Below are 55,350 nucleotides of genomic sequence, written 5' to 3' on the forward strand. Positions count from 1 at the left end.
GTGGATGCCGGTGATGATCTCGACGCGCTCGATGGGCTTCGACATAGGCGTGCGCCTAGGCTTCAACCTAGGCCCTCCGGGCTATGCCACCTGTCCGGTCGAATTGGGGGCCGCTCCAACAGCACACTTGCGTCTGCCCGGGCTGGAACCCGCCATGTTCGATCGCTGGCTCGCGATCTTCGGACAATGCTGTGACGAGGTGCTTGAGCCCCAGTTGGCAAACGCCTTTCGAGAGCGTGCGGACCGCATTGCACGCAGCCTGAGGATGGGTCTTTTCGAGCGGATGCCCCCACAGCTTGGCGCCCGGTAGCCAAGCAACGCGGGTCGCCCCGCATCAGTTAGTCAGACATGATCCCGATCAAGCCAACCCCTCGTGGCACACTGGCTCCGAGCCTTTGGCGTTGCCTCATGCTCGGTGCACTGCTGACCTGGCCCACCTTTGCGCATGCGCACGTGAAGTGGTTTGCACCTTACATCGTGGGCGCCCCGCCGCTGGCGGGTGGCGCCGTCGACCGCCGGTCCAGCATCGTCCGTGGGCAAGGGGGGCAGTTGGATTGGGCCGAGTCCGGAGTGTGCGAGCGGCGCGACATGGCGGTCATCAAACGAGCTCCCGGCGAACTGCAGCAACACGTCATTTTGTCGACCAACGGAGCGAGGCAACTTGAACCTGCTGGTCGCGTTGTGGTGAAGGGCCTGCATAAGTTGCAGCGCTTGAATGGCTCACCGGCACGCACCGTAACATTTCGCAGGACCGCTCAGCCGCGGGCCTTCCGAGCATTAGGAAAACCCAAATGAAGATCGGCCAACTCGGTAGACATGCCGCGCGAGCATTGCCCGTGTTGCTAGTGGTGGGGCTGCTGTCAGGCCCTGCCATGGCGCATTGCGACAGCATGGATGGCCCCGTTGTCGCTGACGCTCAGCGTGCCCTCGCCGGAAGGGATATGGAGCCGGTCCTCAAGTGGATCCGAACCGAGGACGAGGCTGAAATCCGGCGTGTGTTCGCGATGGCGCTGACTGTGCGCGGCGAGAGCGAAACCGCGAGGAACGTCGCCGACCTCTACTTCTTCGAGACCTTGGTCAGGATCCACCGCGCTGGCGAGGGCGAAGGCTTTGTGGGCCTGCGGCCTGTGGGAAGCGTCGAACCTGCGATCGCCGCGGCAGACCGCGCGCTGGCTGACGGCAATATCGAAGTCCTCGCTGACCGGATCGCAGCGTCGGTGCGCCAGGGCATTGTGCATCGCTTCAGTGAAGCGCGTGAGCTGCGGCCGACCGCGGAGCAATCCGCAGCGCAGGGTCGCCGCTATGTCGCCGCGTACGTGCAGCTGACTCATTTCGTTCAGACCGCGGACCGGCTGGTTGCCCACGGTGCCAGCCACCAGCACCCCGCGAATTAGACCTCCCTCGAGGAAACGCGTTTCGTACGGGGCGCGCCTCCCGTCATCACGGTGAGACGTTTCGTAAAACGGCAGAAAGAGGCGTAGCAGGTGCGGCTTGGGCAAAAGCCAATTTGTTATCCAGGAAACTGGATTGCCGGACCTTCGAAGCCCGAGACGCACAGTAGTCAGCGAGGCGATACGCCGATCGGCCAAGACGGTGGATTTTCATGAAACACGACCGCGACGGGCTGATGGTAGCGTGCAGGAGCGATGGCAAGCTGGTGAGGAGGCCATTGTCGCCTCACCTGCAGGTCTATCGCTGGCCAGTCAGCATGGTGTTGTCGATCAGCCATCGCATCACCGGTGTCGCGCTCTCGGTCGGCGCATTGCTCATGACCTGGTGGCTGGTTGCCGCGGCAGCCTCAGAGAGTGCCTTCGCCACGGTCCAGGAATTTCTTGGGTCGAGCTTTGGCGTTCTCCTGCTGATGGGTTGGGCGGCGGCCCTGTTGCTGCATGTGTTCCAGGGCATTCGTCATCTGGCATGGGACGCGGGCTGGGGGTTCGGCACCTTGGCCCCACAGGATCCCGTAGGCTCGGGGACCGCGAAACGGATCTACGGCGTCACTGGTTGGGGCGTGGTTGGCATCACCGCGGCTGCAACGCTGATCGTGTGGATCGCCGGCCTCGCGGCTTGGGAATGACAAAGCAAAGCAACAGCCCGCAGTTCGATATCCTGCGCTCCCAGCTTAAGCGTGTCCGTGGCCTGGGCTCGTCCCATTCCGGGTCCCAGGCATGGTGGGCGGAGCGTCTGACTTCGATCGCGCTGGTGCCGCTTACGCTGTGGTTCATCGCCTCAGTGATCGGTCTTGAAGGCGCGACCAGGGCCGACATGGTCGCGTGGCTGCATGCGCCAGTGCCGCTGGTGCTGATCCTGTGCCTGATCGTCACGACCTTCTGGCACATGGAGCTGGGGCTGCGCGTGGTCATCGATGACTACGTCCATAACAACGCGATCCGCATCGCGATGCTGCTGTTCCAGCGCGGCCTGTGCATCATCGCCGGCTTGTTCTGCGTGATCGCGGTGCTGCGCCTGGGGCTGTGGGAAGGCGGGAGTTAGAAAACCATGGTCGCGTTCAGCCTTCCCGCCAACAGCCGCATCAAGCAAGGCAAGACTTATCCGGCGCCTGCTGGTGCAAAGCGTGTGCGTACCTTTCGCATCTACCGATGGAATCCTGATGACGGGGCTAATCCCCGCATGGATACGTACGAGATCGACCTCGACACCTGCGGGCCGATGGTTCTCGATGCGCTCATCAAGATCAAGAATGACGTTGATTCCACGCTGACCTTTCGGCGCTCGTGTCGCGAAGGCATCTGCGGGTCGTGCTCGATGAACATCGATGGTGGCAACACCCTTGCTTGCCTCAAGCCGATCGAGGACATCACGGGCGCGGTGCGGATCACGCCGTTGCCGCACATGGCGGTGGTCAAGGATCTCGTTCCTGATTTGACGCAGGCCTTTGCTCAGTACCGCGCCATCGAGCCGTGGCTGAAAGCCGACACGCCTCCGCCGCCCGACGGCGAGCGCCTGCAATCCAGGAAGGAACGCGCCCAGATCGACGGGCTGTGGGAATGCATCCTTTGCTTCTGCTGCACCGCGGGCTGCCCAAGCTATTGGTGGAACGGCGAACGTTACCTGGGACCAGCGGTTCTGCTTCAGGCCTATCGCTGGATTGCCGAATCGCGTGACGAAGCGACGGGGGAACGGCTGGACGCGCTGAATGACCCATTCAAGCTCTATCGCTGCCACACGATCATGAACTGCACCGACACGTGTCCGAAGGGGTTGAACCCCGCCAAGGCGATCGGTGCCATTAAGCAGCTCATCATCGATCGACAGGTATGAGGGCTGGCGCAAAATCGTCGTCCGACCGAACCGGCCTCGATGCGGAGAGCATCCCTATCGGAGCTAACGCGAGCATCTTCTTCACCATCGGTCATTCCACAAGAACGATCGCCGAGTTCGTCGATCTGCTTCGGGAATCGCGCATTGATCTCGTCGTCGATGTGCGTTCAATGCCGCGGTCGCGCACGAACCCTCAGTTCAACGGTGAAACCCTCCGCGAAGCGTTGGCGCCGTGGCAGATCGGCTATGAGCATATCTCGGAACTTGGTGGCCTTCGCGGCAAGGCACGCGGCGTTGAATCGTCCCTGAACGCTTATTGGCGGGTGCGCGGCTTTCGGAACTATGCGGATTATGCTTTGAACGAAGCCTTCTCCACAGGTCTTGCGCGACTGCGAGATCTCGGCCGCCGAAATCGATGCGCCATCATGTGCGCTGAGGCCGTCTGGTGGCGCTGCCATCGGCGCATCATCGCCGATTACCTCTTGAGCCAAGGCGAACGTGTGATGCACATCCTTGGGAAAGGCCATGTCGACGAGGCAAGCCTGACACCTGGAGGCATCGTGGGCGCCGACGGCAGGATCATCTATCCAGCCGTGGTTCCGCCGTCGGACTAACGCGATCACCGCCCTTTTTGCGGAAATGCCGAACGCGATGAACCGTGGTGCGGAACGGCACGCCACCGCCCCCGATCCGCGTCCCATGCAACCTATCCGTCGGTCCCTTGCTCTTTCGGGTCAGGGCCCGCTCGCCCACGGCGGCACGCCGATCACCGCAGCATGGCTCACGATCAGGACGGTCCAGACCAACGCTCCAGCCAGCAGCCGTATTGCTGCCGGCCGGAAGCGCGCGCGCGGCTGCAGCGCCGCCCAGCGCGGCGCGCCCCAAGCCGTCCGCCGCCGCGCATCGAGCGCGCCCATGCCGAGCAGGCTCAGTCCCGCGAAGGCCCCGAACAGCATCAGATGCGCGAGATCCCCGTTCGGCATGACATGCCCGCCCGACCACACCGCCAATGCCCAGAGCACCGGATGCCGCGTCAGCGCCACCACGCCGGGCCGCGCCGGATCGTAGCGATCATTCCCCGCCCCACCGATCGAGAAGGGGTTGGGCACGCCGACGCCGAGGCCGAGCAGCAGGCAGGCGACAATCATCGCCGCATTCGTCACCCAGGCCTGCCACCAGGCCCAGCCCCACAGGGGCACGAAGGGCGCGCGCCCCGCCGCCCCGATCATCCAGGCGAGGATCGCCACCGACAGCACGCTGTAGCCGACCAGGAAGGCGCGCTCGCCCACCCAGGCGACAAGCGGTCGGCGCAGCGCCGGCCGCGCCGGCAGCATGTGGCTCAGCAGGAAGGCCGCCCAGGCCGCGGCATACTCGCCCCAGCCGCCCATCACCCCGGCTTGCCGTCAGCGCGGGGCCGAACGAGCATCGGCGCATAGGCGGCCAGGAAAAGTAGGAACGCCAGCACCCACAGCACGGCGGCGGCCATCTGCGCCGTGAGCGGATCCGCCAGCGCGGCACTGCCAAAGACGCGCAGCAGCGCCGCGGCAAGCAACGCGACAAAGGCCACCGTCGTCATCGGCGAGGCGACCAGGTCGTGCCCCGTATGCCCGAGCGTCGCGCGCGTCATCACCGCCAGGATCATGGTGGCGAGCGCGCCGGCCACCTGCAGGTGCAGCCAGGCGCCCGCCCAGGGAAGGCCGCCGAGCAGCGACAACGCTTTGAGCGCCAGCGCCAGCGCCACCAGCAGGTAGCCCAGGTGCAGCACCCACAACAGCGGCCAGCGCAGCGTACGTAACCCGTACCAGCGCGATAGTCGCAGCGCGACCAGCACGGCGGCGGCGGCGGCGGCGAGGCCCGCCGCAACGCCACCGGGCATCACGAGATCCACCGCCACCACCACGGTCACCGACAGGATCGCGGCGCGGTCCACCCCCGGCAGGGGCGCCGGTACCGCCGGCCGGCCCGCCGTGCGCAGCGCGTTCAGCGTGAAGGACGGCACGATCCGCCCGCCGATCAGCACCACGAGCACCAGCGCCATGTTCGCCATCAGCAGCTGGCCGGTCGCCCAGCCCGGGACCGTCCACCAGCCCGCCGCCTCTGCCAGCATCATCATCTGCCCGGCCCAGAAGCCCAGAACCAGCAGCGGCGGCCCGAACAGCCGTGCGGTTTTCGCGCGGATCAGCGCCGGCAGCACCAGCAGCATCGTCGCCGGCAGCGGCACCAGCGCCAACGGCGCGGCGACCGCGATGGGCACCGGTGAGCCGGGCAGCAGCGCGAGGCGCGCCGCGAGGAACAGCCCGGCGATGACCACCAGCGGCAGGCCGGAATAGCCGCGCCGGCCGGTCCAGTTCGGGATCGCCGTCATCAGGAAGCCGATCATCGCCGCGCCGACGAAACCGGCCAGCAATTCATGCGCGTGCCAGCGCATCATCGGCAGCGGCCCACCCGGGACCGGCAGCCCGGCGAGCGCCAGCGCCCACAGCCCCACGCCCAACGGCGCGACGATGCCCGCCATCAGGAAGAAGGGGCGGAAGCCATGCGCGAACAACGCCATCACGCTGCCTTCGGCCGGAATGCCACGCAATACGAGGGATCGGTCTCGAGCCGCGGTCCGCCGATCAGGTCGATGCAATAGGGAATGGCCGGAAATACTGCATCGAGGCATTCGGCGATGGCCGATGGTTTGCCGGGCAGATTCACGATCAGGCACGAATCGCGCGTCCCCGCCACTTGGCGCGACAGGATCGCGGTTGGCACCGCACGCAGGGAGACGGCGCGCATCAATTCGCCGAAGCCGGGCAGCATACGGTCGCACACGGCCGCAGTCGCCTCCGGCGTCACGTCGCGTGGCGCGGGGCCGGTGCCGCCAGTGGTCACGACCAGCGGGCAGCCCTCGACATCCGCGAGTTCGGCCAGGGCGGCCTCGATCGCCGGCCGCTCGTCCGGCACCAGGCGACGGACCGGGCGCCAGGGGGTGGCGAGGATGCGCGCCAGCGCCGCTTCGATCCCCGGCCCGCCCTGGTCCTGGTAGATGCCGCGGAAGGCGCGGTCGCTGACGGTGACCACGCCGATCGGTACCGCCGCGCTCATGCGCCGAAGCGCGGGAACAGCACGTTGTTCTCGAGGTGGATGTGTTGCGTCAGATCCTGCGCGAACTGCGCCGTGCCGGCATACAGCGCGCGCCAGGAATTGCAGGCATCCTCGGGCGGCTCATGGCCATGCGTCAGCGCCTCGAGTTCACGCAGGCGGGCGCCGTGGTCGTCGTGCTCGTCGCGCATCAGCTCCATCGCCATCGCCGGCCCGTGGCCGACGCGCAGCATGGGGAACAGGCCCTGCTCCTCCTTCTGCATGTGGTCGCCCATCTCCCACTCGATCCGCGTGAGCAGCTCGGCCAGGCCGCGCGGCGCGTCGGGGTGGTCGCGATGCACCGCCTCAACCCGCCGCGCGAGGCGGATCAGCTCGGGAACCTGCGCGCGGTGTACATCGTGGTAGCGGGCGATGATGTGGTCGATCAGCGCGCCGGTGTCCTCCGGCGCCTCGGGCTCGCCGGGGGCGAGGGATGCGAGTTCCGCCTCGATCGCGGGCAGCGCCTCGGGCGGGACCGCATCGGCCAAGCGCACCGCGCCGCCGCAGCAGAAATCCAGCTTGCGGCGGCGGAAGATGGCGGTGGCGCCGGGCAGGGCGGCAGCGATCTCGCCGATCTGGCGGGTAGCGAAGCCGAGGTCGGTGGCGGCACTCATGCGGGAACTCCCTTGGTGGTCCGGTTGGGCAGGGAAAGTGGTGTGAGCCCCATCTCGAGGCTGGCGGCGATGCGCCGCGCGCGTTCAATCACATGCGCAGCGCCGGCGGGCGGCAGGCGCGCCGCGGCGGTCTCCTCGAACAGGACGAGCCAGCGGGCGAAATGCGCCGCGCCGAGCCCGAGATGCGCATGCGCCTGCATCGGCTGGCCGTGATAGGTGCCGGTCATGAGAGCGACCGAGGACCAGAACTGCGTGATGCGGGCGATGTGCGCCTCCCAGTCGGTAACACCGGCGAAGGCGGGGGCGAGCAGGGGGTCGCGACGCGCGGCGCCGTAGAAGGCGCGCAGGAAGGCTTCGAGCACCGCCTCGTCCAGGCCGGTCGCAGCGCGCAGATCCCGTGTCAGGGCGGCGCGGCGTTCGGGGGTCTCAGGGTGCGCGGGCAATTCGGTATCCTCGATACCAATTACCATCGATCAGAATTGTGGTATCGTCAATGCCAATTTCCGCGGCCACCGCGGTTGCTCGGCGCCCAACGAGAAGGAAGCCGGCCATGGCTCGACCGACCAGCAGCCTCGCCTCGCCCGTCTGCTTCCTGCACGAACTGGAACCGGACGCGGCCGGCGGGTTCGCGGCGGTGGACCCGCAGCAGCGCCGCGATGTTGCGCGCTTCCGCCGCGCCGAGCGGGAGCGGCTGATCGCCGCCCGCGTTGCGCTGGGCGCAGCAACGCGGGCGGCCCTGTCGGCGCGCATCGCGGCGCATCTCGACACGCTGCTCGTCGATCTGCGGGGCGTCGCCGTCTCGGCGTGGATGCCGTTCCGGGGCGAACCAGATCTGCGGCCCTGGATGGCCTCGGCCGCGGAGCGCGGGGCGATCACCGCGCTGCCGGTGGCCGAGGCGCATGGCCGGCCGCTCGAGTTCCGTCGCTGGCGGCCAGGCGAGGCGCTGCGCCCCGGCCTCTGGAATATCCCCGTCCCGGCGGGGGGTGACGCTGTGATCCCTGCGGTGGTGCTGGCACCGCTGGTCGGCTTCGATCCGGCGTTCTACCGCCTTGGCTATGGCGGTGGTTTCTTCGACCGGACGCTGGCCGCGCAGGCGCCGCGACCGCGTGCGATCGGGGTGGGGTTTGCGCTGTCGCGCATGCCGACCATCTTCCCGCAGCCGCACGACATCCCGATGACCGCCATCGTCACCGAGGACGGCGTGCTCGAAGGGCCGCCGGTGCCGCCCCCGAACGGACCCCCGGTATGCCGCTGACCTGGTCGCACAGGCTGATCCTGGTGCTCATGCTCCTCTTCGAGCCGGAGTGGCGTGCGTTCACCGGGCGGGCGGGGCTCGGGCGCGTGTTCTGGGTCTACGGCGTGCTCATCAGCAGCGGCCTCGCCCTGCTGTTTCTGCTGGCGCGCGAGGCGCAGCGCGTCGATGTGCAGCAGTTTCTGCTCGTGCTCATGCTCCTCTACACGGGCCTGATCCTAGTCGCCGTGTGGCGCTGTGCCGGGCCTGCGGCGCCACCCTGGGGCCAGGTCGCCCGCGCGCTGACCGTGGCCTGGGCGCTGAACGTGCTCCTGCTGATCGGCTTCCTGCAGATCGATCTGCTCGTCGCCTGGCTCGGAGGACCGCCATCGTGACCGTCGCGACCCATGCCGAGGCACGCCAGCCCGGCCTCCTGCCGCTCCTCGCCGAGACGGCGCGCGACCTATTCCCCGGCTATTTCGCGCTGGTCATGGCGACGGGGGTGGTCTCCATCGCCTGCCAGCTGCTCGGGCTTCGGGTCATCGCGATCCCGTTGGTCGGCATCGCCTGGGTCGCCTACCTGATGCTATGGGGGCTGACCGCCGCCCGGGTCGTGCTGTTTCCCCACCGCATCGCCGAGGATCTGTCGAACCACCAGCGCGCGCCTGGCTTCTTCACGCTGGTGGCGGGCACTTGCGTGCTCGGCACGCAGACGGCGGTGGTGGCGGGCGCGCAGGGGGTGGCGTCCGCGCTGTGGTACCTCGGGCTCGGGCTCTGGTTCCTGGTGATGTACGCCTTCTTCACCGCGGTCACGATCCGCGCGCGCAAGCCCACACTGGCCGCGGGGATCAACGGCGCCTGGCTGATCGCGGCGGTGGCGACGCAGTCCATCGTGGTGCTGAAGGGCACGCTGGGTGCCGCCGTGCCGCCGCCGGTCGAGATCCAGTTCCTCTGCCTCGCCTTCTTCATGATCGGCAGCATGCTCTACCTCGCGATCATCCCGTTGATCTTCTACCGGCTCACCTTCGTGCGGCTCAGCGCGCTGGATTTTGGGCCGCCCTACTGGATCAACATGGGCGCGGTCGCGATCACCACTCTGGCGGGATCGATCCTGCTGCTGCGCAGCACCACCTGGCCGGTGCTGGCCGATTTCGTGCCCTTCCTGCGCGGCTTCACGCTGTTCTTCTGGGCCGCGGCGACCTGGTGGATCCCGTTCCTGATCGCGCTCACGCTCTGGCGCTACCTGATCCGCCGCGAGCCGCTGCGCTACGAGCCGACGCTGTGGGGAATGGTCTTCCCGCTCGGCATGTACACGACCGGAACGCTGCAGCTCTCGCGCGCGCTGGACCTGCCCTTCCTGGCCGCGGTGCCGGCCGCCTTCATCCATCTTGCGCTGTTCGCCTGGGGACTGACGTTCCTCGGGCTACTGGGCCGGATTGCGAGCAGCCTGCTGCGCGCGCGCCGGCACGTCTGACGTCGTGCTGTATCCACGCCTTCCCCATTCCCTTTCAGGGGGCCGCCAATGCGCCTTCTCGCTTCGACCGACTTTGCGCTGCGGATCCTCCTGAAGCTCGGCGAGGATCCGGCGCGCCAGCTCTCGACCGAGGAACTGGCGGCGGGCATCGGCGTGCCGCGCAACCATGTGCAGAAGATCGTGCAGGACTTGTCGGCCGCGGGCTTGGTGCGGACGCAGCGCGGCGCGCGCGGCGGCGTCACGCTGGCCCGACCACCGAGCGAGATCCGTATCGGCGCGATCGTCCGCCGGCTCGAAGCCGGCCAAGCGCTGGTCGAATGCTTTCGCGCCGATGGCGGGGCCTGCTGCTTCTCGCCGACCTGCCGGCTGGCGGGCGTGCTGGGGCGGGCGCAGGACGGATTCATGGCTGTGCTGGACGCGACGACGCTGGCGGCCTGCCTGACCGTTGCACCACATATAGTGGCTGACGACGCTTAATATATACCATATCATGGGATGTGCCCGAGTCGCACCTCCTGCGGCCGGCGTGGAAGGTTGCCCATGGACGGTTCGCTCGCCGGCGCGCGTCAGCGCCAGATTCTCCCCGCAATGCCTGGTGCCGGCTTCGGCGAGGCGCCGCTTCCTGCCCGCGCCGTTGACCCCGGCATGGGCCTGGCGGTGGCGCGCCGCACCGTCTTCCGCCCTGGAGATGCGGAGGATTTCGGCCGCGTCGCCGACCGGGTAGCAGCCGGCAACATGGCGCTGCTCGGCGATCGCGCCGATGCCGCCGAGCAGGCGCGGCTTCGCAACGCCATCGCCACCGGCGCGCTGATCACCTCCGGGCGCCACCTCCAGCACGGCGACGCGGCGCAGCCGACGCGCAACATGGAGGTCTTCACCAACTGCGCGACGGCCATCACCTCCTTCGCTCTGTTCTACCTGCTGCTGAACGGCAGCGGCGTCGGCCGCGCCTATGACGACGAACTTGTGGCGGTTGACTGGGGCCAGGCACCCCGCCTGCTCCTGCACCTGTCCACGAACCATCCCGACTTCCCCGACACGCGCGACGAGATCCACCGCTTCGGCGCCGAGTTCGGCCTGCTGCCCTGGGGCACGACCCTCGCGGCGATGAGCGAGGCGCAGGAGGCGGAGATCCGCGCCTTCATCGCCCGTGAGATCCTGCGCGACACCACCGCGGCGCCGCCCGGTGCCATCCACCACGCCATCGCCGACAGCCGCGAGGGATGGGGGAAGGCCGCGGAGCTGCTGGAAAGCCTGGCCTTCGCAGGGGCGGCGGACCGCGCGCTGGTGCTCGACTTCTCCGCCATCCGCCGCTGCGGCGCGCCGATCGCCGGCATGCAGGGGCGTCCGGCCTCGGGGCCGCTGTCGCTGCTGCGCGCCTTCGTGAACCTGCGCCACCAGGTGATCGAGCCGGCGCGCCACCGCAGCCCGGCTGACGAGGCGCTGGCGCCCTGGGAGCAGGCGCTGCTGGTCGACCACCATCTCTCGGTCGAGGTACAGGTCGGCGGTGCGCGGCGCGCGGCGCGCATGGCGACGAAGTCCTGGCGCGACCCCGGCATCTTCCGCTTCATCCGCCTGAAGGCCGAGGGCGGGCTATGGACCGCCAACAACTCCGTCATGGTCGATGCCGAATTCTGGGAGGGCGTGCGCGCCGCGCGCGCGGGCAGCGACGCGCCGCTCGACCGCCATGCCCTCGCGGTGTTCGAGGAAGCGACGGCCTGCGGCTACATCAATGGCGAGCCCGGCTTCATCAACGGCGACCGGCTGGAAGACCACCGCACCGGCACCGCATGGGCGAAGCCCGTGCATACCGACGGGCGCGACCTGCGCTCGGCGCGCTATGCCGCGGACCATGCCGTGCCGCTGCTCGCGGAGCTCGGCCGCCGCGCGGCGCAGGCGCGTTTCCCCGCCACCACCAACCCCTGCGGCGAGATCACGCTGCACGTCACCGGCGGGTACTGCGTGATCGCCGATTTCGCGCCGCTGCTCGCCTGTCCGCGCGACCTGGCCGGAATGGCGCCCGGCGAGGTGCCTGACGACGTCGCGGCGCAATGGGATGCGCGCGTCGAGGACAGCGTGCGCCTGGGCGTTCGCTTCCTGATGCGCGCGAACACGATGGATGCGCTGTATGCCGACGAGGTGCGCCGCACCAACCGGATGGGCATCGGCCCGACCGGCCTGCACGAATGGGCCTGGATGCGCTGGGGCTTCGGCTTCGAGGACCTGCTGGACGAGGCGCGCAGCGCCCCCTTCTGGGAGACGCTCGCGCGCCTGTCCGAAGCGGCGAAGCAGGAAGGCATCGCCTATGCGGCGGAACTCGGCATGCCGGCGCCCTTCACGGTCACGACCGTCAAGCCGGCCGGCACCACCAGCAAGCTGTTCGGCCTGACCGAGGGCGCGCATCTGCCGGCGCGCCGCCAGTATCTGCGCTGGGTGCAGTTCAAGGGCGTGAAGGCCGAGGCCGGCTGGGCGCGCGACGCCGACCCGCTGCTGGGCGACTACGAGGCGCGCGGGTATCCGGTGCGCGGCCTGCAGAGCTTCCCGGGCATGTCCATCGTCGGCTTCCCGACCTTGCCGCTGATCCAGCGCCTTGGCATCGGCGATCGCCTGGTGACCGCGCCGCAGGCGACCCCGGCGCAGCAATACCGCTGGCTCGGCCTGCTGGAACGCCACTGGATCGGCGCGGAGCGCGGCAACCAGGTGAGCTACACGCTGAAGATCTTCACCGACCGCCACGACCTCGAAGCCTTCCGCGAGATCGTCCTGCGCCACCAGCCGGAGATCCGCTGCTGCGCCATCCTGCCGAGCCGCCCGGACAAGGAACTCGGCTACGAATACCTGCCGGAGGAGGAGGTGCATGCCGCGCGCTTCGCGGCGATCGTCGACGGTATCGAGGATGCGGCGCTGCACGAGGCGGTGGACATGGCGCACCTGGCCTGCGCATCGGGTGTGTGTCCGCTCTGAGCGCCATCGTGTGCGCGTCGCTCGGGTCCCGCCGAGCGGCACGCGGCACTCCGGCAGCGCCCCGGTCGATATGATCGACAGCCGCACCGTCTGGTGTGCCAGGATGTCGACGTATCCGGGCGCGGTGCAGGCCGACACACACGCAGACGGAGCCAGCAATGCCGATTCCCGAAGGACACGTGGCGACCCGACGCAGCCCGGAGTTCACGCAGGACACCATTCCGCCTGCGCTGCGGCAGGCGCATGAAACCACGCATGACACCTGGGCGGTCATCCATGTGCTGGAGGGCAGGCTGCGCTACTGCACGATCAGCCCCGCCTCGGAGACCGTCCTGGAACCGGGCCGGCCGGGCGAAATCGAACCAGAGGTGAAGCACCGCGTCGAGCCACTCGGCGCGGTCCGCTTCTACTTGGAATTCCATTATCCGCCGGAGCGCCATCCGACACCGAACGCGTAGTTTTGGCAGGAATAGGCCGGCCGTCACGCGCGGCGCCGCTCGCGGGATCCGACCGTGCCAAGCCTCAAGGTATCCGGCCAGGACGTGCCACGCCGGGTACTCCTTCGGCATAGTCTCCATTCCGCATCGATCTCCCGGGCGCCGCCGGAACAGGTCAGTTCCGGGCCCTCCGCGGCCGAGTCTACGCCCCAGAGAAGGTTGGATTCCGGTTCCCACCGCTACGCCACCGCCTCAGGTCATCCGAGGCGCTCCGGGAGGCGAATCACGAGCGGACCGCGGGGCAGCCAGCCGCCCGCCGGGATTGGGATCGACCCTCCCCAGGTGTCGAGGATGGCGCCCCACTCCACACCGCGCCACGTCACGAGACACGACCCGCGACTTTCGCGACGCACGCCGCGCAACCCTTCATGCGCCGACGCACGCGGGAACTTCCCTCGGCCTTCTCCCGATATGGTAGAAAATTGCTCCTCGGGCTCCCGGGAAACGCTGAGAGACGGATGTTGTTCAGCCATCGCGATCACCCGCCCGGGCGTTCCCTTCGACGCCGGGCCCTGCTGCTTGCGCCCGCCCTGGGCGCGGCAGCACCGGCGCGATCGGACATGGCGGAGTGGCGCGCTTGGCACGATCGCTTCGTCACGCCGGACGGGCGCGTCAGGGACACCGGAAACAACGGCATCGCACACAGCGAGGGCCAAGGCTGGGGCCTGATCTTCTCGGCATTCTTCGGCGACCGTCCCGCATTCGAGCGTATCCTCGCCTGGACGTCGCGGCGTCTGCGCCGACCCGGCGACCGCCTGCATGCCTGGCGCTACCGACCGGGGCTCGCACAGCCGGTGGACGATCCGAACAACGCAACCGATGGCGATCTCTACATCGTCTGGGGCCTGCTGGCCGCGCACCGCCGCTGGGGCGACGCGAGGCACCGCGAAGGCGCGCTCGCCATCGCCCGCGACCTGCTCCGCCTCACGCTGCGCGAAACCGCACGCGGACCCTTCCTGCTGCCTGGCGCGGCCGGGTTCGAAACGCCCGAGGGCCTTGTCCTCAATCCCTCCTACATCCTGCTGCCGGTTTTCGCTGAACTGTCACGCGCGATGCCGAACGGACCCTGGCAGGCGCTGTCCGCCGCCGGGCTCGATCTGCTGCGCCGCGCGCGCTTCGGCGCCTGGGGCCTGAGCCCCGACTGGGTGCTCCAGCCGCACGCTCCGGATGCGCCGCTCGTCCTGCCCGCCCGCTGGCCGCCGCGCTTTTCCTACGACGCCGTGCGCGTCCCGTTGATGCTCGCCTGGGCGGGACAGGCGACGCATCCGGCATTGCTCGGTGCGGTTGCCTTCTGGACGGATCAGCGCTGGCCGCAGCCACCGGCCTGGGTCGATCTCATCTCGGGGGTGCCGGCCGAATACGGCGCATCCGTGGGTGCGCGGGCCATCGCGGCCTTCGCGTCGGCGCGCATCGCAGGGCGCGGTGCCACGGTGTCGTTACCATCCGTCAATGACTCCCGTGACTACTATTCGGCATCACTCTTGCTCCTGGTTCGAGCCGCATGCGCGGACTCGGGAACACCGGTTGCCGATGGCTAGCCGGTAGACCGTCGGACCAGGATCGAGCACCGCCGACGGAGGGTTGCTGGATGTTGGCCACGGCAGGATTTTTCTTCTTTGCCGATCCGACCGAAGCGGCTTGACCGTCATGGACCCCGACATAGCCGCCCTTGCCGCGCGCCTCGGCTTGAAGGGCTTGGCGTACACGTCCTTCGCACGCCCTCTGCGGCAGGTCGTGCCTGCAACGGCGCGCGCAGCGGCTCCGCCCACGCTTGGGATCCAGGCGCCCCGCATGGCCACGCCGCCGGCGTTGGCTCCGGCCGACTTGCTCGGGCCCGTCGCCGCGGCGCCCCGCGCCGTAGCCGCCTTTCCGCTGATCTCGGAGGCGCTGGCCGCGGCCCGCGGCGCCCCCGCACCCGCGCCGCCGCCCGCAGCGCGGCCCTTCATGGGGCTTGCGGCGGCCGTTGCCGCCCGCCGCGCGGCGGAGGGCTAACCCTGTGCCGCTGATCTGCCTGGCTTCGCCCAAGGGGGGCGTGGGCAAGACCTCGCTTGCCGCAGCCCTGGCCGCGGCGCTGCGGCGTTGCGGGCGCCGCGTCTTCGCGGTCGACTGCGACCCGCAGAATGCGCTGCGGCTGCATCTCGGGCTGCCGATCACCGACACCGCGGGCTACCTCGCGCAGCTCGCGCAGCGCGCGGACTGGCGGGCCTGCCTGCGTGCGACGCCGGCCGGGGTCGAGCTGCTGCCGCACGGCGACGCCGACCTGCGCGGCAGGCTGGCCGCCGCGGCCCTGCTCGATGCCGAGCCGGACCTGCTGGCGGCGCCGCTGCGCGCGCTGCTGGCCGATCCGGCCGCGATCGTCGTGGCGGATACGCCGCCAGGCGCCTCGGTCGCGCTGCCGATCCTGGCCGAACAGGCGGCGATCATGCTCGTGGTGCTGCTGGCCGATGCGGGCAGCACGGCGCTGCTGCCGGACCTCGAAAGCGGCCGCTTCCTCGGCCAGGGCACGCTGGCGGGGCTGCGCGCGCCGCGCATCGGCGTGGTGCTCAACCAGGTCGATCGCCGCTCGGCGCTGTCGGTCGCCGCGGCCGACGGCGTGGCCGGGCATCTCGGCCCGCGCCTCATGGGCGCGGTCTGCCGCGACGAGGCGATGGCCGAGGCGCTGGCGCACCAGCGCCCGGTCGGGCTGCATGCGCCGCAAAGCGCGGCCGCGCGCGATGTCGAGGACCTCGCCGCCGCACTGCTGCGCGAAATCGCGCCCGCCGCCGCGGCGGCGCCGGCTACGCTCGGCTGGCTCCGCGCATGACGGCGCGCGCCTTCGCCTGGCGGCGCGTCGCGCTGCTGCTGCTCGGGCTGCCGCTCGGGCTCGTGGTCGTGACCACGCCGCTCGATGCGGCGGACCAGGCGCTGCTGGCGGTCGGCGGCATCCTCACCTTCCTGGTGCTGAACCGCTTCCCGAACCGGCGCGCGACCATGGTGCTGGCGGCGCTCTCCTGCCTCGTTTCGGCGCGCTACATCTTCTGGCGCATGACCGAGACGCTGGAGCCTGCGACATTCTGGCAGGGCTTCTTCATGATCGGCCTCGCGCTCGCCGAGGGCTACGCGGTGCTGGCGCTGCTGCTCGGCTATTTCCAGACGCTCTGGCCGCTCGAGCGCAAGCCGGCGCCGCTGCCGGCCGACCCGGCGGACTGGCCGAGCGTCGATGTCTACGTGCCCACCTACAATGAGGACCTCGAGGTGGTGCGCCCGACCGTTCTCGCCGCGCTGGCGATGGACTGGCCGGCCGAGAAGCTGCGCGTCTGGATCCTCGACGACGGGCGGCGCCCGGCCTTCCGCGCCTTCGCCGAGCAATGCGGCGCCGGCTACATCGTGCGCCCGGACAACAAGGGCGCCAAGGCGGGCAACATCAACCACGCGCTGGCGCAGACCGAGGGCGAGTTCGTCGCCATCTTCGACTGCGACCACGTCCCCACGCGCGCCTTCCTGCAGATGAGCATGGGCTGGATGCTGCGCGACCCGAAGCTCGGGATGGTCCAGACGCCGCACCATTTCTATTCGCTCGACCCGTTCGAGCGGAACCTCTCGAACGGCCGCGACGTGCCGAACGAGGGGCTGATGTTCTACGGCCTCGTGCAGCCGGGCAACGACCTCTGGAACGCCACCTTCTTCTGCGGCTCCTGCGCCCTGATCCGGCGCGCGGCGATCCTCGATGCCGGCGGCGTGCCGACGGAGACCGTGACCGAAGACTGCCACGCATCGCTGCGCATGCAGCGCCGCGGCTGGAACACCGCCTACCTGCGCGTGCCGCTCGCCGCCGGCCTCGCGACCGAGCGGCTGATGATCCACATCGGCCAGCGCATGCGCTGGGCGCGCGGCATGCTGCAGATCATGCGCGTGGACAATCCGTTGCTCGGCCCCGGGCTGAGCCTGGCGCAACGCGCCTGCTACTTCAGTGCGATGTTCCACTTCCTGTTCGCGCTGCCGCGCGTGGTGTTCCTCACCGCGCCGCTCGCGTTCCTGCTGCTGGGACACAGCGTCATCGCGGCCTCGCCGCTCGCGATCGTCGCCTATGCCGGGCCGCACATCTTCCACGCGGTCGCGACGGGCAGCCGGATCGCCGGCGGCGCGCGCCATTCATTCTGGTCCGAGATCTACGAGACCGTGCTGGCCCTCTGGCTGCTGCCGGTGACCATCGCGACGCTGCTCGATCCCAGGAAGGGGAAGTTCAACGTGACGGAGAAGGGCGGGCTGCTGCCCGAGGGCTATTTCGACTGGCGCGCCGTGTGGCCGAGCCTGGTGCTGACGGTGCTGCTGGCCGCCGGCGTCGCGGCCGGCGCGCACGGAATCGCGACCCATCCCTGGGGCAGCCTCGAGGCGCAGGCCTACCTCCTGAACGGCATCTGGGCCACGCTCTGCCTCGTGCCCGCGCTCGCCTCCGTGGCGGCGGGACGGGAGCGGCGCCAGGTTCGCGCGCGCGCACGTGTCAGCGCCGAGCTGCCGGCGATCCTGGTGCTGCCGGACGGGCGGCGCATCGATGCGCGCACGCACGACCTCTCGCTCGGCGGCGCCGGCCTCATGCTGGCCGAGCCGCCCGGCCTCGCGCCCGACAGCGAGGTGACGCTGGAACTGCCGCTCGGCGCCGAGACGGTCGTGCTGCCGGCGCGCTTCCTGCGCATGGACGATGGGGAGGCGCAGCTGCTGCTTCACCTGCGCACGATCGAGGAGGAGGCCGCCGTGGTGCGCGTGCTGTTCGGCCGCGCCGATGCCTGGCTGGACTGGGACCGGCACCGGCCGGACCGGCCGCTGCGCTCGCTGCTCGAGGTCGTGGCGACGGTGGGCGCGGTCTTCACGGGGCGCTCGCAGCTGTCCTTCGCGTGGTGGCGCGCGCGCCGGCAGCGGCGCGAAGCGCTGCGACGGCCGGTCGCGCCCGTCGCCGCCGAGCGCCGGACCGAGGTTCTGCTCCCGCGCAGCCTCGCCGGAGCCGGCCTTCTTGCGCTGCTGCTCGGCGCTCAGCCCGCCTCCGCGCAGCCGACGCCGCCGGCCCCGCTGCCCGACGCCCCGGTCGCGGCGCCCTTGCCCACGGTTGCGGACCCGCCACCCGCCGCGGCGGCGCCGACCGCCCGGCGCGTCACGCGCAGCCTCCGCCAGCTCGGCCTCGGCGGGCCGATGCAGCTGCGCGGCGTCTCGCCCCTGCAGGGGCTGCAATTCGGCATCCGTGCGGATGAGGTCGTGACGGAGGCGCGGCTCGTGCTCTCGGGCGCCGCATCGCCGGCGCTGATGCCGGAGACGAGCCAGCTCACTATCACGCTGAACGACCAGTTCATCGGCGTCGTCAGACCCGATCCGACGCGCCCGGCCTTCGGCCCGGTCTCGATGCCGGCCAGCCCCGCCTTCTTCACCGAGATCAACCGGCTGAATTTTGCCTTCACCGGCCGCTACGCCGCGGAGTGCAACGACGCCCTCTCGGACCTCCTCTGGATGACGGTGGACGAGGGCTCGGCCCTCCACCTCGTGCTCGAGCGCCTGCCCCTGACGCGCGACCTGTCGCGCCTGCCCGAACCCTTCTTCGACCCGCGCGAGTTGCACGAGCCGCTGGTGCTGCCGTTCATCCTGCCGGACAGCCCGCCGACCGAGGCGCTGCGCGCGGCCGCCATCGCCGCCTCCTGGTTCGCGGTGCAGGCGGAGTACCGGGGCGCGCGCTTCCCCGTCTCAGGCAGCCTGCCTGACCGCGGCCACGCCGTGGTGGTCGCGACGGCGGACAGCGTGCCGGCCGGGCTCGAACTGCCGCCGCTCGCGGGGCCGACCGTCGCCCTGCTGTCGAACCCGCGGGATCCCGCCGGGACGCTGCTGCTCATCGCCGGCCGCAACCCGTCCGAGGCGGCGGCGGCGGCGACCGGGCTCGCGCTCGCGCCGCAGCTGCTGTCCGGGCAGGCCGCGACGGTCGCGCCGCAGCGCGCGCCGCCACGCCGCCCCTATGACGCGCCGCGCTGGCTGCCGACGGACCGCGCGGTCCGCTTCGGCGAACTCGTGGACCGCGGCGCCCTGCAGGTGGCGGGCTTCGCGCCCGGCGCCATCGCGGTGCCGCTGCGCACCGCACCCGACCTCGTGACCTGGCGGCGGCACGGCTTCCCGGTCGAGGTCGCGCTGCGCGCGCCGGGCGGTCCGGTGCTGGACGTGGCGCGCACGCGCCTCGATGTCTCGGTCAGCGGCAGCTTCCTCCGCGCCGTGCCGCTGGCCGATGCGCCGTCCTGGCCGTGGTCCTGGGTGCAATCGCAGCTCGGCCTCGGCGGCGGGCCGCAGACGGCGCGCATCGCCGTGCCGCCCTGGCTGGTCTCCGGCCGCAACGAGCTGCAGCTGCGCTTCGACCTGCGGCCGCTCAACCGCGGCGACTGCGTCGGCACGCCGGCCGATGTCCAGGCCGCGATCGACCCCGAGAGCACGATCGACATCAGCCGCGCGCACCGCTTCGCGGTGCTGCCGAACCTCGCGCACTTCGCGAGCGCGGGCTTCCCCTTCACGCGCCTCGCCGACCTTTCGGAAAGCGCCGTCGTGCTTCCCGACCAGCCTGGCCCGGTCGAGGTCAGCGCCTTCCTCGGCCTGGTCGGCGGGCTCGCGGTGAGCGTCGGCGTGCCTGCGACGGGCCTCGCCGTGGTGCGACCCGGCCAGTTGCAGCAGGTGGCGGAGCGCGACCTGATCGTCATCGGCACGCTCGGGCGGCAGCCCGCGCTCGCCGCGTTGCTGCAAGACGCACCGCTGCGCTTCGAGGCGGGGGGGCGGCTGTCGGTGACCCTGCCCGACCGGCTCGAGGGGTTCGCGCGCCTCGTGATGGACGTGCCGCCGGCCGAGGACAGGCTGCGCGTCGCGGCCGTGGTCGCGAGCCCGCCGGAAGACCTTGGCTTCCTGGCTGGCGTGCAGTCCCCGCTGCGGGCCGGGCGGTCGGTCGTCGCGCTGGCGGCGCCGACGCCAGCGGGTCTCGAGGCGGTGGCCGAGGCGCTGCGCGACCCGGCGCGCATCGCGCGCTTCCAGGGCGACCTGGTTCTGCTCTCGAGCAGCGGGATCGAGGCGTTCCGCACGGCGCCGTCCTATGCGGTCGGGGATCTGCCGCCCTGGCTCTGGCCGCAGCACTACCTGGGCGCGCGGCCGGGCACGTTGCTGCTTCTGCTGCTCGGCACGAGCCTGCTGGTCGGCCTGCCGCTCCATGCCGCGCTGCGGCGGCGCGCGGTGCGGCGCCTTCGGGGGGGAGGGGCATGAGGCGGCTGCGCACGGCCCTGCTCTGCGGGGCGACGATGCTGGCGCCGGCCATGCCGGCCCTGGCGCAGAACGGCGCCGTGTCGGTCCTGCTCCAGCAGGCCCGGCACTGGCAGGAACAGAACCGGCCAGACCTTGCGATCAGCGCCTATGAACGGGTGCTCGCCGCGGATCCGCGCAACGCCGATGCGCTCGCCGGCGCCGCGGCGGCGGAAGCGGCGCGCGGCAACCGCGCCGCGGCGGAGGCCTTGCTTGCGCGGCTTCGCGCCGTGGCGCCCGCCGCGCCGGCCGTCGCCGCGGCCGAGGAGGCGCTGCGCGGCAGCGCCGTCGACCGTGCCGCGATCGAGGAGGCGCGCCGCCTGTCGCGCGACGGCCGCGTGCCCGAGGCGCTGACCCGATATCGCGATGCCTTCGGCGGCGCCCCGCCGCCCGATGCCTATACGGTGGAATACTGGCTGACGCTCGGCGGCACGGCTGGCGGCTGGGAGGAGGCGCGCCAGCGCCTCGCGGCGCTCGCTGCCCGGCGCCCGCAGGACGGCCGCGCGCGCGTGGCCGCCGCCGAGATCCTGACCTGGCGGGAACCCTCCCGCGCCGATGGCATCGCGCGCCTCGCCGCGCTCGCGCGCGAGCCCGCGACCGCCGGGCCGGCGACCGAGGCCTGGCGCCGTGCGCTGGGCTGGCTCGGCACCGGGCCGGCGGCCGAGGCGCCGCTCGCCGCCTATCTCGAATTCCGGCCGGATGACGCGGCGGTGCGCGAGCGCCTGGCCGCCATCCGCGACCCCGCACGGCGCGCCGCCCAAGCCGCCGCCGGGCCGCGCCAGGAAGGCTTCGCACAGCTGGAGGCAAACCGCGCGGCCGAGGCGGAGCGTGCCTTCCAGGCGGCGCTGGCCGCCGATGCCGCGGATGCCGAGGCGCTGGCCGGGCTCGGCATCGTGCGGCTGCGCCAGGGCCGCGCGGCCGAGGCGCGCGACCTGCTGGAACGCGCCAGCGCCGCCGACCCGGCGCGCGCCGGCAATTGGCGCGCCGCGCTCGAAGGCGCCCGCTACAGCGTGGAACTGGCGGAGGGCCGCGCGCTGCTCCGCCGCGGCGAGGTGGCGGCGGCCGAGACCGTGCTGCGCCGCGCCGTGGCGCGCGAGGCGACCGACCGCACCGATGCCGAGGCCGCGCTCGGCGAGGTCGCGCTGCGCCAGGGCGACGCGCCGGGCGCCGAGCAGCGCTTCCGCACCGCGCTGGGACGCCGGCCCGGCTTCCAGCCCGCGGAGCAGGGGCTGGAACGCGCGCTGCGCCAGCAGGGGCGCATCGCCGAGGCCGACCAGATCGCACGCCGGCTGCGCGCCGCGGCGCCGTCCGGTAGCGGCACGGGCGGCGCCGCCGGCCGCCTGCGCGCCCAGGCCGCGCGCAGCACCGACCCGGCCGAGGCGCTGGCGCTGCTCCGCGCCGCCGCGGCCGAGGCGCCGCAGGACCCCTGGGTCCGGCTCGACCTCGCGCGTGCACTCGCGCGCCAGGGCCAGGGCGCGGAGGCGCGCGCGATCCTGGAGGCGCCGCTCGCCGGGCCGGTTGGCGGCGCGGAGGCGGTCTTCGCGGCAGCGTTGTTCGCCGAGGAACAGGGGCGGCTCGGCGATGCCGCCGCGCTCATCGCGCGCGTGCCGCCGGCGCGGCGCTCGCCCGACATGGCACGGCTCGCGAGCCGCACGCGCGTGGCAGCCGAGGTGGAGCAGGCGGCGGCGCTCGGCGGCTTCGCCGGGCGGCAGCGGCTGCTGGCGCTGGCGGCGCGCCCGGATCCGACCGGCGCGGGGCCCGCCGCGGTAATCCGCACCTTCGGCGAGGCCGGCGATGCGCGCGGCGCCGAGGAAGCGGCACGCGTCGCGCTCGCGGTCAACCGGGCGCCGGCGCCTGCGGCGCGACTCGCGATCGGCAGCGCGCTGCTGTCGGCCGGGCTCGAAGGCCAGGCGGCCGCGCTGGTGCGCGGGCTCGAGGGTGGCGGCGATGCCGAGACCCGGCGCCAGGCGGGCGCGCTTCTGGCCGGCGTCGCGGTGCGCGCCGCGGACCGCGCGAACGAGGCCGGCGACCAGGCCGCCGGCTTCGAGAGCCTGCGCCCGGTGCTCGAGGCCGCACCGGCGGACGAGGCGGCGAACCTGGCGCTGGCGCGGCTGTACCAGGGGGCCGGCCGGCCGGCCGAGGCGCTGGAACGCGCCGAGGCGGTGCTGGCCCGCGACCCGCGCAACCTGGATGCGCGCACCGCGGCGGTGCAGGCCGCGATCGCGGCGCGGCAATGGCGCCGCGCCGACGACCTGATCGAGGAAGGCCGCCTGATGGCGCCGAACGAGGCGCGGCTGTCGCTCATGCAGGCACGGCTGGCACGGGCGCGGGGCGACTATCGCGGCGCGCTGGTCGCGGCGCGGGAGGCCGAGCGCCAGCGTGCCGCGCAGATCGGCACCGTGGTGCCGATGGGCTTCGCCCCGGCCGGCGCCAACCCGTTCCGGAGCGCCGGCGTCGCCATCGCCGCGCCGGCGCCGCGCGACCGCGTTTCGGCCGAGATCGCGCGCGAGGTCGAGGCGGCGCGCGAGGAAGCGGCGACGCGCTTCGTGGCGGCGCCGACGGTGCGGGGGCGGTCGGGCACCGCGGGGCTCGACCGACTAGAGGAATTGTCGCTGCCGATCGAGGGCTCGGTCGCGCCGCGCGGCATCGGCGGGCGGCTGACAGCGACCGTCACGCCGGTCACCATCTCGGCCGGCGCGCTGCCGCAGGACCTGGTCTCCCTGCAATCCTTCGGCGCGAACCCGATCGCCTTCCCGGGCGGGATGCGCCGGCCGGCGGAGGAGTCCGCCAGCGGCGTCGCGGCCGGGCTTGGCTACCGGCGCGGCGATTTCGCGATCGACGTCGGCAGCACGCCCTTCGGCTTCCGCGAGACGAACATCGTGGGCGGCATCGAGGTGGCGCCCGAACTCGGCGGCGGCTGGCGCCTGCGGCTGGCCGGGGAACGCCGGGCGGTGACGGACAGCCTGCTGTCCTGGGCCGGGCAGCGCGATGCGCTGACGGGGCAGTCCTGGGGCAGTGTCGTGCGCACCGGCGGCCGCGCCCAGGTGGAATACGCGAGCGGCCCGGCGCGCTTCTATGCCGGCGGCGGCTATGCCGCCTTCGAGGGCCGCCAGGTGCGCGACAATGCCCGCGTCGAGGCCGGCGCCGGCTTCGCCTACGACGTGATGCGCCGCGGGGATGAAGCGGTCAGCGTCGGGCTCGACCTCGTCTACTTCGCCTATGACGAGAACCAGCGCTTCTTCACCTTCGGCCATGGCGGGTATTTCAGCCCGCAGGACTATACGGCCATCAACCTGCCGGTGGACTGGCGCGGGCGGACGCAGGACTGGCGCTGGCGCCTCGGCGGTTCGCTCGGCTACGCGGTCTGGTCCGAGGACCGCGCGCCGGTCTTCCCGACCGATGCGGCGCTGCAGGGGCAACTGGCCGCGCGCGCGGCGCAGGATTCAAGGATCTTCGCCATCTACCCGTCGCAAAGCGAAGCCGGGTTGGTCGGCAGCCTGCGCGGCGACATCGAATACGCTCTCACGCCAGACCTCTCGCTCGGCGCCACGCTGCGCTACGACCGATCGGCCGACTGGAACGAGGCGCGCGGCGGTGTCTACGTGCGCTACCGGCTGCCGGAATAGGCGCAGCGTCACTGCTGGCCCTTGGGCGGCGGACCGATCCGGACGGACATGCCGCTGCAGGCGCTCCCCCCGGCGTCCGGGGACACGAGGCCATCACGGACGCGGCGCGCGTTCAGGGGCAGGTTCTGCACCGTCGCGTCGTTCTCCGCGCCGCGCGCCGGCAGGTCGGGCATTCCTCGGCATGATCGGCGCGCGATGCGCCTCGCGCGCCTTGGCGCGGCCGTCCTGCACCCACGCGCCAGCCAGCGCGGACACACCGGCCGCGAGGTCGAACGCTCCCGGCGCGCCTGCGGGATCTCGTTCGAGCGCAGCGCCGTGGGGAGGATCACCCCCAGTCCCCCGCACCGTGACGCATTCGGGTCGGTTTCGAACGGAGCGGCTCGGAGAAAATTCGTTGAATCGCCCGCAGCCGAATGCAAACCGCGAAGGTTCCCGTGCACCGCCGCGGACCAACCAGATCGGAGAACAATTCGACGGCCCCCGGGACGCCACTTCCGACCGGCAGGGGCCGCATCCCACACCGGCTAGCCGTCTGGCGCACGACGCGCGGGCGGCATGCGCCGCCCGCCACGCCTCGATCCCTGCCGGCGACCCGTATCGTCCGCAAGGCACGCGGACCTCGCGGCACGGCCGCGCGAGGCGGCACGCACCTTTGGCCGATGGGCGGCCCGCCTCAGCCCGCGGCGCGCACCACCGGCGCCCAGCGCGTGCCCTCGCGCGCCACGAAGTCCGCGATCTCGGCCGGCGTCGGGTCGCCGAGCGCGACCATGCCGATGTTGGCCCAACGCTCCCGCGCCGCGGGTTCGGCCATCGCCGTCGCCATGTGGGCGCGGATGCGGCCGACGATCTCCGCCGACAGGCCCGCCGGCCCTGCGAGGAGGAACCAGTTCGAGGCGACCGCGCCGGGGAATCCGACCTCGACGATGGTCGGCACGTCGGGAACCGATGAGATGCGCGTCTCGCTCGTCACCGCCAGGCCGCGGATGCTGCCGCCGCGCACGCCGCCGGTATGGGCGCCCACAGTGTTCCAGAGCGAGGTCGTGCTGCCGCCAAGCACCGCTTGCTCGGCATCGGCCGCGCCGCGGAAGGGCGCGTGCAGCAGTTCGACCCCGGCCTCGCGCGCCCAGAGCATCCCGGCCAGGTGCCCGACCGAGCCCACGCCCGACGAGCCGAAGCTCGCGGCGTCAGGCCGCACGGCGGCGGCGGCCTTGTAGTCGGCCATGCTGCGGATCGGGCCGTCGCCCTTGACGGCGCAGAGGATCGGCGCGCCGCCGAACATCGTGATGTAGGCGAAGGAGCGCCGCGGGTCGTAGGCCGGCGGCGGCGTCATGCTGACCGAGACGGCGAGCGGCCCGGTATTCGTGATCAGCAGCGTATGCCCGTCCGGCGTCGCAGCCGCGGCGGCCGCGGTGCCGACCGCGCCGCCCGCGCCGGGCCGGTTCTCGACCACGAAGGGCTGGCCGAAGGCGCGTTCCATGCCGGCGGCGAGGAAGCGCATCAGGATGTCCGAGGTTCCCCCGGGCGCATAGGGATTTATGATCCTGACCGGGCGGTTGGGCCAGGCGCCCTGGCCGTGGACGGCCGGCGCGGCCAGCAGGACCGGCGCGAGAAGGAGATGGCGACGACGCAGCAGCATGGACTGCCCTTTCCGGTGGCGAGGACGCGTCGCCCCCTGCCCAAGCGGGAAGCACGCCGCCCGCAGAGGCACGATCGCGCGCGCCGGAATGCGGGCGGAGCAAGCCACGTGCCGCGCGGCCGGCGTCGCGCCGGCGCGCGGACGACCCTCAGCGCGAGGTTGTGCGCGGCACCGGCGGCGGCAGGGTGCCGCGGCGGGCGGAGACCGGCGTGGTCGAGCGGCTGCCCTGTTCGATCCGCCCGGCGCGCGGGGCGGCGGCGCGGCGCTGCGGCGGCCGGGCCGTGGCAGGGGGCGCCACGGCGCGCGTCGCGGCGGCGGCGGCGGTCGTGCCGCGGCCGCTGCCAACGCGCGGCTGGGTCGGCGCGGCCCGCGTCGCGACGGCGCGGCGATCGGGCGTGCGGCGGCTCGCGCGGGCATTGGCGGAACGCCGGGCCGGCGTCGCCGCGGCAACGGGCGCCGCGCGCGCACCCCGCACCACCGGCACGGCGGCCATGGCGGAGGAGGGCGGCCGGGCGGCGACACCGAGTTGCGCGAAGCCCTGGTCGAGCAGCGCGCCCATGTGCTGGTCACGCTCGACCCAGGACGACCCGCCCATTGTCACGCCCACGAGCCTGATGCCATCGCGCTCGGCCGAGGTCACGATGTTGAAGCCCGAGGCCCGGATGTAGCCGGTCTTGATCCCGTCCGCCCCCGCATAGTCGCCGAGCATGCGGTTGTGGTTGCGGATGGCGATGCGCCCCCAGTTGAACCGCACCGTGCTGAAATAGTGGTAGCGGTTCGGGAAGTCGCGAAACAGCCGCAGGCCGAGGGTCGCGAGGTCGCGCGCCGTGCTGACATTGTCCGGGTCCGGCAGGCCCGAGGCGTTGCGGAAGGTGGTACGCGACATGCCGATGGCGCGGGCGCGCATGGTCATCATCTGCGCGAAGCGGTCCTCGGTTCCGCCCAGATGCTCAGCGACGGCGGCGGCGACGTCGTTCGCGCTCTTGGTGACCAGCGCCAGGATCGCCTGCTCGACGGTCAGGCTGGCGCCAGGCGGCAGGCCGAGCTTGGACGGCGGGCGGGACGCCGCTTCCTCGGACATGCGGATCGGCGTCGAAAGCTGCACCCGGCCCTCGCGCAGCGCCTCGAACACCATGTAGAGGGTCATCATCTTGGTGAGGGAGGCCGGGTAGCGCTGTTCGTCGGCATTGGCGGCGATCAGCACGCGGCCGGTGCGCGCCTCGGCCACCAGGGCCGCATAGCGTTCGCCGCCGATCTGCGCGGCGGCCGGCTGCGGGGCGAGCCAGGCGGCGACCAGCGCGACGCAGGCCGCGGCGAGCCGGAGCGGGGCACACATGGGGCGAGTCGCGCGACGAGCGGCGCGGTCTGGCGTCATGCGGAATCCCCCTCGGCATGGCCGGCGCCGACGCGGATTGCGGCGCATGGCAATCGCTTGACGATACGCGGGCCGCGGCGGCAGGTCCAGCCAAAATCCTCCACCGACTTCCATTGATGGCAAGGACTTAGCGCAGATCGTTACATTGCCCGCTGATGAACGGCTGCCCGACCCGGGCACCGGCGGTATCCGCCGTTATGTTGCAGTGCAAAAAAGTGCTTGCCGAACGAGCAGCGGGGAGAGTACACCCTGCTGCATGTTGCACCGCAGCAAAACGCCCCGGAAGCCCGGGACGGCAAAACCAGCCAGGGCCAAGGCGGTCCCGGCCATCGAGATCGAGAAGGACCAGGACATGGCGGAGAACAAGGCGGCCGACGTGAAGAAGATCGCGGCCGAGGGCGCCGAGCAGGCGCAGAAGATCGTGACCGAAGGCGCGGCGCAGGCCCGCGTGGCGATGGAGAAGAGCATGGAACAGATGTCGAAGGGTGCCGAGGGCGTCATGAAGGCCGCCGAGGAATTCGCCGATTTCGGCCGCGGCAACGTCGAGGCCTTCACCAAGGCGGCGCAGACCTGGGCGACCGGCACGCAGGACCTCGCCCGCCAGGCGATGGCGCTGGCGCAGGGTCTGACGGACCACACGCTCGAGGGTGCCAAGGCGCTCTCCTCGGTGAAGAGCCTCAACGAGGCCGCCGAGATCCAGGCGAAGTTCGCCAAGTCCGCCATGGAGAAGGCCGTCGCCGAGTCCGCGAAGATGCAGGAAGCGGTGTTCAAGCTGACCGAGCAGGCCGTGGCGCCGATCAGCGCCCGCATGACGGTCGCCATGGAGAAGATGGCGAAGCCGCTCGCGGCCTGAGCCATCGGGACTGCTCGGCCGCCCACGCCACCTCCCCCTCCCCCCGGCGGGGGCGGCCGACGACAGGGTCCGGTTCCGGGACGCATTGCCTTCGGGCTGCGTTCCGGGGCCGGGCCCTTTTCGCGTCAGGGGTCCGGAAAGGGCCCGGGGGGCACAATCTGCGGGAACCGCGCGCTCGGCCCTTCACCTCGGGGCGCGCGGTCCGATATCCTGCCATGCGGCCCGCGCCGTTGCCGGCGCCGCCGAAGGGAACCACCTACTGTCACCATGAGCGACCAGGACAAGCGCACCGGAGGCGGACAGGGCGGCGACGGGCCCCAGACGGGGGTCGTCGTCAAGGCGCGCCCGCGCACCAAGAAGCCCGCCATGTACAAGGTGCTTATGCTGAACGACGACTACACGCCGATGGAGTTCGTCGTGCACGTCCTCGAACGCTTCTTCCAGAAGAACCGGGAGGAGGCGACACGCATCATGCTGCACGTGCATCGCCGGGGCGTCGGCGTCTGCGGCGTCTTCACCTACGAGGTCGCCGAGACGAAAGTCACGCAGGTGATGGACCTCGCGCGCCAGAACCAGCACCCTCTGCAATGCACGATCGAGAAGGAATAGGGCCAGGGGTCGCAGAACCCCATGGGGAGGCCGATATCACGACTGGATACCTGATGCCGCGTCCGTCCAACGGGGCCGGCGCGCCATCGATAGGGGAGCGTCACTGACATGCTGTCCCGCAACCTCGAGCAGACGCTCCACCGGGCCCTGGCGCTGGCCAGCGAACGGCGACACGAATACGCCACCCTCGAGCACCTGCTTCTGGCGCTCGGCGACGACCAGGATGCGGCCACCGTGCTGCGCGCCTGCGGCGTCGACCTCGAGCGCCTGAAGCGCGACCTGACCGAGTTCCTGGACAAGGACCTGGCGGGGCTGGTGACCGAGCGCGGCGGCGACCCGAAGCCGACCGCCGGCTTCCAGCGCGTGGTCCAGCGCGCGGCGATCCACGTCCAGTCCTCTGGCCGCGACGAGGTCACGGGGGCCAACGTCCTGGTCGCGCTGTTCAGCGAACGCGAGTCGCACGCCGTCTATTTCCTGCAGCTGCAGGACATGACGCGGCTCGACGCGGTCAACTTCATCAGCCACGGCATCGCCAAGGCGCCGGGGCGCTCGCAGCCGCGGCCCGTTCAGGGATCGACTCCGTCCTCCGAGGAGAACCCGGAGAAGGAGGAGAAGCCGCGCGGCGCCGGGCGCGGGCAGGACGCGCTGTCGAACTACTGCGTCAACCTCAACAAGAAGGCGCAGGCGGGCAAGATCGACCCGCTGATCGGCCGCGATTCGGAAATCGAGCGCACGATCCAGATCCTCTGCCGGCGCACCAAGAACAACCCGCTTTATGTGGGCGACCCGGGCGTCGGCAAGACCGCGATCGCCGAGGGCCTGGCCAAGCGCATCATCGAGGGCGACGTTCCCGAGGTGCTGCTGAAGTCGACAATCTTCGCGCTCGACATGGGCAGCCTGCTGGCCGGCACGCGCTACCGCGGCGACTTCGAGGAACGGCTGAAGGCCGTCGTGACGGAGCTGGAGGCCCAGGCAGGATCCATCCTGTTCATCGACGAGATCCACACCGTGATCGGCGCCGGCGCCACCTCCGGCGGCGCGATGGACGCGTCGAACCTGCTCAAGCCCGCGCTGGCGCAGGGCACGCTGCGCTGCATCGGCAGCACCACCTACAAGGAATACCGCAACTACTTCGAGAAGGACCGCGCGCTGGTCCGCCGCTTCCAGAAGATCGACGTGAACGAGCCCACGGTCGAGGACGCTGTGAAGATCCTGCAGGGCCTCAAGACCAACTACGAGCGCCACCACAAGGTGCGCTACACGCCGGAGGCCATCCGCGCGGCGGTGGAGCTGTCCGCCAAGTACATCCACGACCGCAAGCTGCCCGACAAGGCGATCGACGTGATCGACGAGGTGGGCGCGTCCCGCATGCTGCTGCCCGAGGGCAAGCGGCGCAAGACGGTCACGCTGAAGGACGTCGAGGACATCGTCGCCAAGATCGCGCGCATTCCGCCAAAGGCGGTCTCGACCGACGACCGGGAGCAGCTGCGCACGCTCGACCGCGACCTCAAGGCAATGGTGTTCGGCCAGGACAAGGCGATCGAGGCCCTGGCCGCCGCCATCAAGCTGTCCCGCGCCGGGCTGCGCGACGCCGAGAAGCCGATCGGCAACTACCTGTTCTCGGGCCCGACCGGCGTCGGCAAGACCGAGGTCGCCAAGCAGCTGGCCAAGACGCTCGGCATCGAGCTGATCCGCTTCGACATGTCGGAATACATGGAGCGGCACAGCGTCAGCCGCCTGATCGGCGCGCCGCCCGGCTATGTCGGCTTCGACCAGGGCGGGCTGCTGACCGACAGCATCGACCAGCACCCGCACGCGGTGCTGCTGCTCGATGAGGTCGAGAAGGCGCACCAGGACCTCTACAACATCCTGCTGCAGGTGATGGACCACGGGAAGCTGACCGACCACAACGGCAAGACGGTCGATTTCCGCAACGTCATCCTGATCATGACGACCAATGCCGGCGCGTCGGACATGGCGAAGCCCACCATCGGCTTCGAGCGCACGACCCGGGTCGGCGAGGACGAGGAGGCGATCAAGCGCCTGTTCACACCGGAGTTCCGCAACCGCCTCGATGCGATCGTCGCCTTCTCGGGCCTCACGCCCGAGATCGTGGGGCGGGTGGTCGAGAAGTTCGTCATGCAGCTGGAAGCCCAGCTCGCCGACCGCAACGTGACCATCGAGCTGAGCAGCGCGGCCAAGGAATGGCTGGCCGAGCGCGGCTACGACCCGCTCTATGGCGCGCGCCCGCTCGCGCGCATGATCCAGGAGCACGTGAAGAAGCCGCTGGCCGAGGAACTGCTGTTCGGCCGCCTGGTCAAGGGCGGCGCGGTGAAGGTCGGGCTGAAGGACGGGGCGCTGACCTTCGACATCGTCGAGAGCGCGCCCCCGGCACTGCCGAAGCCCGAGGAAGGCGAGGGCGACGCCGAGCGCGAGCCCGAGACCGCCGAGTAGCGCCGCGCGCCGCTTGGCGCGATGACAAACGGGCGCGGAGGTCTCCCTCCGCGCCCGTTTGTCATGTCAGGGGATTCGAGCATGAGCGCCATCAAGGACTGGCCCGCCTATTCCGCCGCGCTGCGCGAGCGCGGCAAGGAACTCGGGCAACTGCACCCGGAGATCGTGAAGGGGTTCGTCGCGCTCTCGAACGGCGCGGCCAAGACGCAGCACCTCGATGCCAAGACGCGGGAGTTCATCGCCCTGGGCGTGGCCATCACCACGAAGTGCGAGGGCTGCATGGACGCGCATGTGCGCAAGGCGCTGGCGGCGGGCGCGACGAAGGCCGAGATCGCGGAGGCGCTGGGCGTCGCGATCGCGCTGAACGCGGGGGCGGCGTTTACGTATGCGCTTCATGCGTTGGATCGGGCGAACGAGGAGTAGCGTCGCCATGCGGTCGGCTACGCTTGGAACAGAACTGTGCGAGGCGCTCGGCGAGTATGTCTACGCGCTTGAGGACCCGCGCAGCGGCAAGGTCTTCTACATCGGCCGTGGCGTGCGCGACCGCGTGCTTCACCACGCATGGGACGCAATCGCGACCGAAGAGCCCGGCGCCAAGCTCGACCGTATCCGAGACATCCGGCGTGCCGGCCTGCAGCCGCGCGCCTGGATTTTGCGGCGGCAGGTCGGGCGGCGGACGTCGGCGGCGGAGATGGAGGCGCTCGCGATCGACATCCTTTCGCGTTGGCACGACCCGCTGCTGAATGAGAGACGCGAAGTCACCGAGAACGGCATCCGCACGCTCGATGGCTTGATCACCGACCATGCGGCGAGGCCCGTGGCAAGCGACCGCGCGGCGATCGTCGTGAATATCGGCCGCACCTGGTTCGAGGGCATTGCCGAAGGCTTGCTCTGGGATGCCGCGCGGAAATGGTGGATGTGCCGGCCGGAGGATCGCGTGCCGAAGCCGACGCTTCTCCTGGCGGAGGCCGGCAACATCATCCGGGGAGCCTGGACTGTTCGCCTGCCGGTCGCTCGGCAAGAGGTGACCTGGGCCGACTTGGATGATCGTCGCCGCGCCTTCCACGGAAGCGAGGCAACCTTTGCGCCATTCATGGCTTGCTGCTTCGACGGCGAGCGGGATTCCGACTGGAACACGCTGGTAGGCCGGCATACGCGCCCACCCGTGCTTCCGCGGTCCTACGGCTTGGCCTTCCGATATCTGAACTGCTGAAGCCTAAACCAGCGCCTTCCGCGCCACCTCCAGCGCCGCCTTCTGCGCCTTCGTCACCTTCGGGTAATGGAGGCCCAACCCCTCCAGCGCCTGCACGATCGCCGCCACCACCGCGAGCCGCGTGAACCATTTGGTATCCGCCGGCACCACGAACCACGGCGCGTGCTTCGCCGCCGTGCCGCGGATCGCGCCCTCATACGCCTTCATGTAGGCGTCCCAGTGCGCGCGCTCGGCCACGTCGTTGGCCGAGAACTTCCAGTTCTTCGCGGGTTCGTCGATGCGCGAGAGAAAGCGGCGCTTCTGCTCCGCCTGGCTCACGTTCAGGAAGAACTTCAGCACCACCGTGCCCTGCCGCGCGAGGTAGCGCTCATAGGCCGCGATGTCCTCGAGCCGTTCGTCCCAGATCTTCTTGCCCACCAGTCGCGGCGGCAGCTTCTGGCCTTCCAGGAAGTGCGGGTGCACGCGCACCACCAGCACTTCCTCGTACCAGGACCGGTTGTGGATGCCGATGCGCCCGCGCTCGGGCAGCGCGGTCGAATGGCGCCACAGGAAATCGTGGTCGAGCTCGGTGGAGGTCGGCGCCTTGAAGGAATGCACCTGGCAGCCCTGCGGGTTGACGCCCGAGAAGACGTGCTTGATCGCCCCGTCCTTGCCCGCCGCATCCATCGCCTGGAAGATGCAGAGCACCGACCAGCGGTCCTGCGCGTAGAGCATGTCCTGCAGTTCCGCGAGACGCTCCACGCCCTGCTGCAGCAACTCCGCCGCATGGTCCTTCTCGAGGTCGATCCCGACCGTGTCGCCCGGGTCGAAATCCTTCAGCCGGAATCCCTTGCCCGTCGTGACGCGGAGCGCGTCCAGCACCTTCTCCGTCCGCTTCGTGATCATGCCGCCCCCCCTTTCGGAGCCAGCACGATCCACGCCGCGGCCGCGGCCTGCAACAGGAAGGTGACGGACAGCGCCACGCCGTAGCCCGCCGGGTCCCAGCCGCCGGCCGCCGTGCGCGGCCAGAGGTCGAGGATCGCGCCGATGCCGGTCTGCAGGATGAACACCAGCACCAGCATCGAGAAGTTGATCGCGGTCGCGACGCGCCCCTGGAGTTCCGGCGGGAAGCCCTGCCCCACCGCCGCATAGCCCGCGACGCCCACCGACCCGCAGAAGGAGAACAGGAACCACACCGCCGCGATCGGCCAGAACCCCGTGGGCCCCGCCACCAGCGCCGCCTGCGCCGCCAGCACCCCCGCCATGCCGAGATAGGGCACGAACATCGGAGAGAAGCCGCGCGCCTGCGCGAAGGACGCCGCCTGCCCCGTCACCAGGCTGCCGATGACCAGGCCCATGGCGTAGATCAGCAGCGCGACCGCGCGCGTCCCGTCCGCCATGCCGCCCACGTCGCGCAGCCAAGGGCCGGCCCACAGGCCCTGGAAGGTGAAGTTCAGCGCGGACAGCACCATGATCGCCGGCAGCAGCCGCAGGAACGGGCGGTCGCGGAAGATGCGGCCGAATTCGCCGATCTCGCGCGCCAGGCTCCGCCGCTGCGGCACGACGGCGCCCGGCGGCCGGTCCGGCACGGCGAGGCGGATCCAGGCCGCCGCCGCCACGCACAGCACCGCGAGCAGCACCATGATGCCCCGCCAGCCGAACAGCGGGATCGCCGCCTGCACCGGCACGGTCGCCGTCATGCCGCCCATCCCGGCCAGGAACAGCCCCGCGCCCGTGACCGCGGCCACGCGCTGCTTCGGGTACCATTGCGTGTTGGCCTTCAGCATGGCCATGAGCCCCGCCGCGAGCCCGACCCCGCAGACGATCCGGCCGAGCGCCAGCGTCCACACATCGGGCGCCATCGCGCTCAGCACGAAGCCCACGGCCGAGACCAGCGCCAGCGTGCTCTGCACCCGCCGCGGACCATACAGGTCGAGCGCGACCCCGATCGGCAATTGCGCCGCCGCATAGGCGGCAAAGAAGCAGGCCGCGAGCAGCCCGAGCCCCGAGGCCGATAGCCCGAACTCGATCGCGAGCAGCGGTCCGAGCGTCGCGACCATCCCCCGGTTGCACTGGTTCAGGAAGTTGATCGCCGCCAGCGGCAGCGTGATCCGCGCGAAGCCCGGGACGGGCGGCATCAGCGCGGGTCGATCCGGACGCTGATCGGGCAATGGTCGGACAGCAGGTCGCGCATCGAGCGGTCGCGCTCGGTGAAGACGAGCACGCGGAAACTGTCGCGCACCATCCAGTCGCGCGCCGGGCCGCCCAGCAGGATGTGGTCGACGAAATCCCGTGCGCGACTGTCGCGCGCCCAGCAGGGATTGGCGAAGCCCTCGGTCGGCCGGGCCAGCGGCGCCGCCTCGGTCAGCATCGCCAGGAACTCGTCGCCGCGGTCCATGCGGCGGTTGAAGTCGCCGAGGATGGCGAAGGCGACCCCTTCCCGCCGCCGCTCCGCGATCCAGTCGCGCAGGATCTCGGCCTGGCGGCCGAGGTTCTGGCAGTCCCGCGAATCCGGCCGGCGCAGGGACCCCTGCGCGCAGCCGCCATCGAGGTGGATCGACAGCAGCCGGATCGGCGGCCCCTCCCCGCTGCGGACCGTGATGTCGGCGCCGCGGCGCAGCGACCGCCGCGCGCCGGGTGCCAGGTCCAGCGCCGAGACATCGGGGTTGCGTGTGACGTTGAGCCCGCGCCGCCAGGCGAAGCCCGCGCGCTGCGTGTCGGTCTCGGCAGGGAAATGGAACTCATGGCGCCGCGCGTCGAAGACCCGCGCGGCGGCCAGCGGCCCGTCCACCTCCTGGATCGCGACCACGTCGGCGGCCAGCCGTTCCGCATAGGCGCGCAGGCGGGCGAAGTCGGCCTCGGCCCGCGTCGCGAGGCCGCGCGGCAGGTCGGGATGCCCGGCGGGCTTGGTGGTCAGCCAGGCGATGTTCCAGGCGGCGATCTTCAGCTCCTGCGCCGCGGCGGGCAGGGCGAGGAGGACGGACAGGGCGATCAGCAGCGGGCGCATCGGACCCTCATAGCAGCGTGGCGGTTTCGGCGCGCGGCGGCAGGGCGGCGGCGAGGTCCAGCGGGCGCGCGCCACAGGCGAGCAGCATGTCGGCGACGGCGTCGTGCTCGGCCGCGTCGCGCGTCGCGTCGTGGCAGGGACCGTCGCGACGGGACCCGCGCGGCACCCAGACGACGGTCTCGTAGCGCGCGCGCGTCAGCAGCACGCGGTACTTGTTGACGACATAATGGGCATCCGCGTCGCGCCGCTGCCAGGCGGTGCCGGTGAAGCGGCGCGTGCGCCAGGCCCGGCCCGTCCACACCAGGTCGCCGCCCCAGGCGAGGCCGGTAACGTCAAGTTCCAGCCCCTGGCAGTCGTATTCGGTGGCGAAGGTCTCAAGCGCGTCGGAGCCCCGCACGTCCGGCCAGCGGCGAAGGAACCAGTCGGCGACATCCTCGAGCTGCCCGCCGAGCCCTTCCGCCCGCAGGCGCTTGGCACCCGCCGAGGCGACGATGCCCGCGCGTCGCCGCCCGCGCGCGAGGCCCCGGAGCGCCTCGCGCAGCGGGCCGAGGTCGCGTGTCAACAGGAAGGGAAGCGCGCCGGCGGAATCAGCGATGGCGCGCGCCTCCAGCACCTCGCCGCGCAGCACGGCATCCACCCAGGCGGCGCCGGCGTTGTCGCGCACGCTGCGCACGGGGACGGTGAGGTCGAGATCGGGGTCGATCGTCAGCCACGGCGCCATGGCATCGGCCAGGCGCTGCATCGGGTCGGCGGCCGCGACGACGCGCCCGGCCGCCACCGCGCGCCACGCTCCGCCCGAGGCGGCGATGACCTCGCCCCATTCGCGCAGCCCCGACTCGCCGGTGTTGATCTCCTGCCCGTTGCCGATCAGTGCGACCACCACGGCCCAGCCATCGTGGCGGCCCATGATCTCGAGCGCATGCGCCGGCTCGCTCATCGTCAGGCGGGACGGCTTGTTGCGAGTGCCGATGCGCGCCTTCGCCTCGTTCCAGGCGCGCTGCGCCTCGTCGAAGACGATCAGCCGGTCGGGCGGCGCGCGGCGCGCCGGGTCCGTCGCATTGTCCTCGAGGAAGCGATGCACGTTCTGCAGCCGCTCCTTCACGCGCCGCTCCGCCTCCGCGCGGCTGCACTCGCGGCGTTCCACCGCATCCTGGGCGAGTGCCGCGCGCAGCACCGTCACCAGCGGCACGTTGCCGGTCAGGAAGGCGCTCCGCCCCCCGGCCTCGGGCGCGAACACGGCATTCAGGCCACAGAGCGTCTTGCCCGCCCCGGGAATGCCGGTGACGAAGACGACGCACTTCCCTCCCCCGGCCTGGGACGCGGCGACGGCACGCGCAATGGCCGCGGCGGTGCGTGTGAGGTTCGGCGCATCGGCCCGTGCCGTCGCGATCTCCGAGACGCCGTTGCGGGCGTAGAGCATCGTCGCCGCCTCGACGATGGTGGGCACGGGGCGGTAGGCGCCGGCAAGCCAGTCGCCCGCCGAGATCGGCCGGCCCGCCGGCGGCAATTCGGCCTGCACCCAGCGGAGCGCCTCGCCGAGCGTGCCATGCCCACAGACCAGCGGCTCCGTCGGGTTCGGCGGCAGCAGCCAAGGCTGCACGGGCGGGGCGAAGGCGGCAGCCCCCGCCACGAGCACCGGGACGATCGCATGCCGGCGACTGCCCGCATGGAAGTCCCGCAGGTCGAGCGCGTAGTCCTCGGCCTCGGCCCGGCCGGCGTTGGAGGGCGCGCCGGTCTTGAATTCCAGCGCGACGATGGCGCGGTCGGTCAGGACCACCGCGTCGATGCGCTTCTCAAGGCGCAGCAACTCGTATTCCAGCACCACCGTCCAGGCCGCGCCGCCTGCCTGCGTTATCGCCACGCGCAGCGCCGCCACCTGGGCGTGCCAGGCGCCCTCCTGCTCCGCCGATCCGGCGAAGCCGCGCGCCTGCTGCGCCGAGGCCAGCCGCCCGACCGTGTCCGCCGGGTCGCGCGCCAGGAGCTCAGCGCCGGAGCAGTGGAACCACGCCCTCACCTGCGCCCTCCCCGCCGCGGCCAGGTCGCCACCGCCACGCTGCCCATCATCAGCGCGAAGCCCGCGGCATGGACCGCCGTGCCATCCTCGCCGAGCAGCGTCACCGCGACCAGCGCCGCGGTGCCGGGCAGGAAGACGGTGAAGATGCCGGCCATCCCCGCCGGCACGCGCCGGAGCCCCGCATACCAGAGCAGCAGGCACAGCACGCTGGCGGTCAGGGCGTGGAACACCAGCAGCGCGGCCAGTGCCGGGTCCGCGAGCGCCGCCATCGCGCCGAGCCCCGGCACTGCGAAGGGCGCCAGCACGAGCGCCGAGAAGGCCTGCATCCAGAGACTCGCGGTCACCACAGGCACCCGGCCCGCGATGCGGCGCGCGAGCAGCACATAGGCCGCCTCCCCCAGCACGCCGCCGAACACCAGCAGGTTGCCGAGCGCCGACCCGCCATCCCCGCCCGCCGCGCGCGCGACCGTGATCGCCGCCATGCCGCCGGCGGCCAGCGCGACCGCCGCCCATTGCCGTGCCGGCAGCCTCTCCCGCAGCAGCACCGCGCCGCCGATCGCGACCATGGCGGGCAGCGTGGCCAGCACCAGGCCGCCTTCGAGCGCCGTCGTCAGCCGGAGCCCCGCCAGCAGCCCGGCATTGTAGATCGCGGTGCCGAACACGGCCTGGAGCGCGAGGTTGCGCACCACGTCCGGCGGCACGCGGATGCGCCCGTCCATCGCGCGCGCCAGCGGCCAGAGCACAGCCATCGCGATCAGGCAGCGCAGGAAGGCGACCATGGCGATGGGCAGCGCCTCCGCCAGCAGCTTCGCCACGGCGACGTTGGCGCCGACCAGCGCCATGGACAGGGCGAGTTGAAGATAGGCGACGCGCACGGGGCGCAGCCTATCGCGCGGGCGCGCCAGCTCCTATCGCCGGCGCCGCCCCGCCTCCAGCGGATCGAGCGTCGCGAGGATGCAGGCCACATGGCGCGGCGCGACGTCGAGATGCGCCCCGATATCGGCGAAGGTGGCGACGCGCCCCGCCGGCACGCCAGCGACGATGCGCAGCACATCGCCCTTGATGCGCGCGAAGAAAGCAGACCGCGCTACGCCTCGCCCTCCTGCCGGAAGGGCGAGAGCGTCGCCAGCGCGTCGATCTCCCGGCGCATCGCCGGGCGCTCGCGGTCGAGGAACTCCGCAACCGCGCGCGACAGGCCCTGATGCGCGATCCAATGCGCGGAATAGGTCGGCACGGGCAGGTAGCCGCGCTGGATCTTGTGCTCGCCCTGCGCGCCGGCCTCCACGCGCGCCAGACCATGCGCGATCGCGAAGTCCATCGCCATGTAGTAGCAGAGCTCGAAATGCAGGAAGGGCACGTCCACCACCGCACCCCAGTTGCGGCCGTAAATCGCCTCGCGGCCCACCAGGTTCAGCGCGCCGGCCACCGGCTCCCCGTCGCGCTCGGCCACCATCAGCACCACCGCATCGCCGAGCCGCTCGCCCAGCAGCGGCCAGAAGCGCCGCGTCAGGTAGGCGCTGCGGCCCCACTTCCTGTCCGTCGTGCTGCGGTAGAAGCGGTGGAATGCGTCCCAGTGGCGCGGCGTGATCTCGGCGCCGCGCAGGCAACGCAGCGTGAGGCCGCAGTCCCGCACGTCCCGCCGTTCGCGCCGGAGCGCCTTGCGCTTGCGCGACGCCAGCGCGCCCAGGAAATCGTCGAAGCAACCGTAGCCCGGGTTGGCCCAGTGGAACTGCGTGCCAAGGCGTTGCAGCCAGCCCGCCTCGCCGAGCGTCGTCCACTCCGCCTCCGTGCAGAAGGTCACGTGGACAGAGGACGCGCCGACCGCCAAGCAGCCCTGGCGCAACCCCTCGGCCAGCGCAGCCGGCGGAACGCCGGTGCCGGGGCGCAGCAGAAGGCGGGGCCCCGGCACCGGGCTGAAAGGCACGGCCACCTGCAGCTTCGGGTAATAGTGCCCGCCCGCGCGTTCAAGCGCGTCGGCCCAGCCATGGTCGAAGACATATTCGCCTTGGGAATGGGACTTCGCGTAGCAGGGCGCGCAGGCCACCAGCAGCCCGGCCTCGTCGCGCAGCGCCGCGTGCTGCGGCAGCCAGCCACGGTCCGGCGTGGCGCTACCGCTGTCCTCGATCGCCGAGAGGAAGGCATGGCTGACGAAGGGATTCTCCGCGCCGGCGCAGGCGTCCCAGTCGGATGCCGGGATCTCGCCGATCGCGCGGTGCAGGGTCAGCGAAAGCGGGGCGGGACCATCGGGCATGCGCTCGAATCTCGCCATGCGGCGCCGGAGCGCAAGGCGTGCCGTCGACATCGCCGCGTCACGCGCAGGAATGGCGACGCCCGCGGGCGGCGGCGGCAGGAGCCCTGGTGGGCCCCGCTCACCCCACGCCGCCGCCCGCGAGGCGCCGGCCGCAAGCCGGCATCCCCCGCCGGCCTGGCATGATCCGTCGGCGGCGGGCGTCGCTGCCGCCCGGTGCCCGGATCAGTATTCCTCGGACCGATAGATGCTGACGGCGCCGAGCAGCATGGTCAGCGCGCCCGACAGCAGCATCACGATCGCAATCGTCTCCGGCGCCGCCGCGGGCAGGCCGCCCGGCAGCGTCAACGGCACGCCATTGGTCGTGAAGCCGACATACGCGCCGGCCCCGGCTGCACCGAGCCCCATCAGAAGCGCCACGATTCCGAGCCCCATGGTATCCCCCACACGCAACAACCTGGAGATGCAACGCGCCGGGGCGCATCGCCGCCGGCACATTCCCCCGTGCCGACAGTTCGACGCCCACAACGCAATCACAGGTGGGAGATAAACACTTCGTGATCATGATTGACAAGGGGTAACGGGTTGTTGGCGTGCACGCGTGCTCATTCCGCCACACTTCACGCGTGGCCGGGCAGGCGGACAGACAACCGGAGAAATTGCAGGAGACGCTCGCTTTCGCGCGAAGTCTCGCGGTTTGAGACCTATCCGATCTCGAACATCCCCTCGACCTCGACGGCCGCATCGGCGGGCAGGGAGGGCACGCCGATCGTCGTCCGGGCATGGCGGCCGGCATCGCCGAACACCTCCACCGCCAGATCCGAGGCGCCGTTCATCACCCCGGCATGGCCCGTGAACGCGGCCGGTGCGGCGATGAAGCCGCCCAGCCGCAGCACGCGGCGCACCCGGTCGAGATCGCCCGCCGCCGCCTTCAGCTGCGCCAGCAGGTTGACGAAGCAGAGCCGCGCGGCATCCCGCGCCCGCTCGGGCGTGACGTCCACGCCGACCTTGCCGGTGAAGGCGACCTTGCCGTCGACCAGCGGGATCTGCCCCGAGACCACGACCAGGTTTCCCGTGACGGCGAAGGGCACGTAGTTGGCGATGGGGGCCGCCGGCGCCGGCAGGGTGATGCCGAGCTCCGCCAGTCGCTGTTCGATCCGTCCGGCCATGGGGTCTCTCCTTCGGTGTAGGCCGAAGGAGACTGACCCTGGCACCGCCCCCCGGCAAGCCGCCGGGCGGCAGGGTCAGGCGGCGTGGCTCCAGGCGCGGCGGCGGCGGGCCGGCGGCTGCGCCACCGGCAGGTCCAGCGGCAGCAGCGGCGGGTCCTGCCCCGCGACCGCCGGCAGCATCTCCTCCACCGCCGGGTCGGGCAGGTCGGTGCGGCCGAGGTAGTCGATCGCCAGCCGCCGGAACGCCCAGTCGAGCACCGAGGTGGCCCGGCGGATCGCGGCATCGCCCTCCACAGCCCCGCCCGCCCCCGGCCCATACGCATAGGCCTCGACGAAGGCGGCGAGCGGCACGCCATGCGCGAGGCCGAGCGAGACGGCCTCGGCCAGCGCCTCGAGCAGCGCACGGGAGGCGGCACCCTCGCGCGGCAGGCTGAAGGCGATCTCGCGCAGCCGGCCGCGGTCGTCCTCGGTGGCGCGCAGCGCGACGCGCGCGCCGCCGACCTGGACCCGCCAGGTCCGCGCCGCCGGCGCCGCCACCGGGCGCGGTGCGGCGCGGCGCGGCGCCTGCGGCAGGGCGGCCTGGGCCGGCGGCGCGGGCGGCGCGGCGTCCAGGAAGGGCATCACCGCCGCCTCCATCGCGCCGCGGGCGCCGGGCGGCGGTGGGCCGAGCAGCGCGGGGGCCTCATCCCCCGCCCGTTCCGCGGCGCGGGTCGGGCGCAGGACGAAGCGGCCGTCATTGTCGCGCGTCGGCACCAGCGGGCCGGCGGCGGGCGCGATGCCGGCCTGCTCGGCGCCGAGCAGCGCCTCCACCGCATCGGCCGGCGCCAGGGCCACGCAGCCCTCGTGGCGCAGGCCGGGGGAGGATGCGGCCTCGTCCAGCGCCGCGCGCGCGGCCTCGGCCAGGCCCGGCACGACCGTCGCGGTTGGCGGGGACGGCCAGATCAGCGCGACCGGATGGAGCGCGCCGTGGCGCGCGGCGAGGCGACCCGATTCGGCTTCCGCCGCGCCGCGGGTCAGCGCGGCGATGGCGGCGGCGACATCGCGCGCCTCCGGCCCGCCATAGGGCAAGCGGAAGGCGGCGAGCAGCCCGGCCAGGTCCGCGAAGCCGAGGCGCAGCCGCGGCGCCCGCCCCTGGCCCAGGATGTCGAGCACCCGCACGCCGACCGCCACGGCCGCGGCATAGCCCGCAGCGTCGAAGCCGCCATCTGCGTCGAGGAAGGCGGGCAGGCTGAGCACGAAGCGCGCTTCCTCCCGCCGGTCGCGCCAGACCTCGGCGCCCGGCGCGCCACGGCGCGCGAGCAGCAACTCGCCGAGGCCGGCGGCGAGCGCGTCCGCCTCCTCCGGGCTCTCGATCAGACCGAGGCGGCGCCCGCGCATGGTCACGCGGCGGATCCATCCCTCGGCCAGCGTCGGGAAGACGACCGGGCCGTTGCCCGGGGCGATGGCCGCGATCGCGGCGGCGGCCTCGTCCTCCCAGGCGGTGGGAAGGGCCACGGGGCGCGGGGGGGCGTCGGGATCGGCGCCGATCCGAATGCGCCGGAGCGCAACGCCATCCCAGATCGTACCAAGGAGACCAGCCATGCCGGCAGGCTAGCCAGACTCGGCGCCGCACGGAAGCCGCATCTTGTGGGTCGGGGCGTCATGACCCCCAATATCCTGTGGATACACCGCGCTTTGCGCCCGCCCGCCCGCTGTGGCATCTAGGGCGCCTCCGGGATGCCCCTGAAGGACGCCCATGGCTTTCCTCGACGCCTTCCTCATCCGTTTCACCAGCCGCCGGGTCGGCCAGGACCGCTTCGGCAACACCTACTGGGAAGCGAAGTCGCGCCGGGACGTCTATGGGCGGCCGCTGCGCCGGGTCCTTTATGCCAAGGCGCCCGAGGCGTCCGCCGTGCCGCCGGAGTGGTGGGGCTGGATCCACCACACCACCGACCGGCCGCTGCCCGAGGACGCGCCCCGCCGCGCCTGGCAGAAGGACCATCGGCCGAACCTGACCGGCACGCCCGCCGCCTGGCGCCCGCCCGGCCACGATGCCGCGGGCGGCCAGCGCCCCGCCACCGCCGGCGACTACGAGGCCTGGACGCCGGGGCGCTGAGCCCCGACATCCTCTGAACCATGCAGAAGCGCAGCCTTGCCGAATTGCTGACCGGCGCCGTCGTCCTCCTCGTCGCGGGCGGCTTCCTCGTCTATGCCGTGACCGGCAGCGGCCGGTCCCTGACCGGCGGCCCGGGGATCAACCTGACCGCCCGCTTCGACCGGATCGACGGCCTCGGCGCCGGCGCCGACGTGCGGCTCGCGGGCGTGAAGGTCGGCCAGGTGGTGGCGCAGCGGATCGACCCCGAGACCTTCCTCGCGGTCCTGACGCTGCGCGTCGATGCCGGGCTCCGGCTGCCGTCCGACACCTCGGCCGAGATCCAGAGCGAGAGCCTGCTCGGCGGCAAGTACGTCGCCCTGGTGCCCGGCGGGTCGGAGCGGATGCTGGCGGCCGGCGGCGAGATCACCATCACCCAGAGCGCCGTCAGCCTCGAGAGCCTGCTCGGGCGGTTCATCTTCTCGGTCACCGAGATCAACCAGAACCGCGGCGGGGAGCAGGCGACGCCGGGCGCCGCGCCGGCGCCCGCGCCGCGATGACCGCCCCGGCACCGGGCACCTGGCCGGGCGCCGACGGCAAGCCGGTCGCCTGCCGCGAGAAGCTCAAGATGCTGGCCGAGAACCATGCCGAGCTCGCGCAGGCGCTGCAGGACGCCTTCGAGGACGCCGTGCTGATGGGCGTCGATGAGGCCGCGATGCGCCGCATCCTGGCCGAGATGGTGGACGGGCTGCAGAGCCCGAAGCGCCGGCCGTGAGGCGCCTCGCGCTGCTGGCCGCGCTGCTGGCCGCGCTGCTCGCCGCGCCGCTGCCGGCCGCGGCGCAGGACTGGGTGCCGATGCGCTCGGCCCGCCTGCAGGCGCTCGACAAGGTCACGGCGCGCATCACCATCCTCGAGGCGCGCGTCGGCAGTTCGGTCACCTTCGGCACGCTTACCATCGCGCTCGGCGCCTGCCATGGCCGCGGCCCGGACGAGGTGCCCGACGCCGCCGCCTGGATGGAGATGACCGACAGCCGCGCCGCGCCCGGCAGCCCGCCGGCCTTCCGCGGCTGGATGTTCGCCAATGCGCCGGGCGTGAACATGCTGGAGCATCCGGTCTACGACATCCGCGTGCTGGAGTGCCGCTGATCGGTCGTTCGGGCGTGCTGTCGCCGACCGGATCTCCCACCCGGCATCCGTCACGTATAGCTTTGCTGGATGGCCGGTTGCGGGAGCGGACCGGAGCCGTGGAGGGCGGAGGCGATGACGACCGCGCAGGCCCTGCTGCTCGCGATCCTCGGGGGCGCCATCCTGCTGTTCCTCTGGGGCCGGTGGCGGCACGACATGGTCGCGGTCGGGGCGCTGCTCGCCTGCGTCTTCGCGGGGCTGGTGCCGGCCGAGGCCGCCTTCGCGGGCTTCGGGCATCCGGCGGTGGTCTCGGTCGCGGCCGTGCTGATCCTCTCGAGCGGCCTGCAATCCTCGGGCGCCGTCGAGGCACTGGCGCGCGCCGTCCTGCCCGGGCAGGGCGCGCGGCTCGGCCGCGGCTGGCCGGCGGCGGCGATGCTGGCGCTGCTGGCCGCGGTCCTCTCGGCCTTCATGAACAATGTCGGCGCGCTGGCGCTGCTCATGCCGCTCGCGATCCGGCTCGCGGCACGCGACGGGCTGCCGCCGGGGCAGGTGCTGATGCCGCTCGCCTTCGGCTCGATCCTCGGCGGCATGACGACGCTGATCGGAACGCCGCCCAACCTGATCGTCTCGGGCTTCCGCGCCGCCGAGCGCGGCGAGGGCTTCGCGATGTTCGACTTCGCGCCGGTCGGGCTGGCGGTGGCAGCGGCGGGCCTGCTGTTCGTCGCGGCCTTCGCGCGCTTCCTGGTGCCCGCCCGGCGCGCCAGCGCGGCCGAGGCCTTCGACACCGGCGCCTACCTGACCGAGGCGCGGATCGGGGAGGACAGCAAGGCCGTCGGCCTGATGCTGCGCGAGGTCGAGGAGAAGCTGGCGGCCGCCGAGGCGCAGGTGGTCGGCCTGGTCCGCAACGAACAGCGCATCCCGGCGCCAAGCCCGTGGCGGCACGTCCAGGCCGGCGACATCCTCGTCATCGAGGCCGAGCCCTCGGCGCTGGCGACCGCGCTCACCTCCCTCGGCCTCACGCTCGAGGAGGAGGTCGCGCCCGAGCCGGAGGGCGACGAGGCGAAGGGCAAGGGCAAGGAGGAGGCGAAGCACAAGGCGGGCGCCCGGGCGCTGCGCTCGGATGAGGTCGCGCTGGTCGAGCTTGCCGTGCTGCCGGACGCCGAGATCGTCGGGCGTTCGGCGCAGGCGCTCAGGTTGCGGACGCGGTTCGGGATCAACCTGCTGGCTATCTCGCGGCCCGGCCGGCACGCCATGTCGCGGCTGCGCAGCACGCGGGTCCGCGCCGGCGACGTGCTGCTCATGCAGGGCACGCCCGAGGCGATCGCGGATTTCGCCTCGGTCTTCGGCTGCGTGCCGCTGGCCGAGCGCCCGCTCGTGATCCCCGACCGGCGGCGCGCGGTGGTCGCGGCGGGGATCATGGCGGGCGCGGTCGGCGCCGCGGCCACGGGGCTGGTGCCGGCCGCGATCGCCTTTGTGGCCGGCGCGCTGGCGGCGATGGCGCTCCGCGTGGTGCCCGTCCGGCGCGCCTATGCGGCGGTGGACTGGCCGGTGATCGTGCTGCTCGGCGCGCTGATCCCGGTGGCGGACGCCATGGCGACGACCGGGGCAGCCGACCTCGTGGCGCGCGGCCTGCTCGGCCTGGCGGGGAATGGCGGCGTGCTGGTCGCGCTCGGGCTCGTGCTGGTCGTGACGATGACGCTGTCGGACTTCATGAACAACGCTGCGACGGCCGCCGTGATGTGCCCGATCGCGCTGCGCACCGCGGCCGAGGCGGGCGGCGCGCCGGACGCCTTCCTGATGGCGGTGGCGGTCGGCTCCTCCTGCGCCTTCCTGACGCCGATCGGGCACCAGAACAACACGCTGATCCTCGGCCCCGGCGGCTTCCGCTTCGGGGATTACTGGCGGATGGGCCTGCCGCTCGAGGTCATCGTCGTGGCGGTTTCCGTGCCGCTGCTGATGCTTGTCTGGGCGGGCTGAGAGACCGCTTGAGAGCGCCGGCACCGGCCCGCACACCCACCCTGCCACCCATCCAGGATGCTTTCGTCGGCTGGCCGGGTCGGGGTGCGGGCCGGTGCCGGACATCGGAATGCACCCGAAGGCGCATTCTCAAACGGTCTCTGGGCTCGCTCAGCGGATCCCGAAGAAGGCCTTCACGCGGGCCAGGATGTCGTCGCGCGTCGGCGCGGCGTGGCTCGGCTGGTCGGAGATGCGCGGGCCGGCGAGGTTGCGTGCCTGGCGCTCGGCCATGATGGCGGTCAGCCCCTCGGCAAGAACCGGGCGGGCCTGCAGCAGCGGGTCGAGTTCCCCCTTGGCGAGTTCCAGCACCACCGCCCCGGTCGCGGCCGCGACGGTCGCCATGCGCGGCTGGCCGGTCAGCAGCGACATCTCCCCGAAGACGGAACCTGGATAGAGGCGGTCCACCACCGCCTCGACCCCGTCGGGCCGCTCGATCCGCACCTCGAGCACGCCTTCGGCCAGGACATAGAGGGACTGGCCCTCGTCCCCCTGGCGCACGACCACCTCCCCGGCGCGGAGGTCGCGCGGGGCCATCGCCGCGGCCAGCGCCGCGCGTTCCGGCGCGGTGAAGGGGCGCAGCAGGTCCAGGCTCTCGACCAGGGCGCGATGGGGCTCGGAGGCGCGCTCCGCCGCGGCGCGCTGCAGGCGCACCTCCCGGCCCGGCGCCGCGGGGGCGAGGCCCGCGCGCAGCAGCGCGCGCTGCACGGCGCCGGCCACCTGGTCGCGCCAGGGATTCTCGGCGCCGAAATCCGGCACGTGGAACCGCACCGCATAGGTCGCGACGCCGTTCGCGAGGTCGGCCAGCAGCACGTCGGGGGCGAAGCCGCGCTGGTCGCGCCCGGCCTCCATCGCGGCGGCGAGCAGGATGCGCCGCGCGCGGTCGGCCGGCACGGCGGCATCGAGCGCGACGGGCAGCGACGTGCGGTACCGCCCGCCCTCCCCCGATCCATAGACCGCGATGCGGTGGCCCGCGATCAGGCTGTTCGGCACCACGAGTGTCACGCCGTCCCGCGTCACGAGTCGCGTCGAGCGCCAGGAGATGCCGGTCACGCGCCCGGCGCAGCCCTCGGTCGCCTCGATCCAGTCGCCGATCGCATAGGGCGATTCCATGCCGAGCGCGATGCCGGAGAAGATGTCGCCGAAGATGTTGCGCAGCGCGAAGCCGAGCACCGCGATGACGACCGAGGAGGTCGCGATCAGCCCCGTGGCCGGCAGTTCGAAGACCACCTGCATCACCACCAGCGTGGCGGCGACATAGAGCGCGGTGCCGACGAGGTCGCTCAGCAGTTTCGGATGCCTCGCGAGCAGCAGAGCCGCCGCGCGCACGCCGGCCCAGGCGAGCAGGAACCAGAAGGCCGCGCCGGCCAGCAGGCGCGGCGTGCCGTCCGCCGGCAGCACCTGGTGCAGCAGCAGCGACGCCAGCGCGAGCGCGCCGGGCAGGACAAGCCGGCGGAACGGGATGCGGTTCAGCGTTTCCCCCTTCAGGGCACGGGACGGGCCCGGTTGCGGAGGATGCTGCTGCCGACGGCGATGCCGCCGCAAGGGCCGATCGGGCCGGCCCCTCGACGGGCCCGGCGTTTCGCGCCATCCCTGCCGGGTCGCAACGAGGTGCCCCGATGACCGTGCCCAATCCGCGCATCCCCTTTCGCCTCGAGGGCGACGAGGCGCCGCTGCCGCCCTTCCGCGGCAAGCGCGTGATCGTGAACGTCGCCGTCAACGTGGAATACTGGCCCTTCGACCAGCCCATGCCGCGCGCCATCCTGCCGCCGCCGCACGGCATCCGCGCGGTGCCGGACGTGCCCAACTTCACCTGGGTGGAATACGGGCTGCGCGTCGGCATGAAGCGGCTGCTCGACCTCTGCGCGGGCCTCGGCATCCGGGCCTCGAACCTGTCCAACGCCCAGATCTGCACGCACTACCCGCGCCTCGCGGAAGCCATGCTGAAGGCCGATTGGGACTTCGTGGGTCACGGGCTCTACCAGAAGGCGCTGGCGACGGTGGAGGAGGACGAGGCCTGGGTGCGGGACAGCCTTTCCATCATGCGCGGATTCTCGGGCCAGCCGGTGCGCGCCTGGCTCGGCCCGGGACTGTCGGAGAAGGCCGACACGCCCGAGGTGCTGAAGCGGCACGGCATCGAATACCTGCACGACTGGCTGCTGGACGACGAGCCCGTGTGGATGACGACGGCGGCGGGGCCGATGGTCTCCCTGCCCTACACGGTCGAGCTGAACGACGTGCCGGTCTATGTCGTCGCGAATCACGATTCGGCGGCGCTGGCGGACCGCATCCGCGACAGCTTGGCCTTCTACGCGCGCACCGGCTTCGACCGCACGCGCGTCATGACCATCGCGCTGCACCCCCATGTGATCGGCGTGGCGCATCGCATGGAGAGCTTCGCGGCGGTGATGGCGGACCTCGCGCGGCATGAGGAGGTGGCCTTCGCGACGTCCTCGGAGATCGGGGCGTGGTTCGCGGGGATCAGGCCGGCGCCGGGGTGATGGCGCGACGGGAGGGGCGCCGCCCCTCCCCGACAAGGGCCGAAGGCTCTTTGGGAACCATCCCCCGGTGCCCGCCGCCCCCGAGGCGGCGCCAAGTATCAAGGAAGGGAGGGGGACCGGGGGAGGTTCTCCTCCCCCCACCTTCCCGACGACGCCCCACATACCTGACGCACGAAGGTTTCACCCTCGTGCCCCTCAGACGCCGGGCGGGCCGCATCCGCGGCCCTTGGCTTCGCCGGACGACCGGCGGGCCGCATCCGCGGCCCCGGCCCTTCGGGCCGAAAGTCGGAACTTCGTGCGCTTGGTATCAGGAAGCGCCTTCGTCCCGCAGCAGCGTGGCCACCGCATCGGCGGGGACGTCGCTGCTCGTGAAGCAATCCCCCGCGCCGCGCATCAGCACGAAGCGCATCGTCCCGTCGCGGTTCTTCTTGTCCTTCGCCATGCGGCCCATCAGCGCATCGACCGCGAAGCGCCGCGGCAGGTCGGCGATGCGCGCGGGCAGGCCGCAGGCGCGCAGGTGTTCCATCACGCGCGACGGCCATTCCTGGCTGCAGTGGCCGAGCCTGGCGGACATGGCGGCGGCGAGACCGAGCCCGACCGCGATCGCCTCCCCATGCAGCACCGATCCGTCGAAGCGCGCCTCGGCCTCCAGCGCATGGCCGAAGGTGTGGCCGAGGTTGAGCAGCGCGCGGCCGCCCTCGGCGCTTTCCTCCCGCTCATCGGCCGCGACCACGGCGGCCTTCAGGCGGCAGGATTCGACCACCGCATGGGTCAGCGCGGCGGTGTCGCCGGCCACGACGGCGGTGCCGTGGCGTTCGCACCAGTCCCACAACGCGCCTTGCAGCAGCCCGTGCTTCGCGACTTCCGCGTAGCCGGCGCGCAACTCCCGCGCGGGGAGCGTCGCCAGCGTGTCGGTATCCGCCAGCACGATGCGCGGCTGGTGGAAGGCGCCGGCCAGGTTCTTGCCGGCGCGGAGGTTCACGCCCGTCTTGCCGCCGACGCTGGAATCGACCTGCGCCAGCAGGGTCGTCGGCACCTGCACGAAGGGCAGGCCGCGCAGCGCCACCGCCGCGGCGAAGCCCGCGAGGTCGCCGACCACGCCGCCGCCCAGCGCCACCACCGCCGTCCGCCGGTCCACGCCGGCGGAGAGCATGGCCTCAAGGACCTCCTGCAGCCGGCCGAAATCCTTCGACGCCTCCCCCGGCGGCACGGCGATCTCGGCCAGCACGGCGATCCCCGCCGCCTCCAGCCCCGCCCGCAGCGCCGGCAGGTGCAGCGGCCCGACCGCGGCATCGGTCACGACCACGACGCGCCGCGCGGGCAGCACCGGCGCGATCAGCCCGCCCGCGCGCGCGCGCAGCCCGGGGCCGACCAGCACCTCGTAGGACCGCTCGCCGAGGCCGACGGCCAGGCGTTCCGGCCGCACGGCGGCATCCAGCGCGTCCTGCACCTTGCCGGTCGTCGCATCGAGGCTCTCGTCGCTGCAGGACACGGTCACGTCGGCCTCGGCATAGAAGGGGTGGCGCGCGGCCATCAGGCGCGTCAGCACCTCGGCCGGGTCGGCGTTCAGGAACATCGGCCGGTGTTCGCGCCCCGCGACGCGGCGCAGCAGCGTCGGCAGCGAACAGCGCAACCAGAGCGTCTGCGCGCCCGAGGCCTTGATGGCCGCGCGCGTCGCGCCGTCGGCGAAAGCGCCGCCGCCGGTGGCCAGCACCAGCGGCAGGCCGGCCAGCAGGCGGGTGATGACGCGGCGCTCGCCGGCGCGGAAATGCGGCTCCCCGTAGCGGGCGAAGATCTCGGTGATCGGCATGCCGGCGGCGCGCTCGATCTCGGCGTCGGCGTCGCGAAAGGGCAGTCCGAGGCGCGCGGCGAGGCGCCGGCCGATCGCGGTCTTGCCCGCGCCCGGCATGCCGACCAGCACGACGCTGCGCGCCGCCGCCAGGGGCGGAGCGTCCTCTGGGGGGTGCAGATCCTCTGCGTCGGGAAGGTCGAAGGCGGAGTTGCGCGACACGGTGCCGGAGGCTAGCACAGATCGGACGCTAGGTGAGGGAGCCGCCGCCGAGCATGCGCCGCAGCCCGATCGTGCCGATACTTCTGGTCGTCCTCGGCGTCGTCGCCCTGGGCCTGCTTGCGATCGGCGCCTTCCCGCCTGCCGTGCAGCCGCAGGCCGTCGAGCGCACCCTCTCCAACGAGCGATTCTCGAGCGGCCGCTGAGAAGCCGTTTGAGAATGCAGGGAGCGGGCCGGTGCCGCGCTGCTGAATGCGCCGAACGGCGCATTCTCAAACGGCCGCCGGGGCCGCGCGCATGACCTCCCGCCATGTCGAGGCCTTCCTCGAGATGCTGGCCGCCGAGCGCGGCGCGGCGCGCAACACGCTGGCCGCCTACGGCGCGGACCTCTCCGATTTCGCGGCCTTCGCCGCCGCGCAGGGCGTCGCCGCCCATGCCGCCGATGCGGGGCTGCTGCGGGACTGGCTGGCAGGGCTCGCGGCGGCCGGATTCGCGGCGCGGACCCAGGCGCGCCGGCTCTCCGCCATCCGCCAGTTCCATCGCTTCCTGGCAGCCGAGGGCATCCGCCCCGACGATCCGACCGAGCTGCTCGACAGCCCGCGACTGCCCGCGAGCCTGCCGCGCGCGCTGACCGAGGAGGAGGTCGAGCGCCTGATCGCGGCCGCCGCCGGCCTGCCCGGCAAGCGCGGCGCGGTGGCGGCGGCGGCGGTCGAGTTGCTGTATTGCTCGGGGCTGCGCGCCAGCGAGCTCGTGGCCCTGCCGGCCGGCGCGCTCAGGCCGGGGGAGGAGCTGATCGCCGTGCGCGGCAAGGGGGGCAAGGAGCGGCTGGTGCCGGTCTCGGCCCGGGCCCGGGCGCTGGCGCTGGCGGCCCGCGACGCGGCGGCCGAGGGCAAGGGCGCGCGGGCGGCGCGCTGGCTGTTCCCCTCCCGCGCCGCGGCGGGGCACCTGACCCGGCAGTCCCTGGCGCTGCTGCTGAAGGAGGCGGCGCTGGCCGCGGGCCTCGACCCCGCGCGGGTCAGCCCGCACGTGCTGCGGCATTCCTTCGCGTCCCACCTGCTGGCGCGGGGCGCGGATCTGCGGAGCCTGCAGGTGCTGCTGGGCCATGCGGACATCGCCACGACCCAGATCTACACGAAGGTCCTGGAGGCCCGGCTGAAGGCGCTGGTGGAGGCGCACCACCCGCTGGCCACCGGGGGGGTCGCGCGCGGCCCGGATTTCGGCTAACCCCCCGGCCCCATGCGCCACTTCCTGGATTTCGAGAAACCGATCGCCGAGCTGGAAGGCAAGATCGAGGAACTGCGTCGGACCACCGACGCGGGCGGCATCGACGTGGCCGAGGAAGTCGGCCGGCTGCGCGACAAGGCGCAGACCCTGCTGAAATCCACCTACGCCAAGCTGACGCCCTGGCAGAAGGCGCAGGTCGCGCGCCATCCGGACCGGCCGCACGCCTCGGACTACATCCACACCCTGGTCGAGGACTTCACGCCGCTGGCCGGCGACCGTGCCTTCGCCGATGACCTGGCGGTGGTGGGCGGCATGGGTCGCTTCCGCGGCCGCGCGGTGATGGTGCTGGGCACCGAGCGCGGCCACGACACCGAAAGCCGCGTGAAGCACAATTTCGGCATGGCGCGGCCGGAGGGCTACCGCAAGGCGCGCCGCCTGATGGAACTCGCCGGCCGCTTCGGCCTGCCGATCCTGTCCTTCGTCGACACCGCCGGCGCCTTCCCGGGCATCGACGCCGAGGCGCGCGGCCAGGCGGAAGCCATCGCGCGGTCGATCGAGGCGGGGCTCGACGCGCCCGTCCCCTTCATCGCGACCATCATCGGCGAAGGCGGCTCGGGCGGCGCCATCGCGCTCGCGGCCGCCGACCGGATCGTGATGCTGGAACACGCGATCTATTCCGTGATCAGCCCCGAGGGCTGCGCCTCCATCCTCTGGCGCGACCAGGCTCAGGCGGCGACGGCGGCCGAGGCCCTGAAGCTGACCGCCGAGGACCTGCACAAGCTGAACCTGGTGGACGCCGTGCTGCCCGAGCCGCTGGGCGGGGCGCATCGCGACGCGCACGGCACCATCGCGGCGCTCGGCAACCGGATCTCGGAGTTGCTGGAGCCGCTGGTGGAACTGGACGGCGCGACGCTGCGCGCGCGGCGGCGGGAGAAGTTCCTGGAGATGGGGCGATCCGGGGTGATCTGAGGCAGGGGAGGCACCGCCTCTCCCGCCCCCCCTCCGCCGAGGGCCGAAAGGCCCTCGGAACCTGCGACCGGCCATGATCGAGGATACGCGCGCGCGCTTCGTCCGGGCCTTCCCGGGCATCGCGCTGACCATCTTCCTGTCGGCGGTCGACCAGACCATCGTCGCGACGGCGCTGCCGGCCATCGCGGCCGAGATGGGCGGGATCGAGCGGGTATCCTGGATCCTTGTGGCCTACCTCGTGGCGGCCACCTGCGCGGCGCCGGTCTTCGGCCAGCTGGGGGATGTGTTCGGGCGCAAGCGGCTGCTGTTCGTGGCGCTGGCGGTCTTCGCGGCCGGCTGCCTGGGCTGTGCGCTGGCGCCGAGCCTGCCGGCGCTGATCGGGGCGCGCATCGTGCAGGGCTTCGGCGGCGGCGCGCTGCTCACGCTGGCGCAGGCGCTGATCGGGGAGGCGCTGCCGCCGCGCGAACGCGGGCGCTACCAGGCCTGGATCGCGGGATCCTTCGCCTTCGCCTCCGCCTGCGGGCCGGTGATCGGCGGCTATGCCACGCAGTTCTTCGGCTGGCGGTCGGTGTTCCTGGTGCTGCTGCCGGTGGCGGTGGCCTGCGCGGTGCTGGCCCGGCGGCTGGCCGCGGTGCCGCCGGTGCGGCGCGAGGCGCGGCTGCGCTTCGACTGGGCGGGGCTCGGGCTGTTCGTGCTGGCGGTGGGCTGCGCGCTGGTGGCGCTGGACCGCGCGCGACGGCTCGATCCGGCCTTGCTGCCGGCGGTGGTGGTGCTGGCGGTCGTCTCGGTGGGCGCCGTGCTGCTGCTGCTGCGGGTGGAACGCGCGGCGCGCGACCCGCTGCTGCCGCTCTCGCTGTTCGCGGAGCCCTCGATCTGGCGTGCCTACCTGCTCTCGGCCTGCGTGGTGGGGGCGCAGGTCGGGATGATCGCGCTCCTGCCGGTGTGGCTGCAGACGGTGCGCGGCATCGCGCCGGGGCCGTCCGGGCTGATGCTGGTGGCGATGTCGCTCGGCGGTGCGTCCGGCGCCTTCTTCTCGGGGCGGATGGTGGCGCGGACCGGGCATGCGATGCGCTGGCCGACGGCGTTCCTGCCCGTCGGCGTGGTGCTGTGGGCAGCGCTGGCGCTGGTGGCGGCCGACCTGCCGCTGGCGGGATTCCTGCCGCTGCTGGCGGCGGCGGCGTTCTGCTCGGGCACGTCCTATCCGGTGGTGCAGGTAACGGCGCAGGCAGCGGCGGGGCGGGAGAGGCTGGGCGCGGCCTCGGCGGGCGTGGCGTTCTCGCGCAACATCGGCGCGGCGACGGGCACGGCGGTGGTGGCGGCGGTGGTGTTCATGGCGGTGAGTGCGACGGGCTCCGGCGCCGCGTTCCAGCGGCTGGTGACGGAGGGGCCGGGGTATCTGGCGGCGCTCGGGCCGGAGGCGGCGGCGGCGCTGCGCAGCGAACTGGCGGAGGCGTTCCGCGGGCTGTTCGCGACGGCGGCGGTGCTGACGGCAGTGGGGGCTGTGCTGGCGTGGCGGGTGCCGTTGCGGCGGTTCTGAGGGGGCGCGGGGTCAATCCCCCGCCGCCGCCTGCTCCAGCCGGTAGGGATGCGCCGGATAGGCGCCGAGGATGCGGAACTCGCGCGAGAAGAATTCCAGCTCCTCGAAGGCGCGCCGCAGCGCCGGGCTGTCCGGGTGGCCGTCCACGTCGCAGAGGAACTGTGCCGCGGCGAAGCGCCCGCCCACCATGTAGGATTCGAGCTTCGTCATGTTGACGCCGTTCGTCGCGAAGCCGCCCAGCGCCTTGTAGAGCGCGGCCGGGATGGACCGGACGCGGAAGACGAAGGTGGTGACGGTGTCGGGCGCGCCGGGCGGCGGGTCGCGGCGTTCGCGCGCCATCACGTAGAACCGCGTCGTGTTGTCGTGCTCGTCCTCGACGTTGCGCTTCAGGATCTCGAGCCCGTAGATCTCGGCCGCCAGTTCGCTCGCGATCGCCGCGTCCTCGATGCCGCCGCGTTCGGCGATGATGGCGGCGGCGCCCGCGGTGTCGGCCTCGATCACCGGCTGCAGCGCCATGTCGCGCATCAGGTTCAGCACCTGGCCGAGCGCCATCGGGTGGCTGTGCGCGCGCCTGAGCGTGGCCAGACTCGCCCCCTTGGGCGCCAGCAGGCAATGCTCGACGCGCTGGAAATGCTCCCCCACCACGTTGAGGCCGGAGCCCGGCAGCAGACGATGGATGTCGGGCACGCGCCCCGCGACGGAATTCTCGCAGGGCAGCATCGCGAGGTCGGCGCGGCCCTGATGCAGCGCCTCCATCGCCGCCTCGAAGGACGGGCAGGGCAGGGTTTTCCAGCCGGGATAGGCGCTCCGGCAGGACAGGTCCGAATAGGCGCCGGGCAGGCCCTGGAAGGCGATGGTGTTGGTCGGCATGGATGTTCCGTTCAGCGTGCGGACAGCGCGTGGGATTCAGCGTGCGGGCGGCGCGCGGGATTCAGCGCGCGAGCAGCGTGCGGGCGCGATCGAGGTCCTCCGGCGTATCGACGCCGAAGGGCCCATGCTCGACCCGCGCCGCGGCGATGCGCATGCCCGCCTCCAGCGCGCGCAGCTGTTCGAGCTTCTCGCGCAGTTCCAGCGGGCTCGCCGGCAGCGCCACGAAGCGGTCGAGCGCCGCGCGCCGGTAGGCATAGACGCCGATATGGTGCCAGCGCAGCCCATCCCCCCAGGGGATCGGCAGGCGCGAGAAATAGAGCGCCGGGGCGACCCGGGCCTCGCCCTCGAAGGCGCAGGCGCATTTGACGAAGGATGGG

The 55,350-nt window shown here is 72.2% G+C and carries 54 protein-coding genes and 1 pseudogene (1 of these 55 only partly in view); 33 read left to right on the forward strand and 22 right to left on the reverse strand.

What is annotated here, in order from left to right; genetic code table 11:
- The 7 genes and pseudogenes from E8M80_RS13370 to E8M80_RS13400 all read left to right on the forward strand — a co-directional run.
- A pseudogene (locus E8M80_RS13370) lies at positions 1 to 310 on the forward strand (hypothetical protein); the annotation flags it as partial.
- 38 nt (positions 311 to 348) lie between these two features.
- Complete coding sequence (locus tag E8M80_RS13375) at positions 349 to 795, forward strand: hypothetical protein (protein ID WP_137126209.1); 447 nt, start codon at positions 349 to 351, stop codon at positions 793 to 795.
- On the forward strand, positions 792 to 1,394 hold the full coding sequence (locus tag E8M80_RS13380; protein WP_137126210.1) for a DUF6448 family protein: 603 nt from the start codon (positions 792 to 794) through the stop codon (positions 1,392 to 1,394). The genes E8M80_RS13375 and E8M80_RS13380 overlap by 4 nt, the downstream gene beginning before the upstream one ends.
- A 209-nt stretch (positions 1,395 to 1,603) precedes the next feature.
- Complete coding sequence (sdhC, locus tag E8M80_RS13385) at positions 1,604 to 2,077, forward strand: succinate dehydrogenase, cytochrome b556 subunit (RefSeq protein WP_137126211.1); 474 nt, start codon at positions 1,604 to 1,606, stop codon at positions 2,075 to 2,077.
- The gene (gene sdhD, locus E8M80_RS13390; protein ID WP_137126212.1) at positions 2,074 to 2,493 is read left to right on the forward strand and encodes a succinate dehydrogenase, hydrophobic membrane anchor protein; all 420 of its coding nucleotides are present in this window, start codon (positions 2,074 to 2,076) and stop codon (positions 2,491 to 2,493) included. Before sdhC ends, sdhD begins: the two co-directional genes overlap by 4 nt.
- Positions 2,494 to 2,499: 6 nt before the next feature.
- Positions 2,500 to 3,282 carry a succinate dehydrogenase iron-sulfur subunit gene (locus tag E8M80_RS13395; RefSeq protein WP_137126213.1) on the forward strand — a complete coding sequence of 261 codons (783 nt, stop codon included), beginning with the start codon at positions 2,500 to 2,502 and terminating at the stop codon, positions 3,280 to 3,282.
- Positions 3,279 to 3,896, forward strand: a complete 618-nt coding sequence (locus tag E8M80_RS13400) for a DUF488 family protein (RefSeq protein WP_137126214.1) — start codon at positions 3,279 to 3,281, stop codon at positions 3,894 to 3,896. The genes E8M80_RS13395 and E8M80_RS13400 overlap by 4 nt, the downstream gene beginning before the upstream one ends.
- 120 nt (positions 3,897 to 4,016) lie before the next feature.
- On the opposite strand, the gene E8M80_RS13405 is transcribed toward E8M80_RS13400, so the two are convergent.
- The 5 genes from E8M80_RS13405 to E8M80_RS13425 are packed head-to-tail and all read right to left on the reverse strand — an operon-like array spanning position 4,017 to position 7,492.
- Positions 4,017 to 4,670 (reverse strand): NnrU family protein, encoded by a 654-nt coding sequence (locus tag E8M80_RS13405; protein WP_137126215.1) that lies wholly within the window; start codon positions 4,668 to 4,670, stop codon positions 4,017 to 4,019.
- Complete coding sequence (locus tag E8M80_RS13410; RefSeq protein WP_170979396.1) at positions 4,670 to 5,836, reverse strand: NnrS family protein; 1,167 nt, start codon at positions 5,834 to 5,836, stop codon at positions 4,670 to 4,672. Before E8M80_RS13410 ends, E8M80_RS13405 begins: the two co-directional genes overlap by 1 nt.
- On the reverse strand, positions 5,836 to 6,372 hold the full coding sequence (mog, locus tag E8M80_RS13415) for a molybdopterin adenylyltransferase (protein WP_137126217.1): 537 nt from the start codon (positions 6,370 to 6,372) through the stop codon (positions 5,836 to 5,838). Before mog ends, E8M80_RS13410 begins: the two co-directional genes overlap by 1 nt.
- Entirely contained in the window at positions 6,369 to 7,022 is a 654-nt protein-coding gene (locus E8M80_RS13420; RefSeq protein ID WP_137126218.1) for a DUF542 domain-containing protein, read from the reverse strand. Before E8M80_RS13420 ends, mog begins: the two co-directional genes overlap by 4 nt.
- Positions 7,019 to 7,492 (reverse strand): group III truncated hemoglobin, encoded by a 474-nt coding sequence (locus E8M80_RS13425; protein WP_137126219.1) that lies wholly within the window; start codon positions 7,490 to 7,492, stop codon positions 7,019 to 7,021. The genes E8M80_RS13420 and E8M80_RS13425 overlap by 4 nt, the downstream gene beginning before the upstream one ends.
- A gap of 80 nt (positions 7,493 to 7,572) precedes the next feature.
- On the opposite strand from E8M80_RS13425, the gene E8M80_RS13430 reads away from it, so the two are divergent.
- From E8M80_RS13430 to E8M80_RS13480, 11 genes are all read left to right on the forward strand, one after another.
- On the forward strand, positions 7,573 to 8,277 hold the full coding sequence (locus tag E8M80_RS13430; protein WP_137126220.1) for a 5-formyltetrahydrofolate cyclo-ligase: 705 nt from the start codon (positions 7,573 to 7,575) through the stop codon (positions 8,275 to 8,277).
- A complete protein-coding gene (locus tag E8M80_RS13435) occupies positions 8,268 to 8,648 on the forward strand; it encodes a hypothetical protein (protein WP_170979397.1) in 381 nt (126 codons plus the stop codon). Before E8M80_RS13430 ends, E8M80_RS13435 begins: the two co-directional genes overlap by 10 nt.
- Positions 8,645 to 9,727 (forward strand): tellurite resistance/C4-dicarboxylate transporter family protein, encoded by a 1,083-nt coding sequence (locus E8M80_RS13440; RefSeq protein WP_206035632.1) that lies wholly within the window; start codon positions 8,645 to 8,647, stop codon positions 9,725 to 9,727. The genes E8M80_RS13435 and E8M80_RS13440 overlap by 4 nt, the downstream gene beginning before the upstream one ends.
- Before the next feature lie 48 nt (positions 9,728 to 9,775).
- Complete coding sequence (locus tag E8M80_RS13445; protein ID WP_137126222.1) at positions 9,776 to 10,204, forward strand: Rrf2 family transcriptional regulator; 429 nt, start codon at positions 9,776 to 9,778, stop codon at positions 10,202 to 10,204.
- Between the two features lie 63 nt (positions 10,205 to 10,267).
- The gene (locus tag E8M80_RS13450) at positions 10,268 to 12,691 is read left to right on the forward strand and encodes a recombinase (protein ID WP_137126223.1); all 2,424 of its coding nucleotides are present in this window, start codon (positions 10,268 to 10,270) and stop codon (positions 12,689 to 12,691) included.
- A gap of 158 nt (positions 12,692 to 12,849) precedes the next feature.
- Entirely contained in the window at positions 12,850 to 13,149 is a 300-nt protein-coding gene (locus E8M80_RS13455; RefSeq protein ID WP_137126224.1) for a DUF1971 domain-containing protein, read from the forward strand.
- Positions 13,150 to 13,646: 497 nt separating this feature from the next.
- On the forward strand, positions 13,647 to 14,726 hold the full coding sequence (locus E8M80_RS13460; RefSeq protein ID WP_170979398.1) for a glycosyl hydrolase family 8: 1,080 nt from the start codon (positions 13,647 to 13,649) through the stop codon (positions 14,724 to 14,726).
- A gap of 253 nt (positions 14,727 to 14,979) precedes the next feature.
- Positions 14,980 to 15,180, forward strand: coding sequence for a hypothetical protein (locus tag E8M80_RS13465; RefSeq protein ID WP_137126226.1), 201 nt, complete (start codon positions 14,980 to 14,982; stop codon positions 15,178 to 15,180).
- A 4-nt stretch (positions 15,181 to 15,184) separates the two neighbouring features.
- The gene (gene bcsQ, locus E8M80_RS13470; protein ID WP_137126227.1) at positions 15,185 to 15,991 is read left to right on the forward strand and encodes a cellulose biosynthesis protein BcsQ; all 807 of its coding nucleotides are present in this window, start codon (positions 15,185 to 15,187) and stop codon (positions 15,989 to 15,991) included.
- Entirely contained in the window at positions 15,988 to 20,436 is a 4,449-nt protein-coding gene (gene bcsA / locus E8M80_RS13475; protein WP_137126228.1) for a UDP-forming cellulose synthase catalytic subunit, read from the forward strand. Before bcsQ ends, bcsA begins: the two co-directional genes overlap by 4 nt.
- Complete coding sequence (locus E8M80_RS13480; RefSeq protein ID WP_137126229.1) at positions 20,433 to 24,098, forward strand: cellulose biosynthesis protein BcsC; 3,666 nt, start codon at positions 20,433 to 20,435, stop codon at positions 24,096 to 24,098. Before bcsA ends, E8M80_RS13480 begins: the two co-directional genes overlap by 4 nt.
- Before the next feature lie 8 nt (positions 24,099 to 24,106).
- Here E8M80_RS13480 and E8M80_RS25965 read toward each other — a convergent pair whose 3' ends face one another.
- From E8M80_RS25965 to E8M80_RS13490, 3 genes are all read right to left on the reverse strand, one after another.
- Positions 24,107 to 24,271 (reverse strand): hypothetical protein, encoded by a 165-nt coding sequence (locus E8M80_RS25965; RefSeq protein WP_170979399.1) that lies wholly within the window; start codon positions 24,269 to 24,271, stop codon positions 24,107 to 24,109.
- A 500-nt stretch (positions 24,272 to 24,771) separates the two neighbouring features.
- Positions 24,772 to 25,734, reverse strand: coding sequence for a tripartite tricarboxylate transporter substrate binding protein (locus tag E8M80_RS13485; RefSeq protein ID WP_170979400.1), 963 nt, complete (start codon positions 25,732 to 25,734; stop codon positions 24,772 to 24,774).
- Between the two features lie 148 nt (positions 25,735 to 25,882).
- Positions 25,883 to 27,070, reverse strand: coding sequence for a D-alanyl-D-alanine carboxypeptidase family protein (locus E8M80_RS13490; RefSeq protein ID WP_137126231.1), 1,188 nt, complete (start codon positions 27,068 to 27,070; stop codon positions 25,883 to 25,885).
- Positions 27,071 to 27,461: 391 nt separating this feature from the next.
- On the opposite strand from E8M80_RS13490, the gene E8M80_RS13495 reads away from it, so the two are divergent.
- From E8M80_RS13495 to E8M80_RS13515, 5 genes are all read left to right on the forward strand, one after another.
- Positions 27,462 to 27,962, forward strand: coding sequence for a phasin family protein (locus E8M80_RS13495; protein WP_170979401.1), 501 nt, complete (start codon positions 27,462 to 27,464; stop codon positions 27,960 to 27,962).
- Between the two features lie 267 nt (positions 27,963 to 28,229).
- Positions 28,230 to 28,571, forward strand: a complete 342-nt coding sequence (gene clpS, locus E8M80_RS13500) for an ATP-dependent Clp protease adapter ClpS (RefSeq protein ID WP_137126233.1) — start codon at positions 28,230 to 28,232, stop codon at positions 28,569 to 28,571.
- A 108-nt stretch (positions 28,572 to 28,679) separates the two neighbouring features.
- Positions 28,680 to 31,025: an ATP-dependent Clp protease ATP-binding subunit ClpA gene (gene clpA, locus E8M80_RS13505; RefSeq protein WP_137126234.1), complete on the forward strand. Its 2,346-nt coding sequence runs from the start codon at positions 28,680 to 28,682 to the stop codon at positions 31,023 to 31,025.
- Between the two features lie 81 nt (positions 31,026 to 31,106).
- Complete coding sequence (locus E8M80_RS13510; RefSeq protein ID WP_137126235.1) at positions 31,107 to 31,448, forward strand: carboxymuconolactone decarboxylase family protein; 342 nt, start codon at positions 31,107 to 31,109, stop codon at positions 31,446 to 31,448.
- 7 nt (positions 31,449 to 31,455) lie between these two features.
- Positions 31,456 to 32,238 carry a GIY-YIG nuclease family protein gene (locus E8M80_RS13515; RefSeq protein WP_137126236.1) on the forward strand — a complete coding sequence of 261 codons (783 nt, stop codon included), beginning with the start codon at positions 31,456 to 31,458 and terminating at the stop codon, positions 32,236 to 32,238.
- A 3-nt stretch (positions 32,239 to 32,241) separates the two neighbouring features.
- Here E8M80_RS13515 and E8M80_RS13520 read toward each other — a convergent pair whose 3' ends face one another.
- From E8M80_RS13520 to E8M80_RS13560, 10 genes are all read right to left on the reverse strand, one after another.
- Positions 32,242 to 33,123, reverse strand: a complete 882-nt coding sequence (locus tag E8M80_RS13520) for a polyphosphate kinase 2 family protein (RefSeq protein WP_137126237.1) — start codon at positions 33,121 to 33,123, stop codon at positions 32,242 to 32,244.
- Positions 33,120 to 34,355, reverse strand: coding sequence for a nitrate/nitrite transporter (locus E8M80_RS13525; RefSeq protein ID WP_137126238.1), 1,236 nt, complete (start codon positions 34,353 to 34,355; stop codon positions 33,120 to 33,122). Before E8M80_RS13525 ends, E8M80_RS13520 begins: the two co-directional genes overlap by 4 nt.
- Complete coding sequence (locus tag E8M80_RS13530) at positions 34,355 to 35,224, reverse strand: endonuclease/exonuclease/phosphatase family protein (RefSeq protein ID WP_137126239.1); 870 nt, start codon at positions 35,222 to 35,224, stop codon at positions 34,355 to 34,357. The genes E8M80_RS13525 and E8M80_RS13530 overlap by 1 nt, the downstream gene beginning before the upstream one ends.
- A gap of 7 nt (positions 35,225 to 35,231) precedes the next feature.
- Complete coding sequence (locus tag E8M80_RS13535) at positions 35,232 to 37,238, reverse strand: DNA/RNA helicase domain-containing protein (protein ID WP_137126240.1); 2,007 nt, start codon at positions 37,236 to 37,238, stop codon at positions 35,232 to 35,234.
- Positions 37,235 to 38,113, reverse strand: coding sequence for a DMT family transporter (locus E8M80_RS13540; RefSeq protein WP_137126241.1), 879 nt, complete (start codon positions 38,111 to 38,113; stop codon positions 37,235 to 37,237). The genes E8M80_RS13535 and E8M80_RS13540 overlap by 4 nt, the downstream gene beginning before the upstream one ends.
- A gap of 33 nt (positions 38,114 to 38,146) precedes the next feature.
- The gene (locus E8M80_RS25970; protein ID WP_170979402.1) at positions 38,147 to 38,290 is read right to left on the reverse strand and encodes a hypothetical protein; all 144 of its coding nucleotides are present in this window, start codon (positions 38,288 to 38,290) and stop codon (positions 38,147 to 38,149) included.
- 35 nt (positions 38,291 to 38,325) lie between these two features.
- Complete coding sequence (locus E8M80_RS13545; protein ID WP_137126242.1) at positions 38,326 to 39,489, reverse strand: GNAT family N-acetyltransferase; 1,164 nt, start codon at positions 39,487 to 39,489, stop codon at positions 38,326 to 38,328.
- A 222-nt stretch (positions 39,490 to 39,711) separates the two neighbouring features.
- Complete coding sequence (locus E8M80_RS13550; RefSeq protein WP_137126243.1) at positions 39,712 to 39,921, reverse strand: hypothetical protein; 210 nt, start codon at positions 39,919 to 39,921, stop codon at positions 39,712 to 39,714.
- Between the two features lie 269 nt (positions 39,922 to 40,190).
- Positions 40,191 to 40,655, reverse strand: a complete 465-nt coding sequence (locus E8M80_RS13555; protein WP_137126244.1) for a RidA family protein — start codon at positions 40,653 to 40,655, stop codon at positions 40,191 to 40,193.
- 75 nt (positions 40,656 to 40,730) lie between these two features.
- Positions 40,731 to 42,236 (reverse strand): TSCPD domain-containing protein, encoded by a 1,506-nt coding sequence (locus E8M80_RS13560; protein ID WP_137126245.1) that lies wholly within the window; start codon positions 42,234 to 42,236, stop codon positions 40,731 to 40,733.
- A gap of 154 nt (positions 42,237 to 42,390) precedes the next feature.
- On the opposite strand from E8M80_RS13560, the gene E8M80_RS13565 reads away from it, so the two are divergent.
- The 5 genes from E8M80_RS13565 to E8M80_RS13585 all read left to right on the forward strand — a co-directional run bounded on the left by E8M80_RS13565 (position 42,391) and on the right by E8M80_RS13585 (position 45,828).
- A complete protein-coding gene (locus tag E8M80_RS13565) occupies positions 42,391 to 42,750 on the forward strand; it encodes an NADH-ubiquinone oxidoreductase subunit NDUFA12 family protein (protein ID WP_137126246.1) in 360 nt (119 codons plus the stop codon).
- 20 nt (positions 42,751 to 42,770) lie between these two features.
- Complete coding sequence (gene mlaD, locus E8M80_RS13570) at positions 42,771 to 43,286, forward strand: outer membrane lipid asymmetry maintenance protein MlaD (protein ID WP_137126247.1); 516 nt, start codon at positions 42,771 to 42,773, stop codon at positions 43,284 to 43,286.
- A complete protein-coding gene (locus E8M80_RS13575; protein WP_137126248.1) occupies positions 43,283 to 43,501 on the forward strand; it encodes a hypothetical protein in 219 nt (72 codons plus the stop codon). Before mlaD ends, E8M80_RS13575 begins: the two co-directional genes overlap by 4 nt.
- Complete coding sequence (locus tag E8M80_RS13580; RefSeq protein WP_240790023.1) at positions 43,498 to 43,872, forward strand: DUF2155 domain-containing protein; 375 nt, start codon at positions 43,498 to 43,500, stop codon at positions 43,870 to 43,872. Before E8M80_RS13575 ends, E8M80_RS13580 begins: the two co-directional genes overlap by 4 nt.
- Before the next feature lie 114 nt (positions 43,873 to 43,986).
- Positions 43,987 to 45,828, forward strand: coding sequence for an SLC13 family permease (locus tag E8M80_RS13585; protein ID WP_137126249.1), 1,842 nt, complete (start codon positions 43,987 to 43,989; stop codon positions 45,826 to 45,828).
- 150 nt (positions 45,829 to 45,978) lie between these two features.
- Here E8M80_RS13585 and E8M80_RS13590 read toward each other — a convergent pair whose 3' ends face one another.
- The gene (locus E8M80_RS13590) at positions 45,979 to 47,409 is read right to left on the reverse strand and encodes a cyclic nucleotide-binding domain-containing protein (RefSeq protein WP_137126250.1); all 1,431 of its coding nucleotides are present in this window, start codon (positions 47,407 to 47,409) and stop codon (positions 45,979 to 45,981) included.
- A gap of 74 nt (positions 47,410 to 47,483) precedes the next feature.
- Between E8M80_RS13590 and E8M80_RS13595 the strand changes: the two genes are divergently transcribed.
- Entirely contained in the window at positions 47,484 to 48,365 is an 882-nt protein-coding gene (locus E8M80_RS13595) for a hypothetical protein (RefSeq protein WP_137126251.1), read from the forward strand.
- Positions 48,366 to 48,672: 307 nt separating this feature from the next.
- On the opposite strand, the gene aroB is transcribed toward E8M80_RS13595, so the two are convergent.
- On the reverse strand, positions 48,673 to 50,376 hold the full coding sequence (aroB, locus tag E8M80_RS13600; RefSeq protein WP_240790024.1) for a 3-dehydroquinate synthase: 1,704 nt from the start codon (positions 50,374 to 50,376) through the stop codon (positions 48,673 to 48,675).
- A gap of 53 nt (positions 50,377 to 50,429) precedes the next feature.
- Between aroB and E8M80_RS25975 the strand changes: the two genes are divergently transcribed.
- The 4 genes from E8M80_RS25975 (at position 50,430) to E8M80_RS13615 (ending at position 54,103) form a co-directional block, all read left to right on the forward strand.
- Positions 50,430 to 50,579: a hypothetical protein gene (locus tag E8M80_RS25975; RefSeq protein WP_170979403.1), complete on the forward strand. Its 150-nt coding sequence runs from the start codon at positions 50,430 to 50,432 to the stop codon at positions 50,577 to 50,579.
- Positions 50,580 to 50,670: 91 nt separating this feature from the next.
- Entirely contained in the window at positions 50,671 to 51,597 is a 927-nt protein-coding gene (locus tag E8M80_RS13605; protein WP_137126252.1) for a tyrosine recombinase, read from the forward strand.
- A gap of 12 nt (positions 51,598 to 51,609) precedes the next feature.
- A complete protein-coding gene (locus E8M80_RS13610) occupies positions 51,610 to 52,566 on the forward strand; it encodes an acetyl-CoA carboxylase carboxyltransferase subunit alpha (protein WP_137126253.1) in 957 nt (318 codons plus the stop codon).
- Positions 52,567 to 52,639: 73 nt separating this feature from the next.
- Positions 52,640 to 54,103 carry an MFS transporter gene (locus tag E8M80_RS13615; RefSeq protein WP_137126254.1) on the forward strand — a complete coding sequence of 488 codons (1,464 nt, stop codon included), beginning with the start codon at positions 52,640 to 52,642 and terminating at the stop codon, positions 54,101 to 54,103.
- Positions 54,104 to 54,115: 12 nt separating this feature from the next.
- Here E8M80_RS13615 and E8M80_RS13620 read toward each other — a convergent pair whose 3' ends face one another.
- Together E8M80_RS13620 and E8M80_RS13625 are read right to left on the reverse strand one after the other, a co-directional pair.
- Complete coding sequence (locus E8M80_RS13620) at positions 54,116 to 54,973, reverse strand: prephenate dehydratase (protein ID WP_137126255.1); 858 nt, start codon at positions 54,971 to 54,973, stop codon at positions 54,116 to 54,118.
- Positions 54,974 to 55,034: 61 nt separating this feature from the next.
- Positions 55,035 to 55,350, reverse strand: partial view of a 3-deoxy-manno-octulosonate cytidylyltransferase gene (locus tag E8M80_RS13625; protein ID WP_240790025.1) — the 3' end only. 386 nt of this gene lie beyond the right edge of the window; only the last 316 of its 702 coding nucleotides appear in the window; its start codon lies off the right edge, out of view — the gene reads right to left on this strand; its stop codon occupies positions 55,035 to 55,037.

Origin of the sequence: Roseomonas sp. HF4, from assembly GCF_005222755.1 — a bacterium.
Classification (GTDB): Bacteria; Pseudomonadota; Alphaproteobacteria; order Acetobacterales; family Acetobacteraceae; genus Neoroseomonas.

Bases quoted from the DNA above. Each gene is read 5' to 3' on its own strand.
- E8M80_RS13375 (WP_137126209.1), top strand. From the start codon at position 349: ATGATCCCGATCAAGCCAACCCCTCGTGGCACACTGGCTCCGAGCCTT.
- E8M80_RS13380 (WP_137126210.1), top strand. From the start codon at position 792: ATGAAGATCGGCCAACTCGGTAGACATGCCGCGCGAGCATTGCCCGTG.
- sdhC (WP_137126211.1), top strand. From the start codon at position 1,604: ATGAAACACGACCGCGACGGGCTGATGGTAGCGTGCAGGAGCGATGGC.
- sdhD (WP_137126212.1), top strand. From the start codon at position 2,074: ATGACAAAGCAAAGCAACAGCCCGCAGTTCGATATCCTGCGCTCCCAG.
- E8M80_RS13395 (WP_137126213.1), top strand. From the start codon at position 2,500: ATGGTCGCGTTCAGCCTTCCCGCCAACAGCCGCATCAAGCAAGGCAAG.
- E8M80_RS13400 (WP_137126214.1), top strand. From the start codon at position 3,279: ATGAGGGCTGGCGCAAAATCGTCGTCCGACCGAACCGGCCTCGATGCG.
- E8M80_RS13405 (WP_137126215.1), bottom strand. From the start codon at position 4,670: ATGGGCGGCTGGGGCGAGTATGCCGCGGCCTGGGCGGCCTTCCTGCTG.
- E8M80_RS13410 (WP_170979396.1), bottom strand. From the start codon at position 5,836: ATGGCGTTGTTCGCGCATGGCTTCCGCCCCTTCTTCCTGATGGCGGGC.
- mog (WP_137126217.1), bottom strand. From the start codon at position 6,372: ATGAGCGCGGCGGTACCGATCGGCGTGGTCACCGTCAGCGACCGCGCC.
- E8M80_RS13420 (WP_137126218.1), bottom strand. From the start codon at position 7,022: ATGAGTGCCGCCACCGACCTCGGCTTCGCTACCCGCCAGATCGGCGAG.
- E8M80_RS13425 (WP_137126219.1), bottom strand. From the start codon at position 7,492: ATGGTAATTGGTATCGAGGATACCGAATTGCCCGCGCACCCTGAGACC.
- E8M80_RS13430 (WP_137126220.1), top strand. From the start codon at position 7,573: ATGGCTCGACCGACCAGCAGCCTCGCCTCGCCCGTCTGCTTCCTGCAC.
- E8M80_RS13435 (WP_170979397.1), top strand. From the start codon at position 8,268: ATGCCGCTGACCTGGTCGCACAGGCTGATCCTGGTGCTCATGCTCCTC.
- E8M80_RS13445 (WP_137126222.1), top strand. From the start codon at position 9,776: ATGCGCCTTCTCGCTTCGACCGACTTTGCGCTGCGGATCCTCCTGAAG.
- E8M80_RS13450 (WP_137126223.1), top strand. From the start codon at position 10,268: ATGGACGGTTCGCTCGCCGGCGCGCGTCAGCGCCAGATTCTCCCCGCA.
- E8M80_RS13455 (WP_137126224.1), top strand. From the start codon at position 12,850: ATGCCGATTCCCGAAGGACACGTGGCGACCCGACGCAGCCCGGAGTTC.
- E8M80_RS13460 (WP_170979398.1), top strand. From the start codon at position 13,647: ATGTTGTTCAGCCATCGCGATCACCCGCCCGGGCGTTCCCTTCGACGC.
- E8M80_RS13465 (WP_137126226.1), top strand. From the start codon at position 14,980: ATGGCCACGCCGCCGGCGTTGGCTCCGGCCGACTTGCTCGGGCCCGTC.
- bcsA (WP_137126228.1), top strand. From the start codon at position 15,988: ATGACGGCGCGCGCCTTCGCCTGGCGGCGCGTCGCGCTGCTGCTGCTC.
- E8M80_RS13480 (WP_137126229.1), top strand. From the start codon at position 20,433: ATGAGGCGGCTGCGCACGGCCCTGCTCTGCGGGGCGACGATGCTGGCG.
- E8M80_RS25965 (WP_170979399.1), bottom strand. From the start codon at position 24,271: ATGCCCGACCTGCCGGCGCGCGGCGCGGAGAACGACGCGACGGTGCAG.
- E8M80_RS13485 (WP_170979400.1), bottom strand. From the start codon at position 25,734: ATGCTGCTGCGTCGTCGCCATCTCCTTCTCGCGCCGGTCCTGCTGGCC.
- E8M80_RS13490 (WP_137126231.1), bottom strand. From the start codon at position 27,070: ATGTGTGCCCCGCTCCGGCTCGCCGCGGCCTGCGTCGCGCTGGTCGCC.
- E8M80_RS13495 (WP_170979401.1), top strand. From the start codon at position 27,462: ATGGCGGAGAACAAGGCGGCCGACGTGAAGAAGATCGCGGCCGAGGGC.
- clpS (WP_137126233.1), top strand. From the start codon at position 28,230: ATGAGCGACCAGGACAAGCGCACCGGAGGCGGACAGGGCGGCGACGGG.
- clpA (WP_137126234.1), top strand. From the start codon at position 28,680: ATGCTGTCCCGCAACCTCGAGCAGACGCTCCACCGGGCCCTGGCGCTG.
- E8M80_RS13510 (WP_137126235.1), top strand. From the start codon at position 31,107: ATGAGCGCCATCAAGGACTGGCCCGCCTATTCCGCCGCGCTGCGCGAG.
- E8M80_RS13515 (WP_137126236.1), top strand. From the start codon at position 31,456: ATGCGGTCGGCTACGCTTGGAACAGAACTGTGCGAGGCGCTCGGCGAG.
- E8M80_RS13520 (WP_137126237.1), bottom strand. From the start codon at position 33,123: ATGATCACGAAGCGGACGGAGAAGGTGCTGGACGCGCTCCGCGTCACG.
- E8M80_RS13525 (WP_137126238.1), bottom strand. From the start codon at position 34,355: ATGCCGCCCGTCCCGGGCTTCGCGCGGATCACGCTGCCGCTGGCGGCG.
- E8M80_RS13530 (WP_137126239.1), bottom strand. From the start codon at position 35,224: ATGCGCCCGCTGCTGATCGCCCTGTCCGTCCTCCTCGCCCTGCCCGCC.
- E8M80_RS13545 (WP_137126242.1), bottom strand. From the start codon at position 39,489: ATGCCCGATGGTCCCGCCCCGCTTTCGCTGACCCTGCACCGCGCGATC.
- E8M80_RS13550 (WP_137126243.1), bottom strand. From the start codon at position 39,921: ATGGGGCTCGGAATCGTGGCGCTTCTGATGGGGCTCGGTGCAGCCGGG.
- E8M80_RS13555 (WP_137126244.1), bottom strand. From the start codon at position 40,655: ATGGCCGGACGGATCGAACAGCGACTGGCGGAGCTCGGCATCACCCTG.
- E8M80_RS13560 (WP_137126245.1), bottom strand. From the start codon at position 42,236: ATGGCTGGTCTCCTTGGTACGATCTGGGATGGCGTTGCGCTCCGGCGC.
- E8M80_RS13565 (WP_137126246.1), top strand. From the start codon at position 42,391: ATGGCTTTCCTCGACGCCTTCCTCATCCGTTTCACCAGCCGCCGGGTC.
- mlaD (WP_137126247.1), top strand. From the start codon at position 42,771: ATGCAGAAGCGCAGCCTTGCCGAATTGCTGACCGGCGCCGTCGTCCTC.
- E8M80_RS13575 (WP_137126248.1), top strand. From the start codon at position 43,283: ATGACCGCCCCGGCACCGGGCACCTGGCCGGGCGCCGACGGCAAGCCG.
- E8M80_RS13585 (WP_137126249.1), top strand. From the start codon at position 43,987: ATGACGACCGCGCAGGCCCTGCTGCTCGCGATCCTCGGGGGCGCCATC.
- E8M80_RS13595 (WP_137126251.1), top strand. From the start codon at position 47,484: ATGACCGTGCCCAATCCGCGCATCCCCTTTCGCCTCGAGGGCGACGAG.
- E8M80_RS25975 (WP_170979403.1), top strand. From the start codon at position 50,430: ATGCGCCGCAGCCCGATCGTGCCGATACTTCTGGTCGTCCTCGGCGTC.
- E8M80_RS13605 (WP_137126252.1), top strand. From the start codon at position 50,671: ATGACCTCCCGCCATGTCGAGGCCTTCCTCGAGATGCTGGCCGCCGAG.
- E8M80_RS13610 (WP_137126253.1), top strand. From the start codon at position 51,610: ATGCGCCACTTCCTGGATTTCGAGAAACCGATCGCCGAGCTGGAAGGC.
- E8M80_RS13615 (WP_137126254.1), top strand. From the start codon at position 52,640: ATGATCGAGGATACGCGCGCGCGCTTCGTCCGGGCCTTCCCGGGCATC.
- E8M80_RS13620 (WP_137126255.1), bottom strand. From the start codon at position 54,973: ATGCCGACCAACACCATCGCCTTCCAGGGCCTGCCCGGCGCCTATTCG.